This window comes from Maribacter polysiphoniae, assembly GCF_003148665.1.
GTDB lineage: Bacteria > Bacteroidota > Bacteroidia > Flavobacteriales > Flavobacteriaceae > Maribacter_A > Maribacter_A polysiphoniae.
Map to the genome: position 1 here is coordinate 257,104 of NZ_QGGQ01000001.1, position 57,671 is coordinate 314,774.

Sequence of the window (57,671 nt, forward strand, 5' to 3'; positions counted from 1 at the left end):
TTCAAAGAGCCTTCTTAACTCATGCTGCTTTTTGATGGTACCTGAAAAATCGGCAATTTCAAGATCCGATTCTTCCAACACATCAAACAACTTTTCTTGTTTAAAAGAAAATATAACCAGATTATCCAGAATTTGTCTAAGCATTTCGGCATCCTCCGTAATGGTAGAACCATCTCCGGATTCGGATGTGGAAGCGCTTAACTTTTCGGACATTTCTTTCATTTTTTGAGCAGCCGATTTTTGTTTGTTCTTAATATCATTGTCTTTTTGAGGATCGGAAGCTTTATCATCCCCACTTCCCGCTTGCTTTTCGATTTCTTTTAGTGCATCTTGTTGGTCTTCTTTGATGGATTTCTCCTTTTCTTTATCAATATCAAATGACAAAGGTTTCTTCAAATTTTCATTATCCTTTTGAAGTTCTTCCAATTCATCCATCACCTCTTCAAACCCTTCATTCAATTCCTCCTGACTTTTTTGTTGTAATGGTAATTCCCTTTCCTCCTCAGATAACGTTTCTTGTTTTTCTGCCAATTTATTAAGATCACTAGCTAACTGAGCCGCTTTTTCAGTTACATAATATCTTTTGGTTAGTTCCAACAACTGTTCAAGATTGCGTTTGCCATTCTGTTGTTTTTTACCCAATTCCTCCAATCGTCGACTGAGTTCCTCCTTATCTATTTTATCTGCAATCTTTTTAAGCTCCTCCAACAACCGCTCATTCTTTTTGGCTTCCAATTCCTGGCGTTCCAAACGTTCTTGAAGCAGTTTATTACGTTCATTATTATCAGAAGACTTCTGTAAATTATCTTTTAACTGATCACTGAACTTCTGCATCAATTGCTCTTGTTGTTCCTGCTTATTTAAAAAATCCCTGATTTCATTTTGATCATTGAAATTCAGGATATTCTTTTCCTTTTGTACTTTGTTAATTCTTTCGAGTACTTTATCCTGTTCCTCCAACTTATCCAAGGTTCGGTCCATATTCTTAATAATGGCCTCTTGATCTTCAAGTGCTTTCTTTTCCAATTCTGACTGATTCAACAAACGGGATTCAAAAACGTTACTTGAAACCATCTTACCCCCATGAATGGCATCATTGTCAACAACCCTAAAAAAATATTGATAGTCCACATTTTCCTTTAAATCCAAACCAGAAGGAAAAGTATAATAAAACTGGTGGAAATTAGTTTTCGGTTTGCTAAGAATCAAACTTTGTGAAGATTGATCCTTCCCTTTTTCAAACCAAACCACCTCAACACGATTGAGTCCATAATCATCGGAGGATTCACCAACGAAATACGATTGATTCGGATTCAAGCTATCCAAAACCTGCTCTACTTTAATTTTAGGATAAGTATCCTTTTTAACGGTCAGGACAAAACTTAATTTTTCGTAATCGGTAACATTCTTATTGGAAGATGTAATTTCATACTCATAAGTATTATAGATATGATTGGACAACATAAAACCTTCAGGGGAACCACTGAAATTCCAAACGGTATCTTTATCGATCATGTGTACTTCCTCCGTATTATTCCCGATGATCTTCCATGTCGCCAAGGTTCCTTCCGGTACTATTGCATTCCCGGTACTTTTAAGAACCTCATCCTGAAGATATAAATATGCCGGGTACTTGAACCTAACTTGAAAATTTTGGATTTTGGGTGTCTTTAACACATTTAAATGATACATCTCCGAGGCTACATCACCGGAAAAAAATTGAAAATCACAACTTTCCAATGGAGGTGAAAAGGTATGTTGGAATTCATTATTATCTTCCTGAAGAATAAGCTCCTTTCCATTTATCCTAATAAATACAGCATCTGGACGTACATCCCCTTGGGTAGTGACCTTAATCGTATACGATTTATCTTCCAAAACATTAAGGTCCCTTGTTATAAGTTCAAAGGAAAATGGAGCTGGTGGGGCATAAGCCAAATCATAATTTACCACCCTGGTATACGTACTGAAAAAAGAACCCCAATTACCACTTAAATAAATCAATCCCACCAAGAACAAGGGTACTCCAAAATACTTTATATACTTTAAATTCTCCTTGAAATCTATTGCTTGTGTAAAAGGAACCGGTTTTAAAACTTTAGATCTCTGTTCTATACTTGCCAGTAATAATTCCGATTGGTTTTTATCCTCTTCCAAATCCAAAAGATTCAATAACTTATCTGCAACATTAGGAAAATGTTTCCCTATTAAACGAGAAGCCTCTTTGCTCGTTATTCCCCTTTTAATTCTAAAAATATAAAGTATAGGAACAAAAATAAACCGGTAAAATAAAAAACCCGTCAAAATCAAAAAACAGAAAAATAGTATCGCACGTCCGGTGGAATTCAACCAAAGGAAATATTCGACACCCAAGACCATCAACAAAAATAAAACACCCATGACCACAAAAAGAAGAACTCCTTTGATCAACTCCTTGGTATAATACTTCTTAGAGAAATCATTTAACTTATCCAATATGTCATTATAGGCCTGCAAAATCCAATTAATTTTAAGCCAAGATAATTTATATCTTGTATTTGTGCATCAAATTCTTGTTAAAAGGCCATAAAACATAATGTATTCAGTAGATTAACCCCCTTGGGTGCTTCGAGGTATTGACTTATCTTTGCTCAAAAATAAACCAGTCGATGAGTTCAAAAGTCAGAGTTAGATTTGCCCCCAGTCCAACAGGACCATTACATATTGGTGGAGTAAGGACCGCATTATTCAATTATCTTTTCGCCAAACGATTAAAAGGTGACTTCATTCTTCGAATAGAGGATACCGATCAGACAAGGTATGTTGAAGGTGCTGAAAAATATATTATAGAAGCTTTGGAATGGTGTGGTTTACCCTATGATGAAGGTCCAGGTAAGAACGGTGGTTTTGGACCCTATCGCCAAAGTGAACGTAAACATATATATAAGGAATACGCTGAGGAATTAATATCCAAGGGTCACGCCTATTACGCGTTTGACACTTCTGAGGAATTAGACGGCCATCGTAAAGATCACGAAGCCAAGGGAAAGACCTTCATATATAATTGGCACAATAGACTGAAACTGACCAATTCTTTGTCGCTCACTCCAGATCAAACCAAAGCAAGATTAGACGCTGGGGAGGACTACGTAATCCGTTTTTTGACCCCCCAAGACCAAAAGTTGCACTTAACCGACATCATTAGGGGAGACATTGAGATTGATACGAATATCCTGGATGATAAGGTTTTATTCAAAAGTGATGGTATGCCCACGTATCATTTAGCCAATATCGTAGATGATCATTTAATGAAAATTACCCATGTCATTCGTGGAGAGGAGTGGTTACCTTCTTTGGCTTTACACCAAATGCTTTACACCTCCTTTAATTGGGAAACACCCCAATTTGCCCATTTACCCCTAATCATGAAACCGGTCGGCAAAGGAAAATTAAGTAAGCGAGATGGGGACAAGCTCGGTTTTCCCGTCTTCCCTTTATCATGGAATGATTCCGTAGGTTACCGTGAAGCCGGATATTTTCCGGAATCCGTAGTCAACTTTTTGGCCCTACTGGGTTGGAATCCCGGTACCGAACAAGAACTATTCAACCTACAAGAACTTATAGACCAATTCAGTCTTGAGCGTGTACATAAATCAGGAGCCCGTTTCGACCCCGATAAAACCAAATGGTATAATCACCAATACCTACAACAGAAACCAGATAGTGAATTGGCCTCCTTATTTCAGCCAGAATTAATTGAACGGGGCATTTCCGAGGAGCTTGTACATTTGGATTACCTTGAAAAGGTAGTATGCTTAATCAAGGAACGCGCGAATTTCGTTTCCGATTTTTGGGAATTAAGTGACTATTTCTTTGAAGCTCCGAAAACATACGAAGAAAAAGCGGTTCGTAAACAATGGAAAGAAGATACTCCCAAACTCATGGCAGATCTTATAACCGTGCTCGAAAGTATATCCGATTTTTCATCTGAAAATGTCGAAAATACCGTGAAACAATGGATTACTGATAAGGAATTATCTTTCGGAAAAGTAATGCCCCCTTTACGTTTAATAATTGTCGGTGCTATGAAAGGCCCACATTTATTCGATATCCTTTCGATGATCGGTAAAGACAATAGCATTGGTCGTATCGAAAAGGCACTTAGTACCTTATAACTTGGTGCCCCTAATAAAATCGATACTGTTTTTACCAACATACCAATACCTTTTCGTAAATTGAATCAATAACTTAAAACATATCTATCATGGGTAACTATTTATTAATACCATTAATATTATTTATAATTATCACTATTGGTTCGGGCATATTCATTGTGAAACAACAAACGGCCGTACTCATAGAAACATTCGGAAAATTCACAAGTGTGCGACATTCCGGAATTCAATTCAAGATTCCATTTGTCCAACGTATCGCGGCACGGGTGGGTCTAAAAATCCAACAACTGGATGTTATTGTCGAAACTAAAACCTTGGATGATGTTTTTGTAAAGCTGAAAGTATCTGTTCAGTATGTAGTCATCAAAGAAAAAGTTTATGAAGCTTTTTATAAATTGGAATATCCCCATGATCAAATAACATCCTATGTATTTGACGTAGTACGTGCCGAAGTACCTAAAATGAAATTGGATGATGTCTTTGTTAAAAAGGATGACATAGCCATTGCTGTTAAAGCTGAGTTACAGGACGCCATGATCACCTATGGATACGACATCATCAAGACCCTGGTTACCGATATTGATCCCGATGCCCAGGTAAAAGCGGCCATGAACCGAATAAATGCCTCTGAAAGAGAAAAAATTGCAGCCCAATTCGAAGGTGATGCCGCTCGAATCCTTATCGTAGAAAAAGCGAAGGCCGAAGCGGAAAGTAAAAGATTACAAGGACAGGGTATTGCAGATCAACGCCGGGAAATTGCCCGAGGCTTGGAGGAATCCGTTGAAGTATTGAACAAGGTTGGAATAAATTCCCAAGAAGCGTCTGCGCTAATTGTCGTAACCCAACATTATGATACCTTACAATCCATTGGAGAGGAAACCAACACCAATTTGATTCTATTACCGAATTCCCCCCAAGCAGGTAGCGATATGTTAAACAACATGGTTGCCTCATTTACAGCCAGTAATATGATTGGAGAGGAAATGAAAAAGAAAATCAATACTAAAAAAGAGAAATAGCAACTTACTCCTATAACCAAAAAACCACTTATGAATCATAAGTGGTTTTTTTATTTCTAAAATTATTCTAATCGGTATGGTTTTTACCCCTAAAACAGCAAATTCTTGTTTGTAGCCATTTTAAGCGACGATCTAAAGCCTTCCCTTGGAATCATATTGGCTAAAATTAAAAATCGCTGAACATTGCTTAAAACAATCCATATTTAATAGATAATACCGATTGATATATTTAATTTAATAAATAATATCAATCTTAGTTGTTTTGCTGTAATTTTGCCCATGTATCACGTAATCCGACGGTTCTATTAAAAACCAATTTTTCAGGAGTCGAATCCTTGTCCACACAGAAATAACCCAATCTTTGGAATTGCACCCGATCCTCCACTTTGGCGCTTTTTAAACTTGGCTCCAAATACCCTGTGATGACATTCAAAGAATCCGGGTTAACGAATTCCATAAAATCCTTGTCCTTATGGGTATCCGGACTTTCATCCAAGAACAAACGATCATATACCCGTACCTCTGCTTTTAACGCATGTTGTATAGAAACCCAATGCAAAGTCCCTTTTACTTTCCGTAGACTTTCCTCTGAACCACTTCCACTTTTACTTTTTGGATCATAGGTACATTGAATTTCGGTAATGTTTCCCTCTGCATCCTTGGTACAACTTTCTGCTTTTATGATATAGGCATTTTTCAACCGTACCTCACCGCCGAGTTTCAATCTAAAAAATTTGCGATTCGCCTCTTCCCTAAAATCGTTCTTCTCAATATAGATTTCCCTGGAGAATGGAACTTGCCTTGATCCTGCATTTTCATCTTCAGGATTGTTTTCAGCCTCCAACCATTCTTCATCTCCTTCAGGATAATTAGTGATAACCACCTTTATGGGATCTAAAACCCCCATCACCCTAGGTGCAATTTTGTTTAAATGCTCCCTTGCATGAAACTCCATCAACGAAACATCAATTAAATTTTCTCTTTTTGCAATACCAATGGTATCCGCAAAATTTCGAATTGATTCCGGTGTATATCCTCTACGACGTAAACCGGAAATGGTAGGCATTCGGGGATCGTCCCAACCTTCAACGACATTCTCCTCAACCAATTTCAACAACTTTCTTTTGCTAACCACGGTATGACTTAAATTTCTTCGCGCAAATTCCCGTTGTTTAGGCCGCACTTTGTCCCTATCGTAAACTTGATCCAAAAACCAATCATACAATTCACGATGGGGTAAAAACTCTAGGGTACACAAAGAGTGTGATACCTGTTCTATATAATCACTTTCCCCATGCGTCCAATCATACATCGGATAAATACACCAATCGGTATTTGTTCTATGATGCGCTTTATGCAAGATGCGGTACATAATAGGGTCGCGCATCAACATGTTAGAGGATGCCATATCTATTTTTGCCCGAAGCACATGGGTTCCTTCTTTAAAATTACCATTTTTCATGGCCTCGAACAACTCCATATTTTCCGCTACAGTCCGATTTCGGTACGGACTAGGAGTTCCTGGTTCTGTAGGTGTTCCTTTTTGTTCCGCCATTTCCTCGGAGGATTGACTATCGACATACGCCTTTCCCTTTTCAATCAACAACACCGCCCAATCGTACAACTGTTGGAAATAATCAGAGGCATACCGTTCGGTATCCCAATGGTATCCCAACCATTGGACATCCCTTTTTATAGCGTCAACAAATTCCTGCTCCTCCTTCACGGGATTCGTGTCATCAAACCTTAGATTCACCGGCGCATTATACCGTAAACCCAAGCCAAAATTAAGACAGATTGAACTAGCGTGTCCTATGTGTAAATACCCATTAGGCTCCGGTGGAAAACGAAATCGCAATTTATCCTTGGAAAAACCGTTATTAAGGTCCTCCTCTATAATATGTTCAATGAAATTCAATGATTTTGGAGCTTCACTCATTTGATTTGTTTTAAGCAAAGCAAATGTAGCAAAATTGCAGGGATTACAGGCTATTAAATGGCCTAGCATACAAATAGTAGGATTTCACAACAGAAATACGATACAGCACAACAATAAATTTTTTGGCCTGTTAATAAGTTTAATATTTGTTTTTGAATACTAACACAATAAAACGGAAATACAGCACACCCAACTGTAAATCTTTAAAAACGAACCCCAAATCAACCCTTTCAGACGGTAAACTATTGTTATTTAAAAAGCACTACTTATGAAACCTACATTAAATTACCATGTCCGTCTTTTTCTGATTGCATTTATGCTAATGGGTCTAAACACCATTTCGGCACAAATACTAGTAAACGCCCCTGAACCGGCAGATAATCCCAATTTGGCAGGTAACACAGCTTGGACCGCCATCTGTGCGGGAGTGGGTGGGTTCAATGAATATTATGTCAATATTTCATGGGCAGGTACCGCGAACAGTGGCAACGAGTTCATTCTAGAACTCTCTGATGCCAGTGGTAATTTCAGCAATCCAGTGGAATTGCTACGTGTCGGTGACCAAAACGGCAACTCCTCAAAAGAGTTCAGCGCAGCATTTTCAATACCAACAGATACAAGAGGACAAGGATATACCATGCGGGTCAAATCGACCGACCCTGAATATACCAGTAGTGTATCCTCTCCATATCATATGTATTATATGGATGTTACCACCAACATAAACATTAGTGCCGATGGTAGTGGAGTCCCTCCTGGGATGGTATGTTCCACAGGGCCTATAACCTTACAGGTTGACAATGTTCCCAATCCAGAAACCTATCAGTATATTTGGTATATGAGTGGTACCCCAATTACCGGGGAAACCGGTCACACCCTAAACGTATCAACTTCAGGAATGTACTATGCCCTTATCGATTATGGTAATGTATGCTCAGGTTCCGGTAATACCGATTCCAATATCGTGGATGTAACCATTGGGTCAGGTGGACAGGGTATATTCATAAACCCTCCAACGAAAAACATTCTTTGTGCAGGGGAAACCGAAACCTTAAGTATTAATACAACCGATCCATCATGGAGCTATATTTGGTTTAAGGATGGCGTCCAGATTCCCGGAGCAACCTCATCCTCCTATATCGTGGATGCCAGCAGTGCTGATTTCGAAGGCGACTATCAAGTGGAAATATCAGCAAGTGCCATATGTAATGAAAAATCTGCTGCCATTACCATGTCAAATGCGGATGAATTCACAGTCACCAAGGACAATGCTGAAAACATGGTCTTATTACCTACACAGACCAAAAACCTAAACATTATAACGACAGCCATTTCACCAACCTATAAATGGTTTAGAAACGGTTCGGAAATATCCGGTGAAACCAGCAACAGCTTAAATGTTACCCAAGAAGGCACTTATTATGCAGAGATTACCCAAAGTGGGGGAACATGTCCAGGTACTATCAAAAATTCAGAAACAACAACGGTTGTCGTACCCGAATCCTTTGAATTGATTACCGATTATGCCGCCGCATATACGGCCTGTGAAACGACGAATATCGTACTTCAAGTACAGACGATAAATGCCGTATTATCAGATGCCAGTAAAATCGATGTAACCTCCGATATCGCCACCGGCTTTTCGTATCAATGGAAAATGAATGGCACCGATGTTTCCGGGGCAACAAGTAATTCAATCAGCTTAACCGATACCACTGAAAATGGTGACTACACCCTTGAAGGTACTATTGGTTCCTATAACGCCACAAGCAATAGCTTAAACGTTCAATTGCTTACCTCAGAAACATTGAACATCCAAAGTACAAGTACCGTGTATTGCAGTGCTTCCGATTTAGTTACCCTAAGCACCCCAACAGACCTATCAGGGGAAACTTTTGAATGGCAAAAAGATGGTGTAACCGTAAATACAACGGACAGTGCTTTTGATATAGATGCCATAGGTACATACCGTTTGGTTTTAAATAAAAATGGTTGCTCCTTGACATCGAACGAAATCACGATACAACCCTTGGATGAATCCTTGATCACCTTGGATCCCTCATCCGATGTGGTTTTACCGGAAGGGACTTCGAGAACGATCAGTGCAAGTGGAGGTACCGCCTATCGATGGTTCGATGCTTCCAACAATGAGATCAGTACCACTTCTTCACTTAATGTTAGCGAGGCGGGTACTTACACGCTTATCGCAAATATTGATAATTGTGAAATATTTCGAGAAATAAACGTTACCCTATTAGATACCTTTAAGATACCCAATGTTATCAGTGTTAATGGAGATGGTATCAACGACCAATGGGTCCTACCTAATTCGTATTCGAATAAGGCCGATGTTAATGTGATCATTTACAATGAAAAAGGAGAGGAACTATTGAATGAATACGATTATAAAAATTCATGGCCATCCTCATCCCAAGCGTTTCCCAAGCAGAACATGGTATTTTATTATAAGATACGGAATGCCCAAGGAATCCTGAAACAAGGTACAATAACTGTAATTAGATAAACTAATACAATGTTTAAGAATAGATTTTTATTTATACTAATGCTTATTACGGCACTGACCCAAGTCAATGCCCAAGAAGACTCACCATTTGTTACCTATGATGTGCCTTCCCAAAACTTGTTGAAGTATAACCGATTCTTGATCAACCCAACGTTTTCAACGGTTCGGGAAGATGTTTCGTATATAAATCTATTACACAGAAACCAATCGGTACAATTTGATGATAACAACCAGAATTACTTCTTAAGTTATAGTGGTAGGATCAGTGATAGGACAGGTCTAGGTTTAAGTCTCTATTCCCAACGGGAAGGTACCGTATCCAACTTTGGTGTTTTGGCCAATTATGCCTATGGTGTCAAATTAAGTGATAAAAGTAATTTTACTTTCGGTGCCAACGTATCCTATTACAATAGTGGTTTCGACCAAAATCGTGTGACCACGGTTGAGGAGGATCCCTTCCTTGCCGGTCTTCAAGATAGTAATCTTCTTTCATTTCAACCCGGTTTCAATATCTCTTACGGTAAGTTCGATTTCGGACTTTTTGCCGAAAACCTATTCGATTATAATTTAAAAACCAGTGAATCGGTAACTGAATTTAAAGACAAAACCTTTTCTGGACACTTACAATACACCCACGAATTTGAAAATGCCTCCGGTATTCTTGAAAGTGGACGGTTAATGCCTTTGGCACGTGCCCGTAAAGTTGGTGAAGATGATGTCGTTTTAGGAGGTAGTCTCATACTAGACCTTCCAAAAATCGGTTGGGTCCAAGGAGGTTATGACAGTTTTTATGGAGCTTCAGCAGGGGTTGGTTTCAACTTAAGTAAACGTCTTTCATTGGGTTATACCATGGAAAAAGGGCTGTCTAGTAATTTTGACAACTTTGGTGTTACCCATGAGATTTCCTTTGCATACTCCTTTACCCCTAATTTGACCGAAGACCGTGTACTACTTGAAAAAGATAATGATCTGGTAGATGCCGATGAACCCATTCGCGAAGACGCCATGGCCAGCTCCGATGACCTTGAGGACCTAAAAAGAAAGTTAGCGGAAAACGATGCTATCATCGAAGAACTGATGTTTAGGCAAGATTCCTTGGAGGCCAATCGTAAAGCAGACCTTCAAAAAAGGTTTGAGATGGTTATGCGCATGGTCAGAAATGAAACGAATGGTACACGACCCGACCTGGAGGAAAAAGCCAAAACAATGTTCCTTGGGGGTAAACCTCCTGTCGCCCTTGCGGATAACAACACCAGTAATGATGGCAGAACCCCATCAGGCAACCAAGAATATACCAATCAGTCTACTAATGGGCCGAAAGCTAACGAAAATCCTGTTTTTGAAACAACTACACCTTCTGATAGGGTGAAGGATGCCGTGGCCACGACCAAATCCACTTATACCACAAAACCTGAAACCGCAAGGGATAGGGTGCAACATGATTCTCCCACTCATAACGAAGTACAACATACGATTAAAAGTCGCAAGTTTCGTGATTTGGAAGGCGTTGAAGATGGTTATTACGTTGTCGCCAATGTTTACAAAGGCGGTGTCTACATGAACAGATTCATTGAAAACCTTGAACAAAAAGGCCTATCGGCAGATTATATTGATAACCCCAATAACGGACTTAAGTATGTGTATTTAGAACGTTACGATACGTGGCAAGAAGCTGTAGCAGCCCATAATAGCAATATTGATGGTAAATATGATGGGGCAACATGGATCATGAATGTAGACAATCGCTACACCAATGAAGCTTATGCCGAAAATTCGAACAAAATAAAAGAGCGATCTTCCAAATACAATACCGATATACTACAAAAGAATGTCATTGTTAAGGATAAGGTTGCCGCCAATAACCTGGAACTAAAAACCCAAATCATCCAAGGTATTGATTCTGGTTATTATTTGATTGCCAATGTTTTCGCCAATCCGAACAATGCCAAACGATTTGTGAAACTATTGAACTCTTACGGATTGCATGCCAGTTATTTCATCAATCCAGAAAATAACTATAGGTATGTTTATTTGAAGAAACATCAGTCTTGGAACAACGCACTTATTTCGTACTATACAAAACTGAATGACTCTTATGATGACCAAATGTGGATTATGCGGGTTACCCCAAATCAAATAGCATAAACCAATCGTTCTTATTAACTAAATATCCTATTATACTCATCGCACACTAGGTGTTGGTTTTTTCAAAACCCACCTTTCATAAACCTTTTTTAAGGGGTATGTTACCATTTTAAATTTTGATATTAATCATCCTTTTTGCTAAGGATGATTTTTTTATGGCGGTATTTCACCATGGATTATCCTCTTTCCCATTCATGGCAATCCCATTCCAAAGCTTTTCCTACAACAATCCATTTACTCCAAAATAGGTTGTAATCCAGAGGGACAAACCGCACGTATACAACGTTTCACAACATAAAATCAACGTACTACAACATTAAATTTCCTCCCTGATTTTAATAGGTAATATTTGTTAATGGTAGTTCTTGGAATGTCACATTCCGAGACTGTCTAAAAACAATCAAAACAGAGATTGAATCAAACAAACTGTTAAAACCAAACTTACTGACCCAATGAAAATTAAGTCGACCAAAATACTTTTATTAACCTGTTTTCTCTTTTTAGGTGTTCTTTCATCCTTCTCCCAAGTAAAAAACGACTTTGATGTACGTTATGAGGCAGATATTCGTGGTGAAATCACATTTGTTGGCAATAACATTGTCAACCGTCAAATTGATCCCCATTGGGAAGGTGCATACGAAAGATGGGGATGGTGGTGGATATGGAATCCACGCGCCAATTGGGTCTCAGACGTAGTAAGTCCGAACACGCCTTACGACTTAACCGGTAATTCATCGGAGTCGAACGATGTTCTCAATATGCAATATATTGATATTGACAGTGATCCCGATACATTCAGTTCCAGTAGTGCTACCTTGGATATTCCTGATGTAGATTGCTCCTTGGTCCGGTACGCAGGGCTTTATTGGTCCGCAGTTTATGTCAATTCAGATCGAAGTAATATTGATAATATAAAATTCCAAGTACCAGGGGGTACCTATCAAGATATCACCGCCGATGAAATTCTTTTTGATGGTGATGGTGATCCTGATTTCGGTTATTATAGTCCGTATGCCTGTTATAAGGATGTAACCTCCATTGTTTCCGGGCTTTCCAATCCCAATGGGGAATATTTTGTGGCAGACGTACTTGCCAGCTCTGGAAGTAGTATTTCCGGGGGTGTTTCCGGGGGTTGGAACTTAGTGATCGTCTATGAAAACCCGAACCTTCCTGGTAGTAAATTCATAACCACTTTTGATGGGTATGCCGGTATTGCCTCGGCGGCTCCGGATGTAGATATTCCCATAAGTGGATTTACCACCCTTCCCGCTCCTTTCAATGTAAATGCCAATATTGGTATTGCTGCCCTTGAAGGTGATAATCGAATTCGCGGTGATGGACTTGAAATCAACGCAAATGGTTCTTTTAGCGCTCTTTACAGCACACAGAATCCAGCTAACAACTTCTTCAATTCGAACATTACCATTGATCCGGATATTATAACCACCCGAAATCCGAACAGTGTAAATACCCTCGGGTGGGACGTTGATTTGTTCCCGGTGACCAACCGACCTAACAACAATGTTATACCAAATGATGCCACAAGTGCCACGTTACGGCTTAGCTCTACCCAAGATAAATACGACGTGTTCTTCACGTCGTTCGATGTAGAGATTATAGAACCTAAAATCGTATTGGAAAAAAGGGTGAAAACCCCTGGTGGCATTGACATTACCGGGCAAGGTGTACATCTTGGCCAAATCCTCGACTATGAACTTACCTTCCAGAATATCGGAAATGATGATGTCGACGGTTATATCATCAGGGATGTACTCCCCGTAAACGTTGCTCCACCTAATGGCATTGATTTCACAGATTCAGATTTCGTACTGCCTTCAGGAGTAACCTATTCTTACAACAGTGCTTCCCATACCATAGAATTTTCCATTCCTAATGCCTTGGTATTACAGGGGCTAACACCGTATTCCATTCGAATGCGCGTTAAGGTAGCCGAAAACTGCTTTGATTTTGTTGACGCCTGTTCCGATTTAATCCAAAACTTGGCATACTCAACCTATCACGGTGTTCAGAACGCGGCCCAAGTTACCGATGACCCCAGTGTCACGGATTTCGATGCATGTGGATTCGTTGTCCCTGGGGCAACAAACTTTTTATTGGATGACCTTTCTGACTGTAACTTCTCCCGTACCGTAGAACTCTGTGGTACCGAAGCTATATTGGATGCCGGTGATAATTTTGATGGTTACGTATGGGTAAGGGACGATAACGGCAATAACCTGTTTGATTCGACTGATACCGTAATTACCGATGGTGATCCCGATAACGACCCGAGTACCATGTCGGTAACCGAGGTTGGAACGTATATTGTAGATAAAATAGCCACCGATCCATGTAAGGGTTTTAAAGAAATCATTACCGTGGTACCTTATGGTTCAGGTATCATACCCAACCCTGTCATAGAATATTTCAATTCCGTAAACAGTGATACCGATCCTTCCAATGACCTGGCCGGGGAAATAGTACAATGTAGTGTTGACAATGACCTTCTTCCCAAATTATTCCTTTGTGGGATAGGGGATACACGCCAAATTCAAGTAAACATACTCGATGCCCAGAGCATTGTATGGGAAAAATTGGATGAGGGCAGTTGTGACGCCGCCGGGGATGATTGTGCAAACAAAAACCTCACCTGTACTTGGAGTCCTGAAGGAACAGGGAATAATTATCTCGTATCGAGTGAAGGTAAATACAGATTATCGGTCACCTATCAGAATGGATGTACCAGTCGTTTTTACTTCAATGTATTCCAAAATACATTGGACATAGAATATGACCATAACGATATCATCTGTACTACACCAGGTAATATAACCATCACCAATTTAGGCACCGGTTACGGTTACCAATTGGTTGATGATGCAACTGGCAATATCATAACCCCTTTTAGTGCCAACAATGGACCTAGTTTCGATTTTGGAACTGGCGAAAACGGAGCTTATAGGGTACAGGTTACACAATTGGACAATGCCGGAAACCCTATTGACGATGCATGTATTTTTGAAACACCGGTTATTGGGATTGTTGAAAGGGATGTACAATATGAAGTTGAGGTAACCCCTGCAAACTGTACGGTTTTAGGTACTGCCACCATTCGAGTGACCAATGCCGATGCCAATTATGAATATGAAATTCGATTGGATGACGGTACTAATGGGGGACAAGGTACATTGGTTGATAGTGAATCTGCCCAGACCAATAACAACTTTACGTTTACAGGTCTTAATCCAGGCAATTATATTGCCGTAGTACGCACGGATGACGGGTGTAACTATAGTGAGCAAATAACGATTATCGATGAAAATGATCTGGACTTGGATGCCCGGGTGCTACAAGCCATTACTTGTGATCCAGGAACCATACTCATGGAATCAACAGGGGGACAAGCTCCGCATGTCTACGCCATATGGGAATATGTAAACGAAAGCGGAACAACAATAACCTCATATGCAACCATCAATGATATTCCGTCAACCGAATTCCAAACCAATACCACTTTCGAAGTACTCGCTCCAGGTGATTATACGTTTGTTGTAGTTGACGACAATAACTGCCCGGTTTTTTCAAATATGGTTTCGATTGAATTTCGGCCAGCTGCTGAATATGACCCAGTTACCATCACCGATGTCCAATGTTTCGGTGACACAACAGGTGAAATTCAATTCAATCTGACCAATGACCATGGTTACGCTATAACCTATTTCTTGAGTGATGATACCGATACCCCAATAAGCTCCAACAATTCCGGCTATTTTACGGGATTGGCTGCCGGTAATTATTCGGTTCGTATCAATCAAACTTTTGGTACCGCCTCATGTGATTATACCGAGGATATTACCATTGGTGCACCAACAGCTGCATTGAGTGCTATTAGCACTATAGTTCAAGATTATACTTGTGTACAAGATGCCATTATCGAAGCCCAGAGCGTAACAGGGGGAACCACACCTTATTCCTACAGTATTGACGGTGTTACATTTATTCCTGATACGACTCCAAACGCCCATAGATTTGGGAATTTGACCGATGGTACCTATACCATCACGGTTAGGGATGCCAATGGATGTACGTTCGCAACCCCTGCCATTACGATAGTACCATTAAATGAGCCTAGCGACCTAACATTTACCGCTACGGCCCCGAATTGTCCTACCCAGACTTCCGATGTTACCGTCACCGTTGTAGACGGGAATACACCTTATGTTTTTGATATTATTGCTCCTTCATCCATAGCTGCTACTTCCACATCCGGAACGACTGCTGGTTTTGACGGACTTGCACCCGGTACGTATACCTTTAGGGTCACCGACAATAAAGGATGTACATACACAGAAGATTTTACCATTACCCCCGTATCGCCAATTACCGTTGCAGGTACCTTGGTCAATAATGTGACCTGTGTGGGGGCTTCAGATGGGGCTGTTGACTTTACCGTAAATGGTTTTTCAAGCAGCTACGCTTACAGCATTGACGGTGCCACTTCAATAACTGCACAAACCGCAAACACTATTAACCTTACGGGCCTTTCTGCAGGCGATTATACCATTATCGTCACCGATGAGATTACGAATTGTACCGACACACAAACTATAACGGTAAACGAACCAACCAACCCATTGGATTTTACATTTAATGTAACCCCACTAGGTTGTACGGCAGATGGTTCAGTAACCATTACAGCAACCGATGGTTGGGGCGGCTATTCCTATGAAATTACACAACCCGATGCCGTTGTTCTTGGTCTACAATCCAGTAATGTATTTTCTGGACTCAATCAAACCGGAATCCATACCATTCAAGTAACCGACGCCGGAGGATGCGTTGTAACGGATACTTTTACCATTGACGTACCAACTAACCCAACGATATCACTTGACGCCACTACAGACCTTTGTTTTGATCCAGGGAGTGGTGTTAGCCTAACTGCAACAACAACAAACGGAGTTGCACCCTATTCTTATAGTTTGAACGGAGGGCCAACGCAAACCGGAAATGTATTCAACAACTTAACACCAGGTAGTTATACCGTTGTTGTAACTGATGCCTATGGCTGTAGCGCCACTTCGAATACCGTTACGATTGAACCACAATTATCGGTTTCCCCTGTTCTTACCAAAGAATTGGATTGCGCGACCTCACCGGATGCAGTCATAGATATTACCATAAATGGCGGTTATTCAGCTTTCACCTATCAAGTAAATGGTGGTACCAGTATCCCAGTTACCGGTAATACTTTTACCTATACAACTGCAGTGGATGGTTCCTTTACTTTCTTGATTACCGACGATGAAGGTTGTACGGCCGAAACAACGGTTGTTGTGGATCCCATTACAAATCCTACGGCAACAACAAATCCAACGAATCCGACCTGTAATGGACTAGCGGATGGTAGTGTCGAAGTGGTTATTGATCCCAATTTTGGAACAGCACCTTACCAAGTTGATTTTAATGGTGGTGGACTTTCATCGCAAACGCTTTACACCGGACTGGCTGCAGGTACCTACAATTACATTGTACAAGATAGCAAGGGATGTACCTTCAATGGAAGTGTCACCTTAACAGCTCCTGACTCCATAACTGCGGATGCAGTATTGACACAACCCTATACCTGCTTGCAAACAGGGACTATTCAAGCCCAAAACGTTTCCGGTGGAACCCCTGGTTACATGTACAGCATCGATGGTATTAATTTTGTGCCTACGGATACCTTTACCGGACTTACCGATGGTACCTATACCATTACCGTAAGGGATGCCAACTTATGTACTTTTGTGACGAATGAGGTGATTATATTACCTCTTGATCCTCCAACGGATATATCCTTTGTTGCCACACCTCCAAATTGCCCTACGGAAACTTCCGATGTTACCCTTACAGTAACAGGGGGTACAGGAGCAATTGGTTATGAAATTACAGCTCCCGCGGCTTCAACCACAAATATTTCAGGTGCAACTACTGGTGTTTTTGCCGGACTTGCTCCAGATACCTACACCTTCTTGGTCACTGATGCCAACGGTTGTACCTATACCGAAAATTATACAATCGACCCAGTTACCCCAATTGATGTTGTAGGGGTATTGGTCAACAATGTTTCCTGTATGGGAGCAGCTGACGGTGCGATAGACTTTACCATAAGTGGCTTTACCACATCGTACCAATACACTATTAATGGGGGTACACCGGTAACAGGTCAAACAATTGCAACAATCAATCAAACCGGCCTGATCGCAGGTGTTTACACGATTATAGTTACAGACGAAACAACGAATTGTACCAGTACCACCACAATCACAGTAAGTGATCCACCATCAGCATTGGTCATCGACAGTATTGTACCTACAGACCCAACATGTTTGGATTCTGGTTCGGTTACTGTTAATGTTTCGGGAGGATGGGGCAATTATTCTTATGAATTCATTGACCCAAGTTCGGTACACACAACGAATTCCACAGGAATCCTTAATGGACTCACCGATACCTCCGCGGCCTATACGGTCAATGTTACCGATGCCAATGGATGTACGATTACCGATAGTTTTACATTAAATCCAGCTGTTGCTCCGGTGTTAAGCGTTAGTGCGAACAGTCTTTGTTATGATAGTACTACAGGACTCATATTGACCGCTAATGTCACTTCAGGTGGAACGGCTCCATTTCAATATAGATTGAATGGCGGAGCGTACCAAAGTGAAGCTGATTTTACTGGTTTGGCACCTGGAAGCCATACCGTTGAAGTAATAGATAGTAAAAACTGTTCTGCATCAGCCACTATCGATGTATTCCCAACCTTGGCAGCTTCTGCTAACTTGGTCAAAGATCTTGATTGTAGCGCAACACCGGATGCTGAAATAAGTATTTCAGTAAGTGGTGGAAACCCAACCTTCAATTATGAAGTACTACGGGATGGTAGCTCTGTACAAGCCAGTACAGCTGTTCCTTCCAATCCGTTCTCATATACCACCACAACGGCCGGTACCTATGAATTTATAATCACGGATACGGAAAGTTGTACCGTGACCACAAATCAAGTGGTGATAACAGCCAATAATCCGCCTACCGTTGTTGAGGTAGTTGCCAACCCATTATGTACTACAAGTGCGGATGGTAGTGTAACCTTAAATATTACCGGAGGTACAGCACCTTATCAGGTCGTATTCGATGGTAGTGCCCCTTCAACACAAACCACCTATGCCGGTTTGGCTGCAGGCACCTACAATTATACGGTTACCGATGCCAAAGGCTGTGTAACCAATAATAGCGTAGATTTGATTGCTCCTCCTGTCCTCGTGCCAGGAACCATTGACGTTGTTCAGGATTATACATGTATCAATACCTCAGCAACCTTACAAGTTATAAATTACTCTGGTGGAACTCCAGGATACACCTATAGTTTGGATGGTGTCAACTTCCAAGTATCGGATACTTTCAATACAGGAATTACAGCAGGCACTTATACCATTACCGTAAAAGATGCCAATGGATGTATAGCAACTACCCCAGCCGTTGTAATAGATCCGCTGGACCCACCAACAGATCTGACATTTGTTGCCACGGCACCAACCTGTCCTGCCATAAATTCGGATGTAACAATTACCGTTATTGACGGCAATGCACCATTTAATTATGAAATCACGGCTCCTGCCGCTGCAACTACCAATGTAACAGGGGCAACAACAGGCGTGTTTACCGGTTTGGTTCCTGGAACATATACCTTCAAGGTGACCGATGCCAAAGGATGTGAATTGGAAGAAAGCTATACCGTGGTCGATATACCCCAAGTAACGGCTATTTCCCAATTAACCAATAACGTAAGTTGTTTTGGTGCGGCTGATGGTGCGTTTACCTTTACGGTCAGTGATTTTGCAACTACCTATAGTTATACGGTTGAAAACAGTGCATCTACTGTCATACAATCAGATAATAATATCAATTTTACCACTCCAATTGCAGTAGCTGGCCATCCAGCCGATACGTATACGGTAACCATTACGGATGATACGACCAACTGTTCCACAACGACCAGCATGGTTATCGAAAATCCGCCAGCTGCGTTGGATTTCACCTTTACCAATTCACCTGTTACCTGTATCCAAAATGGAAGTATTACCGTTATTGCCACAGATGGATGGGGTAGTTATGAATATCAATTGGAAAATACGGTTGGTCCTGCCATAGTGTATGCCTACCAAGGTTCAAATACATTTAACAATGTTCCCGCGGGTACCTACAATATTTATGTACGTGATGCAGGTGGATGTATCATTGACAAACCCATTACCTTAGACCCTGCTGAAACCCCGACAATTGCGTTGGAACCAGCAACGGATTATTGCTATGATGGTACTGACCAAGCGTCATTGGTAGTAAGTATTACCGATGGAGTCGCTCCTTACACCTATACCATCAACGGTGGGGCACAAACGGCTGTCGTTGGTAATCCATTTACCATAGCGAACCTTACTCCAGGCACATATGATATTCAAGTTACAGATGCCTATGGTTGTGTGTCGAATGCGCTTAACGGTATCCTTATCGAGCCTCAATTGGCTGCTACTTCTACCTTAACCAAAGGACTGGATTGTACCGTTTCACCAGATGCAGAGATTGATGTTACTATCACCAATGGATATTTACCCTATGCTTCCTATGAAGTAAGTACAAATAGTGGGGTATCTTGGTCGGCGCCTGTTGCCATTGTAGGTAATAGTTTTACATATTCTGCAAGTGTCGATGGAACATATGACTTTAGAATTACAGATAATAACGGATGTACCGTAATAACACAAACGGTAGTAAGCCCTATTGTATATCCCGTAATTACATCTCTGGTACAGACCGTGGATATTCTATGTAATGGGGATTCCGGAGCTACGATTAATGTTAATTTGGATAACACCCAAGGAACGGCACCTTTTACTATTTCAGTACTCAACACCACTACAGGAACCAACTATGGAGCACAAACAGCTGGATTACCATCAGGTACATATGAAGTAACCGTAACCGATGCCAAATCTTGTACGGATATGAAAACCATAATCATATTGGAGCCAGATCCAATAAATTATGATATTAATCTTGTGCCAATTACCTGTAACACGGCACTGGGAACAGACCCAGGTTCCATTACCGTGGAAAACTTAACAGGAGGTACTGCGGAATATACGTACTACTTAACTGGGAATAACGGATACTCGGCAAACTATGTAACTACCGCAGGTGGTGAAGACCATACATTCGCTATTCTAGAATTCGGTATATACGAGGTAGATGTGGTAGATTCAAATGGATGTTCTTTGGTAACAACGAATATTATCGCATCTCCACCGGATGATCTGGATATTGATGTCTCAGCGTTAACCGCTGATTGCGCAACAGGAGGTACGGCAATAGTTACCGTTAGTACAGCAATTTTAGGAACTGATTATACATTCGGGATATTAGATAGTTTTAGTGCCCCATATGCCTCAACTTTTTATCCACCAGATACACCTGGCGGACCAACAAGAACCTTTACAAATTTAACCCCGGGTATAACCTATACCTTTGTAGTTCATGACAATACAACACATTGTGATTATTTTGAAAGTGCTACGGCCCCTATAGATTCGCCTTCCGGACTTACTTCTAATTTAGATGTTGTTTCCAATATAACATGTACAGGAAGTGCAAACGGAAACGTAAGTTTTACTTTCGATAATTATGACGCTGGAGCTACCTCTGTAAATTATGAGATATTCAATGCACAATCGAATATCACTACCGGTATTTCCGGATCTGCCAATGTAAATCCACCTGCAGTTGGTACAGGCGTTTCAATCTTGAACTTAGGCCCATTACCAAGAGGGGTCTATTATATTCTTTTTTCTGAAGTAGGTGGAGCATACAATGGTTGTACGGTAACTTCTGATCAATTCACGATTACCGAATCTACGAATTTACTTGAAGTAGATGCAACAGCCGATAAAAATGACAATTGTAATGTGAATGCCGGTCAAATTTCGGCTGTAGGCCAATATGGTACGGCACCTTATGAATATCAACTTACTCTATCAACAGATCCTGCCCCAATCGTTTCAACTTGGGCCGGAAATAGCACAAATACCTTCAATGTTGAAAGTGGTGATTACATTGTGTATATAAAAGATGCCAATAATTGTATTCAATCGGATGCTGTTACGGTAATTACCGATCCATCACCAGAGATAAGCGTAGCTTCCACTAACCAATGTACGGCCACTGAAGGTTCCTTTGAGGTGGATATTAGATTAGATGTGGTAGGAATGTCTCCATATACCATCAGTGTAGATGGTGCTGCGCCCCAAGCAAGTAGTTTAAGTTCGGTTGGGGATACCATGACGATATCCAATTTGAGTTCTGGTTACCATACCTTCACCATATCCGATATCAATGGTTGTGGAGAAACTAAGGATATCACTATTTATCCTCCTTTGGATCTAAGTGCGAACATCACGGCTGCCGACAACTGTGACCCTGCCGATTCCGGTGAGGTTACGATTACCGCAAATGGAGGTTCAGGAAACTATAGTTACACCCAAATTACCCCTGCTGGACCTACCCAGGTTTCAGGCGTATTTACCGGACTAACACATTCCATCGCTTATATGTTTGAAGTGGAGGATACCACTACCCATTGTACTACCCCAGTAACTATAACGTTACCAGCTCCTGTAAATCCAACATTTACTTTGGCCGCTACCGAGGTAAGTTGTTTTGGAGGAACCAATGGTACCATAACCGTAACATTGGATGCCGGAAACATCGATGTTCCTTATGAATATAGTTTGGATGGAGGTACAACGACACAGCCTTCCAATGTCTTTACCGGACTTTCACAAGGGACCTACAATGTAACCGTAATCTCAGCCAAAGGTTGTGAAGATGTTAAATCAATTGATGTAGATGAACCTACCCAATTGGATATTTCCGCTTCGGCTTCAGCCTTTAGTTGTAATGATACGACCAGTACGATTACCGTAACAATCAATGATGCCACTCCTGGAAATCCATCGGGAACAGGACCTTATGTCTATAGCTTTGATAATGGTCTTAATTTCCAAGCAGGAAATACCTACCAGGTACCTTTTGGATCGCCCGATGTCAATGTTGTCGTAAGGGATGCCAATGGTTGTTTGGATACTGAAGTAGTCGTTATTCCGGCCATGCAGGAAGTTATGGCTTCAATCAACCAAACACAGGTTATTGATTGTTCCAATGGAGCGGAAATAATAGAACTTGTACCATTAAATGGTTCAGGTACCTATACGTATGCGGAACTTCCAAGTGGTAACCCAGTGGCAGATCCCACAAATATTGTATTGACTGCTCCAGGAACCTATGTTTACGAAATCACGGATACCGTAACAAACTGTTCGGTCATCGTTGAACATAACATTGCTCCCTATAACCTAATCGATGTTACAGCTACCATGGTATCGGATGCTACTTGTAGTGATAGTGTTGATGGGGAAATAAGTGTTACCCTAACAGGTTACACAGGAACGTTCAACTATCAAGTATTGGATAATACCGGTGCTCCTGTAGTTGGTGCTTCCGGTACGGATACTGCCGTTGCAGACCCATATACTTTTACAGCATCCTCAACGCTAGACGCAGGTACCTATACCGTACACATTACCGAAACCGCTTATCCTGAATGTGTTGCCACTTCGAATAGTGTAACCATCGATGCCCCAGAGCCATTAGTGTTGAACTTACTTGGTATTATAAATGCCAATTGTAACGAAACCAACGCTATTGTCACTATGCAAGCAACAGGTGGTACAGCTCCATATTCGTATGGTGCGGCCATTAGTGGAGCCGGTGACCCTGGTGTTTATCCTTTTGACAACACCGTGGAATTGGACCCTACTACAAGTTTAAATTGGGATATATATGTACAGGATGCCAATGGTTGTGTCATTGCAATCCCATATGCCGTAACCGTGGCTACCGATACCACTCCCGATATTTCATTGGCCTTGGATGATGCCTGTGCAGATGAAGGGGATTTCGGTATCACCGTTTCACTGGATGCCATAAATATAGGGGTAGCCCCATATACCATGAGTATTAATGGAAGTGCTTTCCAAAGCATTGCCAGTTTCCCTTATACGTATACGGGTCTCACCGCAGGTGCGTATTCCATAGAGATCAGGGATGCCAATAATTGTGGTGAAACTGAACCCATTACCATTGATGCTGAATTGACAGCAAGTGCTTTCGTAGTTTCCCAACCAACATGTACAACTAACGATGGTGTAATTGAATTTACCGTAAATGGTGGTTCAGGTTCTTTTACTGCTGAATTGTTACAATCGGATTTAACTCCGACAGGTATAACCGCAGCAGGTAACCAATTTACGGGAGTTGCTTTTGGTGACTATATCGTACGGGTTACCGATGATACATTAGGAACCCCTAACTGTAGTGTTGATGTTCCAATTTCTTTGGAAGAACCAACCCCAGTTACCCTGAACACCACCCAGAAAACAGATATTACTTGTTTTGGTGCTGCCAATGGAACGATTACGGTTAGTTTGGTTACTCCTTCAACAGGGGTAAATGATAATCCACCGTATTCCTATACCGTAGATAATGGTTCAGATCCCGCTATCACAAATGGTACGGGTAGTTTCTCTGGATTGAACCCAGGTAACTATACCATTACCGTTACTTCGGAAAGAGGTTGTATTGCCACGGATAACATTACAATCAATGAGCCTACAGCATTGGTGGTTACCGCAAGTGCCACGGATTTTGCCTGTGCCCTTGACAATACCGTAAATGTTTCCGTTCTAACAATAGATGTACCTAGTACAGGAACGACCCCTTATACGTATAGCATTGATGGAGCCAATTTCTTTACAACAAATACCTTCAATGTAATTGATACGGGAGCAACACAAACGATTACGGCAACCGTAAGGGATGCCAATGGCTGTTCCAATTTTGATACGGTTACCATAAACCCATTACCAACCATAACCGATGTAACCGTTAGCCAACAAACGGCTATAACTTGTGCCAATGATGAAGTTGCACGTGTAACTGTTACCGATGGTTCAGGTGATTTCACTTTTGAATTGTTACCAACTGGAAGCGCTCCAGTGCAAACGCCAGGAGCAGGAAACTATTCTGCCGACTTTACGTTGACAACCCCAGGGGATTATACCTTCAGGGTAACCGATAATGTGACCGGTTGTTATTTCACCACTGCTCCCTACACTATTGCTCCTTACGACCTTATTGAGGTTGTCGCAACTCCTGTTTCTCCAGTGACTTGCTTCGGGGACAATGATGGGGTTATGGAAATCAATGTTACGGAGTATAACGGAAACTATTTGTATGAGGTCTTCAACAGTGATGGAACATCAACTTCCATTACCAATACGGGTGTAGCTCCAGGTATCTTAAGCATAACCGGATTGTCCGCAGGAAACTTCTATGTAGTTTTTACTGCAACGGATACCCCGTTCTGTCCGGCTACATCGAACACGATTACCATAGGATCACCGGATGCTGCTGTTCATCTTGTTGAGCTAAGCAATATCAATGCGAATTGTACTATTGGGGCCCAAGTAAGTGTACAGGCGACAGGAGGAACTCCAGGGTATACCTATGCATTTGTCCCAACGACTACCTCACCAACAGGATTGTACACCTCAAATGCAAGTGCCATTCTAACGCCAGCCACATATCCTGCAGCTTATGACGTATATGTACAGGATTCCAGAGGTTGTACCGATATGATCACCATAAACGTAGATGAAGATCCTATGCCTACGGTAACGGCACCTACTTATGCAACTGACCAATGTACCTCCAACGGAACATCCTATACATTTACCGTAACTGGTAGTGCTGGTATTGCGCCACTTGAATACAGTATTGGAAACGGATATCAGTCCAGCGATACTTTCACTGTAACCGCACCAGGAACTTATACCGTTACCGTACGGGATGCCAACGGATGTACAGCAACCGATACCATAGAGATTTTACCGCCACTTGGTTTAACACCTGCTGCAACCGTACAACCTAGTTGTGCCCTTAATGATGGTGTAATAACAATTACGGCAACTGGCGGGTCCCTAAATTATGAATATGACCTTTTGGATAATGGTGGTACAAGTGTAACCGGTGGAGTTAGACAGGCATCCAATGTCTTTAACGGACTTGCGCCTGGTACTTATACTGCTTTAGTTTATGATACCAGTGCTTCGGGTTGTGATGCCCAAGCCCCAATTACCCTTGAAACACCAACACCAGTAGTATTTACATGGAACAAAGAAGATGTCTCCTGTAATGGAGGTGCTGATGGGTCTATCGAGGTAAACCTTGCTCCTTCCAATGATAATCCACCGTATACCTATACTTTGGATGATGGAACGAACCCACCAACGGTACAGACCAGTAATTTATTCACCGGTTTACCCATGGGAACCTATGATATTACGGTAAGTTCCGGCAAAGCATGTTCAGATACACAACAGGTGATAATTGTTGAGCCTGATCCCGTTGATGTAACCGCAACCGCAACTGATTTTGCCTGTAATCCTAATAATACGGCATCGAGTTCAGTTATAACTGCAACCGGTATTGATGGTACAGCACCTTATACCTTCAGTATTGATGGTACGAATTTCTTTACCTCGAATACATTTACCATATTGGATACTGGTTCTACGCAGACCATTACGGTAACCATAAAGGATGATAATGGTTGTACGGATACGGCATTAGTGACCATTGAACCATTGAACACGTTTACTGCTACGGTTAGCACAATTACCAATATTTCTTGTGCAGGACCTGAACAAGTGTTGATAACCGTGAATGACAATGGTGATGTGGCCAATACCTATACCTATGAATTGTTGCCAATAGGAAACCCTAACGGCACTGAAGTGGCAACAGCATTGAATACAACAACACAGTTTGATCTGACTGCCGTAGGTAGTTATACGTTCCGTATTACGGATACAACAACCGGATGTTATGTTGATACACTGCCTTATGAAATAGCGCCCTATGATTTGATCGAGGTAACCGCAGTGGCTATAGATCCAGTTATTTGTTTTGGTGATGGCAATGGTTCGATAGAATTAACTATTGATGGTTATGTAGGTGCTTACGATTATCAAGTGTTTGATAGTAACGATAACCCTATTGGACCTTCGGTAAGTACTGATACAAGTGTAAACCCAAGAATGATTACCGGACTTTCTGGTGGTAACTATTATATACGGGTTACTGAAACCGCTGCTCCTTTATGTTCTGATGAAACCAATACAGTTACCATCTCATCACCCGATATGGCGTTGACCGAGACAACAACTGTTTTGAGTGGGGTAGAATGTACCGATGATCAAGGGGAAGTAAGGGTAAACCCAACAGGTGGAATAGCTCCTTATGATATTACCTTGACCAATACCACAACAGGGGATTCCTCCGGTACTTTGAATGATGTAACCGGTGCAGTATTCTCAGGCTTGTCTGCTGGTGACTATAGCGTTACCATAGTGGATGCAGGAGGTTGTTCCATAACAAATGCTTATCCCATTTTATTGGATATGCCAACACCTGTGACAGCAAATGCCATTCCGTTGAACACGGCACTAACCTGCTTTGGCGATACCACGGGAAGTGTTTCCGCTGTGAATGTATTGAACGGAAGTGGAAACTATGAATACCAATTGAACTATTACGATGCTTCAGGTACAACCATTGAATTTACAAGTACTCTTCAAAGTGGTCCTGACTTCAATAATTTAGGAGCAGGTATCTATAGTATTACTGTTTCCGATGGATGGAACTGTGATGTGGAAACCAATCAGGTTACCATCACAGAACCTACACTTATTGAAGCAACATTGATCCGTACCGATCCATTGACCTGTGCTACAGGTGTGGAATTCGAATTGAGTGCCACAGGCGGAAGCGGTGTTTATGAGTACAGCTTGGATAATATTACTTTTAGTCCGATGACCAGCAATCCAATGCCTTTACCAGAAAGTGGTATGCTTGGCTCAGGATCACACCAGTACTATGTACGTGATCTAGGAGGTGCTTGTGAATCGGTACGTTCCAATGCCATAACTGAAACAGCGATTGTACCCCTTGCGTTGACCGTAGACACGTCAGCCGCTGTGATCAATTGTAATGGTGAGGCTACGGCGATCATCTATGCCAGTGCAGCAGGTGGTTTAGGTAACTATCAATATGAATTGTATACCGATGCATCCTTGAGCATTGCAACACGCGTAGCCGGTCCTCAAGGATCTGGTAAGTTCACTGGACTTCCCGCAGGTACCTATTACGTGAATGTAACCAGTGAGGATTGTACCACTCCGGCAGAGGAGGTTGTTATCATACAACCAGAACCTTTGACCTATACCGAAAATGTTGTGGACGTCACCTGTTTTAGTGACACCAACGGTAGTATAACCGTTACCCTTTCAGGTGGTGCAGGTGGATATCAATATGCAATTTCCCCTAACCTTAACCAATTCGATACAGAAAATACCTTTACCGATTTGGCACCTGGGGATTATACGGTTATCGCCCAAGATATGAACGGATGTTTCGAAATATTGGAATATACCATTGGTCAACCGGATATGTTACAGATTTCCGCAACCACCACCCCTGAGATTTGTGTGGGTGAAGCCAACGGTACAATTACCGTATCAATAACAGGAGGTACCGCTCCATACAGCACAAGTCTAAATGATAAATCGAACTTTGTTCAAGATCAATTGGATTTTACAGATGTCGCTGCTGGTAGTTACCTATTGTTCGTAAGGGATGCCAATGGTTGTGAGGATAACATCATTGTTGAGGTTGGCGCAGGTGAAAACCTTAATGCCACTGTTGAACCTGTATATGAATGTACCGGTGATACCCCGAACAATTATATTGTGGTAACATTGGAAGATCCTTCTATTACCAGTGATGTATTGTATGCAATGGATTCAACAGATCCAGCTGATATGCAATTGACCCCTGACTATAGCAATTTGGCACCAGGTACACATGCATTGACCATTGCCCATAGTAATGGATGTGTAAATACCGTCGATTTTGAAATCCTAGGATTTGAACCATTGACCTTGGAATTGCAGAACAACAATATCAATGAAATTACTGCAGTTGCCACAGGGGGAAGAGGGGAATACAACTTCTACTTCGGAGATGTTGATAATGGTTCTGATAACACCTATATGATCAATAGGACTGATACTTATGTTGTTAGGGTTGTTGATGAGAACGGTTGTGAGGTCATTGCTAACATTGCAATGGAATTCATAGATATCGAAATTCCTAACTTCTTTACACCTGATGGAAATGGTGAAAATGACATATGGTTGCCCAGAAATATTGAGTCATACCCAAAAATACTAATTAAAATTTATGATCGTTATGGTAGAGTAGTTGAAGATAATGTAGTCAGTAAAAACGGATGGGACGGCCTATACCATGGTGCAGAACTACCAACCGGTGATTATTGGTACATCATTAAACTACAAGGTGAATCTGATGATCGTGAATTTGTTGGACATTTTACCCTATATCGCTAAACTTAACCTATAATTCCAATGCGTACTAAAATAGTAACAGTTCTTCTTTTTGCAAGCGTCTTTATGATGAAGGCCCAAGAACTTACCATTCCCCAACTATCGCAATACTTAGCTGATAACCCCTTTGTAATGTCACCCACATATGCGGGTATCGGGGATCATGTTAAGATTCGTGTAAACGGACTTACCCAATGGGTAGGTATAGAAGATGCCCCAGACACCCAATCCTTAGCTGCCGATATGCGTATTGGGGAAAGATCCGGGATAGGAGCCTTATTGTACAACGATAGTAATGGTGAAACCAAACAACGAGGGGCTAGATTGTCCTTTGCCCACCATTTGACCCTAGATAGATACGATGATGAGTTTCTATCGTTTGGACTGTCGTACAACTTCAACCAATTTCGAATAGATATTGAAAATTTTGATGCTTTGGATCCCAGTGTTACAGATGACCGGGCCACTACAAACCATAACTTCGACGTTGGGGTAATGTACCGATACGACAAGTTTTATTTTAGTTTGAATGCCTCAAATATATTAAACAAGGATCTGACCAAATTCAATCCAGTATTTGAACCCAACACCCTTCGTAATTATTATGCCTACACAGGATATCGATACACCAAGAACAAGAACAGTCGATTGGAAATTGAACCCTCGGTCTTCTTTCAACTTTTTGAGAGCGATGGTCGTTCGGTAACCGATTTGAACGTGAAATTCAGATGGTATGATTTTGAGGACTACTACTACGCAGGGGTAACCTATCGATTTTTGAACGATCAAATAGGTGATCCATTATATATTGCACCTATTGTAGGACTCAAAAAGAACAATTTTTATTTTGGATACTCCTATCAGATCATCTTAAATGAAATACTTGGGTATAGTTCCGGAACGCACGTGATTACCTTAGGTGTGGATCTATTCCAGGGCATCAGTAATTGTAGATGTACCTATTAGGGAACGAATTATTTTCAGACACCTTATTTAAAGATAAATTAAATATATAGTCTTCTGATTTCATTGGATTGATTTAAGTTTGCGGAAAATTTCAATAACCGAATGGGGATAATCAAACTAAAAAACATCAAAGTACATGCACGTCATGGCTGTCTGAGCGAAGAAAATATCATAGGTAGTGAATATAGGGTTGATATCGCGTTGAAATCAGATCTTAAAAAGGCCTCTATTTCCGATAACCTTCAAGATACTGTTGATTATGTACATATCAATCACATAATAAAGGAGGAAATGGATATTCCTTCCAAATTATTGGAACATGCCGCTAAAAGAATCATAGATCGGGTTTTTAAGGAATTAAAGTCCGTAACTAAAATAAAATTGGCCGTTTCCAAAATAAATCCACCTATAGGGGGTGATGTAGAAATGGTAACTGTTGTTTTACGTTCAAAAAGATCATAAACAATAGTTTTGATACCTTAAAATAAGGTGCTACCTTTGCACCTCGAAAATGGCATCGTGGCCGAGTGGCTAGGCGCAGCTCTGCAAAAGCTTGTACAGCGGTTCGAATCCGCTCGATGCCTCATAAGACTCCTTATGTTTCAAAGAGTCATTTTGAAACAGATGGATTAGGGTACTAAGTTTACACCTCAAAGGGCATTGTGGCTGAGTGGCTAGGCTAGGCCCCGCAAAGGCTTATACAGTGGTTCGATTCCATTCGATGCCTCAAAAAAAACCTCCTTGTTTAAGGAGGTTTTTTTTTATTCCCTTATCTGTTCAATTTGTTCTATTCCCTTCTCAATATTGAATTGATCCTTTGGTAAAAACCCTTTGGTAATAAGGACTAAACCACATATGATCAATATAATACCCAGGATTTTCTTTATTCTAGAAATTCTTTTGTAGGTCAATTTACGTTTCAATTGCTTGGCCAATAAAATCTTGAAAATATCAGTTGTTAAATAGGCTCCGAGCATGGCAGCAAAGAAAACTACAATACGATTGGGATCATTGTTCAGGCTCGGACCGACCACAATAATAATACCCAACCAAAAAACAAGTACACCAATATTGATGAAATTCAACAAAAAACCTTTGACAAATAAACCAAGATAATCGCTCTTCTTGGTTCTAAATGCCGGTTTATCTTTTTTAATATCGGTCTTAAAGTATGTTGTAATACCATAAACCAATAATATAACGCCACCAAAAACATAAAGACCGGGTTGGTTGCTTAAATTTTCCAACAATTGAAAACTACTGAAATAAGCCACCGTCAAAAAAAGAACATCCGCAAGGATGACCCCTAAATCAAAGGACAAAGCTGCCCTAAAACCTTTTACCGCACTGGTTTCGAGAAGAACAAAAAAAACAGGCCCAATCATAAAGCTTAACAAAAAACCCAATGGAATCGCTGCCTGAATATCGTCTAACATCTGTGCCTTTACATTCTAGTTATTATACCTCCAAATACAGTTTTCTCCTCCATTTTTTTAGGATCACCATAAACCAATACCTCACCACCCGCCTTAACGGATGCCTTTACATAGTCCGTGGCATAAATCTCTGCCTTGGAACCGGCATTCACATTAATGGTCGAAAACTTCGTAATCAAATCCTTTCCCTCATAGACACCTCCGGTATTTATGGCTACATCCTGTAGGTCCGCAGTACCCGAACTTTTGATAACCCCTCCGGTAACCGCTTTTATCAACAACTGTTCAACCTGGGCATTGATATCCAATTCACCACCTTCTTGTGCCTTAAGCTCCAAAACATCCTGGCTAATAGCCTCTTTGGAGTAGATTCTAGCATCTTCATTGACATCGACCACTACCAACTTATCGGTATAATATAAATCGATGAACGTTCTATAACCACTGAATATCTTGGTGATCTGCATACGTATCTTCAACACTCCCTGATTATTGACAATAACCACGTTATCGGTATTCGCACCAGTTATAACAGCCTTGTTTTCAGTTGATTTTATCAAATTAACAGATAAACCATCAAATGCCTTCAATTCTGAAAACGGCTGTAAATCCTGTGTAATTTTATTGTCTTGTGCTACTGTTATTTGACAAACAAAAACGAGCAACACAAGCCCAACCAAATTTTTCATTGTTTTAGTTTTTAGGTATTTTCTTACTAACTTAAACAAATTCTATTCCAAAAAACGATTTTACTCGTTCTTTCCGATGAGTGAAAAGTCAAGATGACGTTTTATTAGATCTGTGTTTTTTACCATTACAACAACCTCATCCCCTAATTGATATGTTTTCTTGGTACGTTCACCAACAATAGCATATTCCTTTTCATCAAAGATATAATAATCACCTTTTATATCGCGAATCCGAACCATTCCTTCGCACTTGTTCTCAATGATCTCTACATAGATACCCCATTCGGTAACCCCAGAGATAACTCCCACAAATTCCTGGTCTTGATGGTCCTGCATAAACTTAATCTGCATGTACTTAATGGAATCGCGCTCCGCATTGGCCGCCAAACTCTCCATATCCGAGGAATGCTTGCATTTGTCCTCATAGATTTCCTCCTTGACCGATTTACCATTATCCAAATAATGCTGTAACAAACGGTGTACCATTACATCGGGATATCTTCGAATAGGTGAGGTAAAATGGGTATAATAATCAAAGGCTAAACCGTAGTGACCGATATTATCGGTGGTATAAATAGCCTTACTCATACTACGGATTGCCAAAGTATCGACCAAATTCTGTTCTTTTTGGCCTTTCACATCCTCTAAAAGCTGGTTTAAAGACGCACTGATCGATTTTTTATCCTTAAAGTCAAGCTTATGTCCGAATCTTGATATAATGGAATTCAAGGCTATTAATTTATCCTCATCGGGATCGGCATGGGTTCGGTAAACAAACGTCTTCTTAGGTTTTTGTTTCCCAATGAACTCTGCCACCTTGCGATTCGCCAACAACATAAATTCCTCTATCAACTTATTGGCATCCATAGCCTCCTTGAAATAAACACTTTCAGGCTCATTGTTTTCATTCAAATTGAAACGAACCTCTACCTTATCAAAGGAAATAGCGCCTTGGTCCATTCTTTTGGACCTCATTATCTTGGCCAACTTATCCATGGTAAGGGTAGCTTTTACAACCTCTTCGGAAACCGAGTAGGCTTTACCCCTAATCGATATTTCAGTGGGTATATCACCATTACCATGCTCAATAATGTGCTGGGCTTCCTCATAAGCAAAACGCTCATTGGAATCTATAACGGTTCTACCAAACCACTGGTTTTGTATCTGAGCCTTGTCATTGAGTTCGAAAATGGCAGAAAAAGTATATTTTTCCTCATTGGGACGTAATGAACAGGCATTGTTTGATAATACTTCAGGCAACATGGGAACCACCCTATCTACAAGGTATACGGAAGTAGCCCTATTATAAGCTTCTTCGTCCAACAGGGTATCCGGTTGTAAATAATGGGAAACATCGGCAATATGTATCCCTATTTCGTAATTGCCATTATCAAGTACTTCAAAGGATAAGGCATCATCAAAATCCTTGGCATCCTTAGGGTCAATGGTAAAGGTCAATACCTCTCTCATATCCCTTCTTTTAGCTATTTCCTCGGATTTTATAGAGGTATCCAGGGTATTGGCATACTGTTCAACCTCAGAAGGAAATTCATAAGGCAAGCCATATTCCGCTAAAATGGAATGTATCTCCGTTTGATGCTCCCCTGGTTTACCCAATACATCGATGATGGTACCAAAGGGGGAATCGGTATTATCGGGCCATTCGGTAATTTCAACAACTACCTTATCACCATTTTCAGCGCCCTTTATCTTATCTTTTGGAACGAAAATATCGGTATACATTCTAAAATCAGAAGGTCTTACAAAGGCAAAGGTCTTTTGCATATCAACAATACCCACAAAATTGGTTTTGTTGCGTTCAACTACCCGTGTAATCTCCCCTTCCAGTTTTTTACCCTTCCTTTTTGGAAAAATATAAACCTCGACAGTGTCTTTATGAAAGGCCTTATTCAATTTATTGAACGGAACAAATACATCTTCATCTATTCCATCTACAATAATATAGGCATTGCCCCTTCCTGTAATATCAACCCGACCGGTATGGTAGGTTTTGGTTGAGGGTAAAGCCCTATAATGGCCTCGTGTCTCTTCTATAATTCTCTTTTTTTCTTTGAGTTGGGTAAGTCGTTTTATCAATTGATTGCGCTCATTCGCATCAGTAACGCCGATTCTTTCGGCAATTTGTTTATAGGTAAAGCCTTTTTTAGGGTCTTTTTCAAGTACGGTAAAAATTCCTTTAGTTATTTCGTTTATTCTATGGTTTCTTGCTTTCTTATTATTCTTTGACATTAAAATTCTATTTGGGTTGAAAATTACAAATTATAATCCATTACCTATATCTATTAACCTTTCTTAAGCTTTATTTCACATTAATTAAGGTTATCAACATATATATCATACAATCCATTTTTTCTTTTATAAATTTAAAACAAAATGATGTTTATTATAGCTTGTTAATAGTGGTTATAAAAAAACGTTTAAAAAATAGGTTTGCACCCATAAAACAGTTTATCGACAACTTATCACAACATACTTTCATTATTTATCAGATGATTATAAATCTTATCAACGATTATTGATAACCTATTTCAACATTGATTTATTAATAAGTAAATGTATATTTATTGTTAACTACGAAAAGATTTAACTTAATATCTTCCTGTTATTTTCTTAGAAGTAAATTCTTTTTTTAACGTAATGTTTTGTAAGACGAAAAGGAAAGGTAATAACAAAATTTAAATACCACTTTTTTCAACTTAATTATTAACAAGTTAATAAGGGATATTAGGAAGATAATAACAATGTAGTTTTACATACAATATAGTATAAACGTGATCGGTCCATTATTATTGTGAATAACAATGTATTTGTACATTTGTACAAAATATATACGATAACCATGAAAATCTCTATAGGTAACGATCACGCGGGAACAGAATATAAATTGGCTATAATCGGACTTTTGAAATCTATGGATATCGAAGTTACAAATTATGGTACCGATGGTGCGGATAGTGTTGATTATCCTGATTTTGTGCATCCTGTGGCCCAAGATGTTGAAGAAGAGAAGGTTGATTACGGAATTATTATTTGTGGTAGTGGCAATGGCGCTTCAATGACGGCAAATAAACACCAAAAGATTCGATGTGCCCTATGTTGGAACAAGGAAATAGTCCAATTGGCAAGGGAACATAATGATGCAAATATTTTAAGTTTACCAGCAAGATATATATCCTTACCACAGGCATTGGATATGGTCAAAGTATTTTTAAATACGGATTTTGAAGGGGGTCGACATGAAAGACGTATTGAAAAGATACCTTGTTCATAGTAAGTACTTTTGTATTGATTATATTTTGATGGATTCTTTTCATTTACCCTATTATGGCACATAATCACGGACACTCACATGCACATACAGACTTAAAGGGAAAAAACCTCTTAGTATCTATATTTCTCAATATCATTATCACTGTTTCCCAAGTCATAGGAGGGTTGATTTCGGGAAGCTTGTCCTTGTTGTCGGATGCATTGCATAATTTTAGTGATGTTCTATCCTTGATTGTAAGTTATGTGGCTACCGCGCTTTCAAAAAAGGAAGCTTGTACCAATAAAACATTCGGTTATAAACGGGCAGAGATTATTGCCGCTTTTGTAAATGCCGCCACGCTGGTAATAGTGGCTATCATTTTGATCAAAGAGGCTATTGAACGCTTTATGAATCCTATTGCAATCGAATCGAATTTGGTTATTTGGTTATCTTTATTAGGCATCGCTGCCAACGGCTTCAGTGTGTTATTATTAAAAAAACATGCAGATAGCAACATGAACATGAAATCTGCGTACCTACACTTATTGACCGATATGTTGGCTTCTGTAGCCGTACTCATCGGGGGTCTCTTGATGAAATTCTATCAAATGTATTGGGTGGATCCGGCGTTGACCTTGGCGATTGCCCTTTATCTCATATTTATGGGATATGATTTACTTAAGGAATCTACAAGGGTACTCATGTTATTTACCCCAAGTACCATTCATGTTCAACAAATAGTAGAGACCATTAATAAAATCGATCCCATTAAGAATGTCCACCATGTACATATTTGGCAATTGAACGAGGATGAGGTGCATCTTGAGGCCCATATAGACTTTCTAAAGGATATAAAACTTTCGGAATTCGATGTCATTTTAGACAAAATTGAAGATGAGGTATATCATAATTTTGGAATTAACCATGTTAACATCCAACCCGAATTCGGAAAGTGTGATGCCAAACAAATTATAGTACAGGATTGAAAATGAACATTTCCATTAAAAATTTCGAAGCCCTTACATTGGAAGAGTTATATGGTATTCTTCAATTGCGCTCCGAAGTTTTTGTGGTTGAGCAGGATTGTGTTTATCAAGACTTGGATGGTAAGGATAAAAAAGCGCTACATATTATCGGGACCAAGGATAATACAATAGTCGCCTATACCCGAGTTTTCAAACCTGGCGATTACTTTATTGAAGCCAGTATCGGCCGTGTAGTAGTCAAGGCATCCGAACGCCAATACGGTTATGGTTATAATATCATGATGGCTTCGATAAAAGCTATCCAAGAATATTTCAACGAGACTACCATTAAGATCTCAGCACAGACCTATCTTAAGAAATTCTACAGTTCCCTCGGTTTTAAGGAAATAGGGGATGGCTATTTGGAAGATGGTATTCCGCATATAGGAATGCTAAAAGACTAATATCACAATTAGATACGAATGGGTGATTTGTTGGAAAGATTAATATCCTCCAACATAGTATCCGTAAATTTATAATGTCCTTTGGTGGTGATGATCCGAAACCGATTCGATTTTAAACGGCTTAAAGTATCCAAAAACAACCATTTGGACTTCAAAAGCAATGGTTTTTCAGATTTTAGACTGATTTCAAAAATATACTTGATGCCATTTTTAAGGGCTACGATGTCCGGGGTTATTTTTACACCACTTTCTTTTCTAATATACGATTTTGGGGTTTCGTATCCCTCCATATCGGCTTTGATATTTTCAAAACCGGTGGCTTCCAAATGATGGATGGATTTTTCCAAAAACTCCTTGTTTTCTATTTTTTCTACTTTGATCATCCTTGAAAATAGCAGAAAAATCTTATAAAAACAAATTTTAAGCATTGATTAACAATGTTTTATGTTAATTAACACCCGTATTTTACCTACAATGCCGTTTTGGTCGTTTTTTGGTAATCATTAGTGCGATATGGACTTACCATAAAGGATTTTAATTGATCAAAATGGTCTTTTTGAGTCGAATATCCTCAGAGGAACTACCAACCATTATTTCAAATTCGCCAGGTTCTATCTTGTACACCATATTCTTGTCCCATAGTCCCAATTCTGTGATGGGAATACTAAAATCAATGCTAATGGTATCAGATGGGCGTATGTTCACTTTCTTGAATTCTTTCAAAACCTGAATAGGCGTGGTAACAGAACTTATCTTGTCATTAATATATACCTGAACGACTTCTTTTCCTGTCATTTTCCCCGTATTTTTAATATCCATTGAAACCTGAATGAACTCGTTCTTATCCAATGTGGTGTTCGCAACCTTCAAATTGGAATATTCAAATTGGGTATAGCTCAACCCATGACCAAAAGGGAAAAGTGGATCTGGTGAGGAAAACACATAATCCCTTCCCGGTTTTTCTTTGGTTCCCCGTTGGTGATAAAATCCCTTTCCCGAGGGTTTGGTATTATAAAAAGTGGGTACATGTCCTACACTTTTCGGTACCGATACCGGTAATTTACCTGATGGATTCACCTCCCCAAACAACACGTTGGCGATGGCATTTCCACCCTCTTCGCCAGGGTACCAAGCCTCTATAATCGCAGGAATATTTTCTTTTTCCCATGCAATGGAATAGGCACGCCCATGAACCATAACCAATACTATCGGTTTCCCGGTTTCATGTATGGCCTTAATCAATTCCGGTTGAATACCAGGGGGTGTTAAGGTGGTTCTATCAAAACCTTCACCTGAAGTTGCAAAATCTCCGGGAATCTCTTTTCCCCACCCAATTCCCGATAAGGTCATGCTGGTACCACCAATCACCAAAACCACTACATCACTTTGCTCCGCCGCTTTTACGGCAGCCGGTATATTGCTGTTATCGAGACCGGTAATGGTACACCCTTGGGCATAATTAACATTAATGGTATTGTTTACATAATTTTTTATTCCCTCCAGTATGGTTACACCAGAGGCATTATCCTTGGTGGCACTGTAATCACCATATTGAACTTGATCGGCATTGGGACCGATGACGGCAATGGAGTTTACTTGGGTAACATCCAAGGGCAATAGTTGATTTTGGTTTTTTAGAAGGATTATGGATTCTTCAGCAACTTCACGTGCAAGGTTTTTCGCTTCTTGGGTGTGAACCAAGTCGGATACTTTTTGAGGTGCGGTATAGGGTTTATCGAATAAACCAGCCTTGAATTTTGCGGTTAGTATGTTACTAACGGCTTGATCGATCAATGTGCTATCGATCTTTCCGGTTTTGACCAGGTCTGCCAATTCGGAAAACGCATAAGGTTTTGGTGCTTCAAGATCAATACCGGCCTTTATGGCTTCAATGGCGGTTTCAGTCTTATCATGGGTAACCTTATGAAAGTGCTCCAACATCCATACGGCCTCATAATCGGAGAACACATAGCCCTTAAAACCCAATTCCTTACGTAAAATGTCTTTCATTAGGTATTCGTTGCTATGCATCGGAATCCCATTGACTTCATTATAGGCAGGCATTACGGAATAGATATTGGCTTCCTGTATCACTTTTTTAAACGGATATAGGTGTAAATCCCTTAAATCCCGGGGACCAACATTATTGGGCGCCAGATTGATACCCGCAATAGGGGTGCTATAGGCCACAAAGTGTTTCGCCGTACACATAAGTTTATGGTCAGGAATACGGTTTTTTGTAATCTCGGGGTCACCCTGCATACCAATAACAAAGGCTTTTCCCATTTCCGCAACATGATAGGGGTCCTCCCCATAACATTCTTCAACCCTTCCATATCTTGGGTCCCGGGCTAGATCGAATAATGGTGATAAAGCCTGATCTACCCCGGAAAGACTCGCTTCGTAGGCAATCTGGGTACTCATTCTTTGTATCAATTCGGTGTTCCAAGTACTTCCCTGTGCAATGGCTTGTGGAAAAATGGTAGCCCCAAAGGCCAACTGCCCATGCAGGCATTCCGCAATTTGAATGGCTGGTATGCCCAATCTTGTTTTATTCCGAAGATAGTTATCCGCCGCTTCAGAAAGTTTAGCGATTTGGTCTACCCCAATGAACGGACTCTCCAAACAACCAATGCTTTGTCCGTGGAATAAGCTATCCAAAGAACTCGGACTGACTTTTTCATTTTTGTCGAATCCCAAGGAAGATAAGCTTAACATCTGCATCTGTGAAATTTTTTCCTCCAGGGTCATACGGCCCAACAGATCCTTGACACGGAGATCCACGCTTAGGGCGTTATCCTTATAAGGTGCATTTTGTATCGGTTCTTGTGAAAAACAAGCCGTAATAAGGCCCAAGCATAATACCGTTGGGAAAATTGATCGAATGAAACGTATGGGCATTCTTAAAGCTGCTGGCATAGTCTTATTGTATGTTAATATTTTGATGTGTAATAGATGTGGTACTTGAAGTCTAAAAGTAGCGAATTAGGTTGGAATTCCATTTAAAAATACCTTGTGAACAACAGTAATCCAATTATATTGAAGTGACTATACCGTTCAATTGTTTTTTATTTCCTGAATCCAAGGTGTTCTTAAGAAATTGCTACTAAAAACTATTGATCAAATGATTCTAACAGGGCCTATGATTCCCATAGGATAATACTCCTGATTCCTTGTCCAATTTTGAGCTACCTTATTATCCTTGAGGCTTTTTAAATAATTCCCTGTAATGGTGGTTAGTTTTATGGTTAATTTATTTTGTCCATCCTTAAGCATATTTTTAACATCATATACATGACTACCATACCATCGGGTTCCAATCCACTCGTCATTCAATGTAAGCTCGGAAACCCCTTGTACATTTCCAAGATCTATATATTGGTATTTATCCTTGTCGATGTTTATTGTTTTCTCATAAACGACCTCACCCGCAAAGTGTTTCGTTTGCTTAATTTTAAGCAAATCCGTAAGGGTTGTTATTTGTAGTTGTTGTTTTTCACCATGGATGGGATAAAGTTTTAACTGCCATTCCCCTGTAATATCTTTTCCATCTTTATAAAAATCAAAGGAAGGTAGGGCTTCTGTTGGACGATTATTTTCAAAGACGATCAAAATGGAAGTGGCACGCGGAATTTCCAAGGCCAATTTATTTTGTGCCCCATTGGTTTTACAAGGTTTTCTTTCACCGGTTTCAGGATTCCATATCCAAGGGTAAAGCGTTTCTTTTACCTGGAATTCAGCATTTACACTGATATGATCGGATAAACCGGTATTGGCGATAAAGAAAATAGGATGTCCGTCTAACAAGTAGTTCGACTGGCTTAGGTATTTGTGGGTTTTATCAAATTTGACATAAGGTTTTAGGCCTATCCCATTTTGTAATTTCCCATACCAGGCGATAATATCCTCATCGGGCCCCGGATACTTAAAAACATTATCGGCGTGATCTTTCAACACCTTGGTGATATGTCCGGCTACTTTTAGATCATCCTCCTTTCCACGGATAAAGGATGGGGATTTATAAGGTGTTTTATTGATAAAGACAATTTTGCCCCCTGCAGCGGCAAAAGCCATCAAAGATGCAGCGGTGGCAACCTCCAATGTTTCAATCCCGGGTAGGAGTATGGTCGAATAGGAACGCTCCCCGTAAACCATATTTCCATCTTTGAATGTGGCTTTTTGAAGAATGTTTTCACTGATATAATCGCATCCCCCACCATTTTGGACAATGGCTTCCCATAGGTTGTTTTGGTATTCGGGATACCATTTTTGGGGAAAGGGATCTCGCTGTGGCCCGATTTTCAGCCAAAGGTCCGTTAAAGGCTGAAGAATGGCAACATTTGCCTGTGGAACGGCATTTTGAAACAAATGGGATAAACGGCTCTTATAGTCAGCCCATTTTTTAAAATAGGGCCACCATGTATTCCGTTCATTGAAATAAGATCCGTAACGTATCCAACCAGGAAATTCAGCTTCTGGGGGGGAGTAGTTGAAACCGTGTAAAATGGAGTGGTTGACCCCAGAAATATTACTTTGGTCACCAGCTATCTTTATGTTTTCAAGTGTAGCCATAAAGGCCATTTCAGTGTTTGTCATTTCCTCACAACCCACCAGTTTTTTTCCAGCGAGAACCGCACCGGAAGAAACATACTTATTGCACATTCTTGGTGCCCGACCGGATAATCCTGTATTGGGATATTCCCTTCCCACATCCTTAAAAAGCCATGTTTCACATTCAGGAATATCGACACCCATACTTGCTTCAAGAGGGTGCATGCCACGACCATAGGCCTGCATTCTGGATTTAACGTTATTTTGATGGCACCACGTGTTGAAAGTGTTTATAAAACGTTCTTTAAAAAGTTCTATCCTTGTTTTATAAAAGTCCAATTCAACCCGTTTAATTTGGTCAACCACTGCTTTTGGAAATACAGTGCCATACTCTTCGTCAATCGGGTTTCCCATATGCCCAACTTTTTTCAGTACAAAAGGAAGATAAGGCTCTAATGCATACCCTCTTCTTTTTTGAAATTCCTGGGGTAGATCATCATTCCAGTTGGCACCTTCAAGTTCCATGCTATCACAAAACATGGCCCTGATATAAGTACCCATATTACCTATTTTCCCTGTAAGTATATTGGATATTCTGTTGAGGTATGCCTCAATCGCTATTTGATTATAATGGTTCAAAACAGGGCCTGAAGCGCCGGGGGCACCATTGATTACGGCCATGTAGCCGGTAAGTTTGATTACGTAATACAGTACATGATCGCCCTTTGGGACATCCACTTCCAGAAGGTCATTGTCAATATAAGGCATCATGTTTTCGCCTTCTATAAATTCTTTTGCATTTTTTGGAAGCAATCGGACCATAATGAGGTCCTTATATACGGTTTTGTTCTTTGAATGAAGATCGGGATCCACTTTTGCCAACATATCCGATACGCTGAAACTGTGTTTGCCCCCTTTGATGGCAATTGTCCCAATGGTGACCATTTGGGATTGCTCTTCTTTTTTTAGGAATTCACCCCCAAACGGCCAACCAGAACCAACAATCATATCACAGACCATTCCACGTTCCTTGGCACCTTGTAAAGCGGTATGCAACATCGTTAACCAGTCATCATCAAAAATGGTAAGTGCTTTATAACCAAGGGGGTCCGTATTAAAGGGAAATGCAATAGGATTGATTTCGACGCCCCCGATTCCGGCCGATTTCATTACGTCCAACTCCCTAAGAATTTCTCCCTTTGAAAGTCGGTTGCCATTCCACCACCAACGCACAAAAAGCTTGGCATTGATAGGTGGATTTTGAAATTCATTGAAAAAGGTATCTAATGGATTTGATTTGAAAACCGGTGAACCTGTCCCCCATACCGAATTCATAAAACACATACCCGATGTGGTTAAAATACTGTTTTTAACAAACGTTCTTCTTTTCATTCAAATAAAGGGGTTAAGATTCATCTTACACAACAAAAATATGCAAGGGCTAAAACGTAATAAATATAATGATTTATACTGATAAGGATTGAAGCCACTAAGCTAAAAATAGCACCAATGACACTGATTCCCCAATGTCGTTTAAACCAGAAGAATTAGGTGGGCATAATACCCTTTGTGTTCCCCAATAATTGGATTTAAAAGTAGGGTTGGACAACCATAATGAATGGCACAAAAATTTCATAGGGAAAGGTTCGTTCATCATCTGCTGTAATGATATTCGGAATTGGGTGCATGTGGGAGTTAAAATGTAATTGATCGACCCTGTGGTTTGTAAAATAATCAAACGAAACGTTTGGCAATACCGTTTTCAATCAAGAAATCAAGCTTTAATATCAGGTTAAAAGGCTTTTCCGCCTTGTTTTGGGTCGATGCATAAAGGTAGCCTTCCGAGTGGGAATCCAGTTCGCTTATTTTGATCTTACCATGTTTACCATGGGCTTTTTCCCAATAAATTTCCAAGCGGCTTTGGGAGAGTTTTCGGGTCGTTAATAAGTCGAGAAGTTTGGGACGGTTCACAAAGGTGATCTTACAAGAGGTAAAGGTTTGGGGCTCGTCAGCATAGATGGCCGTAACCAAGGCATAGAAATCTGTTTTCTTAGAGGGATCGTACAACCACCCTGGTTTTGTTTTTCCGTTTTTTTGATAATTGATTTCAAAGGCGAAAGTGGGTAAATCGTCGTTTACATAATCCAATTGGGCCTTCTCATCAACAAAAAATGTCTTTTGGGTGTTTTTTTGAATCATGATCAGGTCAACACCCCTGTGTTGAAGGTTTAAATCGGATACCCGTTTAAAACCGTAATTTTTCAAGTGGTTGTGATACATCGAATCCAAAAGGATTGCAAGTTGTTTCTCTTTCTGCAAATCACTTTGAAAATGACTTTTATCACCCACGATTTAAATGTTGATTTTACCGAACAGTGTTTTACCGATTTGTTCAACCACACCAACTACTAAGGCATTGCCCATAAAAAATGCCCGTTTGGTATCCGAAATACCCTTGATTTGGGTATGGTTGTCTGGGAACATGTTCAAGCGTTCCAGTTCCATAGGTGTCAAACGACGAAGTCCTTTAGGGGTCTTTACAACATGTTTGAACCTAGACGGACTCTTACCCCCTTCACCGGTAATAATGGTCCGTGAGGCATTGTCCAGAGCATCTGGGAAGATCATACCGCCTTCGCTATAGTTGTATTCAAAACCATTTTTTGCAGTTCTTACTTCCTTTTTGGCCCCTTTTAAATATTCCCATTTAGGATATTCATCGGACGGAATATAAAAATCCTCGGTCACCTCGCCATTTTGAAGCACATCGGCAAGCACTGTCCGTGGCCCGTCATAATTTGGATGGGTCTTTGCCGTAAAAACGTCTCCATTGATACTGGCCCCTGTATTGCCAAAAGGGGATAACTTTTCACCTTGATTGAATGTTTCGGAAATTTCAACCAAGTCCCCCTTAATGGTAAATTGATTATAGTTTTCCAAGGTGTTTTGAACAGGAAATGCATTGGCTATGGTACCCTGTTGGGCAATCCAATCTTTTTTGTCCGCTTTTTTCAATGCTTTATATAAAGGGGTTGATTTATGGTAACCCAAGAAAAATATACGTCTACGACGTTGGGGCATACCATAATCCGCAGCATTGATTACCCGCCACTCCACAGCATAACCCAAATCGTCCAAACTTTTGAGCATGAGGGCAAAATCCCGGCCTCTTTGGGTTGAGGGTGATTTTAATAGGCGATCTACATTTTCAAGGAAAAGGTATTTAGGCGGCGTTTTTTTCTCCGATAGGATACGATGTATTGACCACCACAACACCCCTTTCTTACCTATAAGTCCTTTGGAATTCTGCAAGGTCGTTGCCACGGAATAATCCTGACAGGGAAAACCACCTACTAAGATATCAGCATCGGGAATATCCTTTGTTTGGACTTCTGAAATATCCTCATTACAGTGGTTTTGACCGCCAAAACGGGCCTCATAGACCATGGAGGCATGTTGGACTTTGGTTGAGGGTTCCCATTGGTTCGACCAAACAACCTCGTAATTACCTGTATGCTCAAGTCCCAGGCGAAAACCGCCAACACCTGCAAAAAGCTCTATGACCTTTAATTTTTTCATTGTTGGCTAAATTAGGGAAAAACAGGATAAAAGTATAAAGCAATTGTTCCCCCATGGTAGTAACCTTCCGGAAATTGGAAGGATAAAAATCATTAATTGTCTATTTTTGAATAAAATTTCGATGTATGGATTTTAGACGTGTTTTGAACTATGTTCCCTTGCTCTTATTGGTATTACAGGGATGTAAGGAGGATAAGGTGCCGATTAACCTATTGCAAAATCAAATTGATGAGATTGGAAAAGAGGTTGCCCCGGACAAACGGGTGGCACTTTTTGATATAAAGGCGATTAAAGACAACGATACATACATTTTAAAGGGGGAAAGCAATCTACCCAATGCCATTGAAGCCTTAAAAACGAGGTTGTCGGCTGAAAACGTTGATTATATTGATAGCATCCAATTGTTACCGACTAAGGCGCTTGAGGGGAAAACACAGGGAGTCATTACGATTTCCGTGGCCAATCTACGCAGCCAACCAAAACACTCCGCCGAATTGGCTACCCAGGCCACTTTGGGCACGCCCGTCAAGGTTTATAAAAAGTCCGATGGTTGGTATTTGATACAAACACCGGATCAATACCTTTCATGGGTCGATAGTGGCGGTATTCAATTAATGGATTCCATTTCGGCAAACCAATGGCGGTCTTCCGATAAAATCATATTCACAAAGACCTACGGGCATACATATGCAACAACCGACGTAACTTCACAAGTGGTTTCCGATATGGTGGCTGGGGCAGTTCTTGAAAAATTGGGAGAAGACAAAGGATTCTACAAAGTGAAATATCCAGATAGTAGAATCGCATATATTCTTAAGGGTGAAGCACAGGATTATAATCAATGGTTACAGGATTTGAACCCAACCACCGACGCCTTGGTGGAGACATCCAAAAAATTAATGGGCGTACCTTATCTATGGGGCGGCACCTCTACCAAAGGGGTTGATTGTAGCGGATTTACCAAAACCATCTACTTTTTGAACGGTATGGTCATTCCAAGGGATGCTTCCCAACAGGTCCATACAGGGAAATCCATTGATTCACTAAAGAATTTTGATGATCTTGTAAAGGGTGATTTGTTGTTTTTTGGCCGAAAGGCCACCGACTCTACCCCGGAAAAGGTAGTACACGTGGGTATGTGGATTGGCAATAATGAGTTTATCCACTCTTCCAATATGGTACGTATCAGTAGTATGGACCCTAAGGCCCCAAATTTTGATGAATGGAATCTGAAGCGTTATTTGCGTACCAAAAGGATTTTAAAGGAAGAGGAGGACGGATTGATCAATTTGGCCAATACCCCGATTTTCAAGGATTGAACAACCGTATTCACTGACAACGCTAATCGAAATACTTTTTCAATAGGTGTTTCACAGCGGAATAATACGATGTTCCGAATAAATTTAAATGGACCAACAGGTAATAGAGTTGGTAAATATCGGTGCGTTCCTTGGCGCCATCAATCCCAGGAAAATGCTCCGAATAAGCGTCATAAAATGAGGTTCCAAACCCTCCGAAAAGTTTGGTCATGGCAATATCCACCTCATGATGGCCGTAGTATACCGCAGGGTCTATGAGATAGGGGAGTCCATGGGTGTCAATACAATAGTTACCACTCCATAAATCCCCATGAAGTAATGCGGGTTTTGTATGGGTAAAGAATTGCTGACATCCTTTGACAAGGCTATTTTCGGTAGGAATTTCATCAGGACCCAATAGGCGTTTTTCCCTGGCCGTTATGAGTTGGGGCAACAAACGCTCTTGAACATAGAATAGGGACCAGTCCGGGTGGTTTTTGTTCGATTGTGTTAAACTTCCAATGTAATTGTCCTGTTGCCATCCAAAAGAATCTCCCATAGCTAGGGAATGCATTGCCGCCAATTGGTGGCCAAGGGTTTCGAAGTCCTTGGAATCTGCACTTTTAGAGGCAATAAATTCCATTAAAAGATAAGAAATGCCCTCGTGTTGTCCACAAGCGAGTATTTTGGGTACACCTATGGTTTTGGTGCGCTCAATGTGTTCAAGTCCGGCTTTCTCCATATTGAACATATGCAATGCGCAAGGACTGTCGTTCACCTTGCAGAAAAACCGTTGTGTTTGGGTGTACACCCCAAAAGCCTTTGATATGTCACCTCCTAGGACAGCTTCGACTTTTAGGACCTTGCAACCCAAAATTTGGCTGATATGTGATTTAAAAGAAGAAGACAGCATTGCTCCCATATATACTTTTAGGTCAATTTACTTTACAGTAAGGAAATCCCGGATGTCCTTTGATAGTTTTATCAAATCAGGTTCATGAACATACATCATATGTCCGGCTTCATAATAAGTCATGGTAACCCTTTCCTTTACGATTCCGTTTCTGGAAAAAGTATATTCGGCATCAAAAAAGGGAGTGATGAGGTCAAAATATCCACTGGCTACCAAGACCCTCATTTCAGTATTTCGTCTCATGGTTTCGCCCAGTGCCCTGGAAACATTCACAGGGGCTGGTTCCCAATAACTACCATCAGGTACGGTTCTCCAACGCCATTTACTTCCTATCTTATCATTAGAGGTTAAATAGGGCCTATCCATATCCACTTTTAGTGCAGAAGCGAAATAATGGTTCAAGGCAGCTGTATATGCCGAGCTGATTTGATAACTGGAGGCATCGCCCAAATGCGGCCCTTCTGAAAGTTTATCAGCTTCGTCCCCCATAAACCGACCGTCTAAGCGGCCTATCGACAGGCCTTTATCGGCCAATAACTGCTTTTGAAAACGATGCATTAAGATACGCAGGTCCGATCTGAGGATATAATCTTTATCCAGCCCAATGAAATAAGACATTTTTTCGGCAATCGAATTTTTCTCCTCATGGGTCAATAAGTTACCCTTGTATAGGGCAGGGGTGTAGACGTTATATGTGAATTTACGGCACTCCTCAAGAAAATCCTCCAGGTCTTTGCCTTGTCCCGCTTTCTTATGATACCATGCTGTGGCCGCCATACTGGGCAAATAGGTAACATAGGAGGTAATGTTATTGTGTATGGATGTGGAACCGTCATAATCCAGGGCTTGGGATATTAAAATAAGTCCGTTCAAGGCCATGTTCTGTCCCCCTCCTTCCAAAGCCTTGCCCACTGCAGCAGCCCGTGTGGTGCCATAACTCTCACCGGCAATATACTTGGGGGAAAACCATCGCTGGTTCTCTGTGATCCATAGTCGAATGAACTGTGCCACCGAGGCAGCGTCTTCCTTTAATCCCCAGAAGTCTTTTTCCTTGCCCTTACCAACAACACGGCTATAACCCGTACCTACGGGATCGATAAAAACCAAATCGGTAAGGTCTAATAGACCGTGTTCATTGGTTTGTAAATCATACGGGGCGGCACCGTCATCCTTTTTGGCATCGGAATCGATTTTTACGATTTTAGGACCAAATAATCCCATATGCAACCAGACCGATGCAGAACCCGGACCCCCATTGAAAACAAATGTTACAGGTCTTTGGGCACTATGGGTTATGCCATCTTGGGTATATGCTACGGACCAAATGGTCGCGACCGAATCGCCTTTTTCACTCTTTAGGAAGGTTTCTTTAGCGGTGGCCTTGTAAGAAATGGTTTTGCCACCAAAAACCCCTTTATGGTTCGTAACAAATGATTTTGGTACAGGAATGGGTTTGGGGTTTGATTTTTCTTCTTTTGTTTGGGCAGCCATAGAAAGATGGCATACAATGACAAGGACAAGCACTAATTTTTTCATAATCTTAGTTGGAATGGGTGGACGTAATCACATTAAATACGGTTATGGCTTTTATTCGGTTAAAGGTGTTCATCAATGCCTTTACAGATTTAAATGTAATTAATCATTACCGATTTTTTGCTGTTTTAGCCATTGTAATGTGGCACAGCTTGTTTTATCGACTAAAGAACCAGACTAAATTTGGCATATCCCATGGATTGGACAGGGAATCATTTTGAATCAATCTCTTGTCATAACCCATGGTTTATCACAGCTATGGGTTTGTTGTTGTTCACGGTACTTTAAGATAGTTCATTCCTATTTCAGAGGAAGGTATTCGTGCTGTTTTGTAAATGGAATCAAAGACACGCCCTATGGTGTTATTGTAGAATACCTTTGTACTTGTTTTCATTGGACAACAATTCCTTGGCAGCCAGTATGGCCTCGTCATGGGTTAAATAGTAGGTAAACAATCCTTCTCTATAAAAATACCTTTTAATGATTTCGTCTTCCAATTTTTTCTTGATCTCTTTATGGTACTTATCCAAGGCTATGATTTTGCTCTTTTCAATCTCATTCAACAAGGAGGTATAGTTTTCTTGAACGGCATCACCCAAAATATCATCATTATCGACGGTCATAGCTTCTTTGAGTGCCTTTTCGGTTTTTGTTTCGTAGGCAAAATTACTTTGGGCCACAAAGGTTTTGAAAGCATTGAAATCGGCATCTGAAAAAGTAAAATCACTCAAACGCTCAAGGGAATTCGAATAATGGTAGTTTGTGGCGTAATCGAAAATCACGTTATTTTCGTCCAAGGCCTTCAATAAGGAATTCGTATTGAGTTCATCAATCAGAATATCGGGCAATACACCACCACCATCTTGTACTTTACGGCCGTTCCTTGTTTTAAATTCGTTGAAGTGTGTTTGTCGAACGGCATGGCCATTTTCATCCCTATTCCAATAATCCAAAGATTGTATACACCTTCCCGAAGAGGTATAGTAGCGGCTTATAGTCACCTTCAATTGGGTGCCATAGGTGAGTTTTAGAGGCCTTTGTACGAGTCCTTTTCCAAAACTCCTTGCCCCCATAATCACTGCACGATCTAAATCCTGAAGGCTTCCAGAGACGATTTCACTAGCCGAGGCACTATTACCGTTGACCAAGACGACCAAGGGTATTTCAGTGTCTACCGGTCTGTTTTTGGTCCTGTATTCCGAGTTGAACTTTTTAACCTTCGATTTTGTAGTGACTATTAATTCCCCTTTGGGTACGAATAGATTGGTTACATTGATGGCTTCGGATAATAGGCCCCCTGGATTTCCACGTAGATCCAGAATGATTTTTTCAGCCCCTTTTCCTTTTAGGTCAAGGAGTGCATCCTTGGTTTGTGAAGAGGCTTTGGCATTGAATTTTGCTAGAACGATAAACCCTGTTTTGTCGTCTACCATGTCATAGTAAGGCACGGCATCGACTTCAATGGCCTCACGCTTTATGGAGGTGGTGTTGATCTTACCCTGTCTTTTATAAGTAATGGCCACTTCAGAATTATTGGCCCCCTTAAGAAGTTCGCTGGCGTTGTCATCAAAATCCGCAACATTGATATTCCCGATTTTAACGATTTCATCCCCGGCCTTTAGTCCGGCCTTGTCCGCAGGGTAATCCTTGTAGGGTTCAATGACCAATAGGCGGTCATTATACGAACGCACCAATGCGCCGATACCCGAGTATTCACCGGCATTGTTGATTTTGTAGGCCTCTACATCCTGTTCATTCAAGAATTTGGTATAGGGATCCAATTCGTTCAACATATTCTTGATGGCGGTGTCCATCAATTCAGCTGGATTGGTTTCATCCACATAGTTCATGTTCAACTCCTTGAATAGGGTAGTGAATATCTCTATCTGTTTTGCTATTTCGAAAAAATCGCTTTTGAAACCACTACCAACGAGTAAAAAAGTAATCGCCAATACGGGGATCAGCACCTTTTTTTTAATCAACTTTTGCATTATCGATTTTTTTTATAAATTTTTGAAGTATTGTTTGCATGCCCTTTTCAACCACCGGATAACTAGGCATTTCCTTCCCAAGGTATAAAATTAGAAACGCAAAGTTTCCCTCACTATTGTTAAAAACAAGTTGTTTGTTAAGACGGTACGATTCACGTAATAACCTTTTTATGCGGTTTCTCTGGACTGCACTCTTAAATTTTTTCTTAGGAACAGCCACCCCGGTTTTAATCCGGACATCCATGGGGGAATCCAATTCCAAATAAAGCAATTTCAAGGGATAGCCGTTGAGGTGTTTCCCTTCTTTAAAAAGTCGTTCAATCAACTTTTTACTCTTTAATTTTTCTTTTTTCGGAAATGAAAAGTTATGTTTTATTACGTTGTTTGTTTTAATGATGTTATGCCTAAATAGGGAAATCCCCAATTTATATATTCGCTATGGCATATTTTATGCCCTACTGCAAAAGTAAAGAAAAAACACTGTAATGGTTTTTATGACAATTGTCATTTGCCTTCAGCATAAAAAGGTTCTATCTTGTATGGAATAATACCTATTTTAGAATAACTTGCAGACTTTAATACAATATAATGGGAGAATTGAATGTTGAGAAATTAATTGGCAATCCTAACAAGGGATTGTACTTGAAACAGCTAATGGCTGATATAAAGGCATTGGAGTTGATGCTCGAGAACGACATGTTCGAGAAGGACATTTCCAGAGTAGGGATCGAACAGGAATTTTGTTTGGTCAACGAGGAATGGGAGCCTGCCAAGAATGCCGATAAAATACTGGAAAAGTTGAATAAGAAGTATTTTACTTCTGAGTTGGCCCTATATAATCTGGAGATTAATATGGAACCCGTGGAGTTCAAGGGGGAATGTTTTTCTACGTTACATGGCAAATTGAATGAGCTCCTCGATCAGGTACAGGAGGTTGCAAATGAAAACAACACTAAACTGGTACTTACGGGTATATTGCCCACCATTAGGACAAAGCATCTGAAATTATCCTATATGACTCCTTTAAAACGATACCAAGTTTTGAATGAGGCCATTACCGAGATTAGGAAAAACGATATTGAATTGCATATAAAAGGTGTTGATGAGCTGAACCTTAAGCACGATTCTATACTTTATGAAGGTTGTAATACCAGTTTTCAGACCCATTTGCAGATAGACCCCAATGATTTTGCCGATACATACAATTGGGCGCAGGCCATTGCCGGTCCAGTATTATCCATTTGTACCAATTCGCCTTTATTGATGGGTCGGGAGCTATGGGAAGAATCCCGGATTGCACTTTTTGCACAAAGTGTCGATACCAGGGCCAGTACCTTTATAATGAACGAAAGGGAATCAAGGGTAGGTTTTGGAAATGAATGGGCACAGGGATCGGTAGTCGATTTCTTCAAAGATTCCGTGATTCGCTTTAGAAGTATACTTACCTCCGATTTTGAGAACGATAGCCTTACCGAACTGGAGCAAGGGAATATTCCAAAATTAAAGGCATTGAAACTGCACAACGGAACAGTGTATAAATGGAATAGACTATGTTATGGGACCACCAATGGCAAACCCCATATGCGATTGGAAAACAGATATTTGCCCTCAGGACCCTCTACGGCCGACGAAATGGCGAACATGATGTTCTGGGTTGGTCTTATGAAAGGTAGGCCCAAAGAGTTTGATAATGTTCATACCATAATGGACTTTAAGGATGTTAAAAGTAACTTCTTTAATGCCGCCAGGTACGGAATGGCCGCCCAGTTTTACTGGAACAATACATTAATATCGAGCCATGACCTTATCCTGGACCACCTCTTGCCAATGGCCTATAGGGGATTGTACAGTATGAAGGTTGCCCCTAAGGATGCCGAGCATTACTTAAAGATCATCAAACATCGGGTACAATCAACCAATGGATCACGTTGGATGGTTGAAGGATTCAGAAAACTAAAGAAAGATTATAAAACCACCGATGCCTTAAAAATATTGACTGCGACCATTTATGAAAGGCAGCAAAAAGGGTATGCCATCGATGCTTGGCAGTTACCAAGAGGGGATGAGTTCAAGATACCCAAAGAAAACAGGAAAGTGGGTGAACGTATGAACCTTAGAACCATTACGGCACAGGAGAATGACAGTTTGGAGCTTGTATTGCGTATGATGCAATGGAAAGATATCCATCATGTACCGATTCTGGATAATCACATGGATCTTGTAGGACTACTCACTTGGACCGATGTTGGCAAGTATTTGGACAGCCCTGAAAATCACGGTGAGAATATTCAGAATATCATGAAACGTGATTTGGTTACGGCAACTCCAGCCACACCTTTGGAAGAGGCCAAAAGCCTTATGCAGACCCATAAGATCAATTGTCTGCCGGTAGTACGGGGTAAGAAACTTGTTGGTATTATCACCTCCAAAGATTTTTGACCTATGATCGATACCTGGAGCCCCGAAGCAGAGATAAAGACCAAACGTTTTATAGGTCATATCCGGGGAGAACACCCAGGACCGACCTTGGTTTTTTTCGCGGGAATCCACGGGAATGAAAAGGCTGGTGTAACTGCCCTAGAAAAGGTTCTCAATGAACTCGGAAAGGGGGCATTTACTTACTATGGAAGCATTTATGCGATAAAAGGTAATTTACCGGCCTTGCAAGAAGGTAAAAGATATCTGGATAAGGATTTAAATCGTATTTGGACAAAGCCCGAAATCGAAAGCATCAAAGAGCGTGATACTAAAGATCTTCTGAATGAGGAGAAAGAATTACTGGAGCTCCATATGCTGGTTCATGGTATTTTGGAGCATGAAAAGGGACCTTTTTATTTTATTGATTACCACACTACGTCCAGTAAAACCCTGCCCTTTATTACCATTAACGATGCATTGATCAATCGAAGGTTTTCCAAACTTTTCCCGGTTCCCATTGTTTTGGGCATTGAGGAGTATTTAGACGGGCCCCTATTGAGTTATATCAATGAAAAAGGGTATGTTTCATTAGGGTTCGAGTCTGGTCAGCACACCGAGGAAATGGCCATAAAAAATAGCATTGCTTTTACTTGGTTGGCCATGGTTTATAGTGGTTTTTTGAAAAAGGATGAAATCAACGGATTTAAAGGCCACTATGAACAACTTCAAAAATCCGCAACAAGCAACTCCAGTTTTTACGAAATCATTTATCGGCATCATATTGATGATAATAAGGATTTCAAGATGATGGAAGGTTTCCATAGTTTCGAGGAAATTATTGAAGGAACTCCCTTGGCCATGGAAAAAGAAGAGTTTATCAAAGCAGAAAAAGACACCATAATCTTTATGCCGTTGTACCAACAAAAAGGGAATGATGGTTTTTTCCTGATCCGAAAATTACCGACTTGGGTGCTTAAACTATCGGCCTTTTTTAGAAGAACCAAGATCGGTAACCTATTGCATTACCTTCCTGGACTTTCTTGGGCCAATAAGGATAAGGAATCGTTATTGGTCAATACGAAGGTGGCCCAATTTTCGACAAGGCCGTTTTTTCACCTTTTAGGCTATAGGAACCGCGTATTGGACGAAACCCATATTGTGATGAATAATAGGGAGTTCAACGCTAAAACCGAGATGTACGGAAACACTTGGTGGTATAGGATCACAACCCGGAAAACCCGGTGAATCCCATAATTTGCCTTTTATTTATTCTTGGGCTTGCCAGAGATTGTTCTCCAGATCAACATCGGCCATAAGTTGTGATGGATCGATTAAAATCGCCGTTATCTCATTCAAAGGCTTGTCAATGGTGAATCCATAGGTTGAATAAGCCCATGGCCAATCGTCCAAGACCGTACGTTTGATTTCTGGGTACGGATTTGCCTTTTCTCCCCGCATCATACGTAGTGGTGCGTACAAGGTCTCCTGTGTGCCGTCGGCATATACAACAAGAATATCCAAAGGCATTGGCATTAGTCCGATCCTCTCCATGGTAACCTTGGTTTTGCCGCCATCGGCAACCACTTCCTTTATACTGTAATCTATGGTATTGGTCGTCTGCGTCCAATCTACCAAATACCAGTCCAGCTCCATTCCGGAAACCTTTTCCGCCGTTCTTTTAATATCGTTGGGTACCGGATGCTTGAATTTAAAATCGTTAAAGTATTTTCTAAGGGTCTCCATTAACTTATCCTGACCAATGATATAACCTAATTGGGCGAGGAAAATCGCTCCTTTACTATAGGCAGAAATCCCATAGGCAAAGTTGTTGTCATAGCGATCGGCATAGGTTGTTTGGGGTTGTTCTTTACCTGATAGGGCTAATCTACGATAACCATTATACGTGTTATCAAAAGGGTTCTCTTTATTTTGCGCCATAATCTGGTTCATACAAAGGGTAGAGATAAATGTAGTGAAACCCTCATCCATCCACTCGTGTTTGGCCTCGTTGGTTGCCAATACCTGTTGAAACCAGGAATGGGCCATTTCGTGGGTCATCACCCCAACCAAACTACCGAATTTTCGTCCTCCGGTAATGAGTGTACCCATGGCATATTCCATACCTCCATCACCACCATGTATCACAGAATACTGCTCATAGGGGTATTTGCCGATATTCTTACTGAAGAATTCCATGGCCTCCGCTGTTTTGGGCTGCAATTTCTTCCAGTTATCAACAATTTCCGGGTCGTTTTTATAAAGGAAATGAAGCACGGGGCCATCTTCCATTTTTAAGGTATCATGTATAAAATCAGGATCTGCGGCCCACATAAAATCATGTACCATGGGGGCTTTAAAATGCCAGGTAAGTGTTTTTCCCTTTACCTTTTTCACTTTGGTACCCGGGGTTTCATACCCATGTCCTATTTCCTGTGGATTCTGTAAATAGCCCGTACCACCGACCACATAATCCTTATCGAGGGTCAGTTTTACATCAAAATCGCCCCAAACCCCATGAAATTCACGGGCGATATAGGGGTCGGCATGCCACCCTTCAAAATCATATTCGGCCAATTTGGGATACCATTGACTCATAGAGAGCGCTACGCCTTCGGCATTGTTACGGCCTGAACGACGGACTTGGACGGGTACCTGACCCTTGAAATCCAATTCAAAGGTGGTTTTACCCCCAGACGGAATAGGCTTGGCCAATTCAACGACAAGTACGGTACCCTCTTCCTTAAACGTAACATCCTCTCCGTCCTGTGTAAGGGAGGATACATGTAAAAACCCTATTTCATCAGGTTTTAAATCAGCAATCCTACTTTTCCCATCCTTCATCATTCTTCCATCGGGATCTTCGATATTCTGTAGACGCATGTCCATTTCACTGCCGGGTTGGAAGGCATTGAAATATAAATGATAGTATACTCGTGACAGTTCATCTGGTGAATTGTTCGTGTAGATCAATTTTTGTGTCCCGTTATATTGGTAATTCTTTACATTCATATCAACTTCCATAGTATAGTCGACATGTTGTTGCCAATATGAATTCGAGTTTTGTGCTTGCACAAAAATGCTAAAGGTCAATAGGGCTAAAAGGAATACTGTTTTTTTTGACTGCATAAATTTTTTAGGATTTATCTCTATTTATTTTTTGGACATTGCTTTAGCCATGATCAATGCGTTATAGGCATTTACGATTTTACCCGATGTACAAATTTCATCCATCGTACTACTTTTGGAGGAATTCCCTCCCAAAATCACTGGGGTCTTGGTGCCAAGTCCTGATTCAAGAATGATTTTCTTTATTTGGGAAGCACTTAGACTTGGATATTGTGACCATACCAAAGCGGCAACACCTGCCACGGCTGGTGAAGCCATTGATGTACCGGGCATAAACTCATATTCATTATGGGGTATGGTTGAATAAATATCAGTTCCTGGAGCAAAAATATCTACATTCACTTTCCCATAATTCGAATAAGAGGCTACCATTTCAGAACCATATTCTGGGTCTAGGGCACCTACTGTAATTACATTATCGGCAATTTCCGGGCCATTGTTGATTTGGTCGTTGGGAAAATTAGGGTTGTTGGGATCATCCAAATCAACACCGTCATTACCGGCTGCATGAACGATCAATACGTCTTTGGAAGCAGCGTATTTAATGGCATCGTACACCCAATCCGCATTAGGTGAAAATGATTTACCAAAACTACAGTTAATGATCTTTGCACCATTATCAACGGCGTAGCGTATACCCAAGGCAATGTCCTTGTCATATTCATCACCGTTAGGTACGGCGCGAATGCTCATTATTTCCACATTATTGGCTACCCCTTTGGCACCAATACCGTTGTTTCTTTCCGCTGCGATAATACCGGCAACGTGGGTACCATGGCTTTCGTCTTTAACCCTGTTCTGGGGGTTGCCGTTGCCATATTTTGTATCCATAAGGTCATAAGGGTCATCGCCAACTACCTTCCTGCCATCGAAATCAACATTAAGGTTATAATTTAATTGATCGGAAAAATGTTTTATGCCACCTTCCAATTCCTCCATTAATTCAGGAATGGTATCGGCATAAGTGAACATTTGGGTTAGGACGGCAACATTTCTTTGCATGGTCTCGGTCTCAGCCTTAATACCCGAAAGGTCTTCCTTGGTATATTCCGATTTTCCTAAATGTTCTTTT

29 protein-coding genes and 2 tRNA genes (2 of these 31 only partly in view) are annotated in these 57,671 nt (G+C 40.7%); 15 read left to right on the forward strand and 16 right to left on the reverse strand.

Features of this window, described 5'->3' with window-relative positions; all coding sequences use genetic code 11:
- Positions 1-2,496, reverse strand: partial view of a hypothetical protein gene (locus LX92_RS01140; RefSeq protein ID WP_109648440.1) — the 5' portion only. Its footprint begins 921 nt before the window's first position; only the first 2,496 of its 3,417 coding nucleotides appear in the window; it begins with the start codon at positions 2,494-2,496; its stop codon lies beyond the left edge, outside the window.
- A gap of 152 nt (positions 2,497-2,648) precedes the next feature.
- Between LX92_RS01140 and gltX the strand changes: the two genes are divergently transcribed.
- A complete protein-coding gene (gltX, locus tag LX92_RS01145) occupies positions 2,649-4,154 on the forward strand; it encodes a glutamate--tRNA ligase (protein WP_109648441.1) in 1,506 nt (501 codons plus the stop codon).
- 89 nt (positions 4,155-4,243) lie between these two features.
- Positions 4,244-5,173, forward strand: coding sequence for an SPFH domain-containing protein (locus tag LX92_RS01150; protein WP_109648442.1), 930 nt, complete (start codon positions 4,244-4,246; stop codon positions 5,171-5,173).
- Between the two features lie 253 nt (positions 5,174-5,426).
- Here LX92_RS01150 and LX92_RS01155 read toward each other — a convergent pair whose 3' ends face one another.
- Entirely contained in the window at positions 5,427-7,112 is a 1,686-nt protein-coding gene (locus tag LX92_RS01155; RefSeq protein WP_109648443.1) for a glutamine--tRNA ligase/YqeY domain fusion protein, read from the reverse strand.
- A 268-nt stretch (positions 7,113-7,380) separates the two neighbouring features.
- On the opposite strand from LX92_RS01155, the gene LX92_RS01160 reads away from it, so the two are divergent.
- The 7 genes from LX92_RS01160 to LX92_RS01190 all read left to right on the forward strand — a co-directional run bounded on the left by LX92_RS01160 (position 7,381) and on the right by LX92_RS01190 (position 31,092).
- The gene (locus LX92_RS01160; protein ID WP_109648444.1) at positions 7,381-9,636 is read left to right on the forward strand and encodes a T9SS type B sorting domain-containing protein; all 2,256 of its coding nucleotides are present in this window, start codon (positions 7,381-7,383) and stop codon (positions 9,634-9,636) included.
- A 9-nt stretch (positions 9,637-9,645) separates the two neighbouring features.
- A complete protein-coding gene (locus LX92_RS01165) occupies positions 9,646-11,781 on the forward strand; it encodes a PorP/SprF family type IX secretion system membrane protein (RefSeq protein WP_109648445.1) in 2,136 nt (711 codons plus the stop codon).
- Positions 11,782-12,233: 452 nt separating this feature from the next.
- Entirely contained in the window at positions 12,234-29,402 is a 17,169-nt protein-coding gene (locus tag LX92_RS01170) for a T9SS type B sorting domain-containing protein (protein ID WP_109648446.1), read from the forward strand.
- A gap of 18 nt (positions 29,403-29,420) precedes the next feature.
- On the forward strand, positions 29,421-30,365 hold the full coding sequence (locus LX92_RS01175) for a PorP/SprF family type IX secretion system membrane protein (protein ID WP_109648447.1): 945 nt from the start codon (positions 29,421-29,423) through the stop codon (positions 30,363-30,365).
- A 102-nt stretch (positions 30,366-30,467) separates the two neighbouring features.
- Positions 30,468-30,827 (forward strand): dihydroneopterin aldolase, encoded by a 360-nt coding sequence (folB, locus tag LX92_RS01180; protein WP_109648448.1) that lies wholly within the window; start codon positions 30,468-30,470, stop codon positions 30,825-30,827.
- Positions 30,828-30,878: 51 nt separating this feature from the next.
- Positions 30,879-30,949: transfer RNA gene (locus tag LX92_RS01185), tRNA-Cys, on the forward strand.
- 72 nt (positions 30,950-31,021) lie between these two features.
- Positions 31,022-31,092 (forward strand) — tRNA-Cys (locus LX92_RS01190).
- 34 nt (positions 31,093-31,126) lie between these two features.
- Here the strand turns inward: LX92_RS01190 and LX92_RS01195 are convergent.
- The 3 genes from LX92_RS01195 to rnr are packed head-to-tail and all read right to left on the reverse strand — an operon-like array spanning position 31,127 to position 34,740.
- Positions 31,127-31,801, reverse strand: a complete 675-nt coding sequence (locus LX92_RS01195) for a LysE family translocator (protein ID WP_109648449.1) — start codon at positions 31,799-31,801, stop codon at positions 31,127-31,129.
- Between the two features lie 8 nt (positions 31,802-31,809).
- Positions 31,810-32,490, reverse strand: a complete 681-nt coding sequence (locus LX92_RS01200; RefSeq protein ID WP_109648450.1) for a head GIN domain-containing protein — start codon at positions 32,488-32,490, stop codon at positions 31,810-31,812.
- 60 nt (positions 32,491-32,550) lie between these two features.
- Complete coding sequence (gene rnr, locus LX92_RS01205; RefSeq protein ID WP_109648451.1) at positions 32,551-34,740, reverse strand: ribonuclease R; 2,190 nt, start codon at positions 34,738-34,740, stop codon at positions 32,551-32,553.
- 610 nt (positions 34,741-35,350) lie between these two features.
- Between rnr and rpiB the strand changes: the two genes are divergently transcribed.
- Genes rpiB through LX92_RS01220 form a run of 3 tightly spaced genes read left to right on the forward strand, consistent with a single transcriptional unit; the run spans position 35,351 to position 37,190 of the window.
- Complete coding sequence (gene rpiB, locus LX92_RS01210) at positions 35,351-35,782, forward strand: ribose 5-phosphate isomerase B (RefSeq protein ID WP_109648452.1); 432 nt, start codon at positions 35,351-35,353, stop codon at positions 35,780-35,782.
- A gap of 53 nt (positions 35,783-35,835) precedes the next feature.
- Positions 35,836-36,747, forward strand: a complete 912-nt coding sequence (locus LX92_RS01215; protein ID WP_109648453.1) for a cation diffusion facilitator family transporter — start codon at positions 35,836-35,838, stop codon at positions 36,745-36,747.
- A 2-nt stretch (positions 36,748-36,749) separates the two neighbouring features.
- A complete protein-coding gene (locus LX92_RS01220) occupies positions 36,750-37,190 on the forward strand; it encodes a GNAT family N-acetyltransferase (protein ID WP_109648454.1) in 441 nt (146 codons plus the stop codon).
- A gap of 8 nt (positions 37,191-37,198) precedes the next feature.
- Here LX92_RS01220 and LX92_RS01225 read toward each other — a convergent pair whose 3' ends face one another.
- The 5 genes from LX92_RS01225 to dcm form a co-directional block, all read right to left on the reverse strand.
- Positions 37,199-37,573, reverse strand: coding sequence for a hypothetical protein (locus tag LX92_RS01225; protein ID WP_109648455.1), 375 nt, complete (start codon positions 37,571-37,573; stop codon positions 37,199-37,201).
- Between the two features lie 151 nt (positions 37,574-37,724).
- Complete coding sequence (locus LX92_RS01230) at positions 37,725-40,109, reverse strand: glycoside hydrolase family 3 N-terminal domain-containing protein (RefSeq protein WP_109648456.1); 2,385 nt, start codon at positions 40,107-40,109, stop codon at positions 37,725-37,727.
- Positions 40,110-40,310: 201 nt separating this feature from the next.
- Complete coding sequence (locus tag LX92_RS01235; protein ID WP_109648457.1) at positions 40,311-43,133, reverse strand: glycosyl hydrolase; 2,823 nt, start codon at positions 43,131-43,133, stop codon at positions 40,311-40,313.
- A 342-nt stretch (positions 43,134-43,475) separates the two neighbouring features.
- On the reverse strand, positions 43,476-44,090 hold the full coding sequence (locus LX92_RS01240; protein WP_109648458.1) for a hypothetical protein: 615 nt from the start codon (positions 44,088-44,090) through the stop codon (positions 43,476-43,478).
- A gap of 3 nt (positions 44,091-44,093) precedes the next feature.
- Complete coding sequence (gene dcm, locus LX92_RS01245) at positions 44,094-45,320, reverse strand: DNA (cytosine-5-)-methyltransferase (protein ID WP_109648459.1); 1,227 nt, start codon at positions 45,318-45,320, stop codon at positions 44,094-44,096.
- A 125-nt stretch (positions 45,321-45,445) separates the two neighbouring features.
- On the opposite strand from dcm, the gene LX92_RS01250 reads away from it, so the two are divergent.
- Positions 45,446-46,639, forward strand: coding sequence for a C40 family peptidase (locus LX92_RS01250; RefSeq protein ID WP_109648460.1), 1,194 nt, complete (start codon positions 45,446-45,448; stop codon positions 46,637-46,639).
- A 22-nt stretch (positions 46,640-46,661) separates the two neighbouring features.
- On the opposite strand, the gene LX92_RS01255 is transcribed toward LX92_RS01250, so the two are convergent.
- From LX92_RS01255 to rnpA, 4 genes are all read right to left on the reverse strand, one after another.
- Positions 46,662-47,540, reverse strand: a complete 879-nt coding sequence (locus LX92_RS01255) for a fructosamine kinase family protein (RefSeq protein WP_223308301.1) — start codon at positions 47,538-47,540, stop codon at positions 46,662-46,664.
- An 18-nt stretch (positions 47,541-47,558) separates the two neighbouring features.
- The gene (locus LX92_RS01260; protein ID WP_109648462.1) at positions 47,559-49,067 is read right to left on the reverse strand and encodes a S10 family peptidase; all 1,509 of its coding nucleotides are present in this window, start codon (positions 49,065-49,067) and stop codon (positions 47,559-47,561) included.
- Positions 49,068-49,426: 359 nt separating this feature from the next.
- A complete protein-coding gene (locus LX92_RS01270) occupies positions 49,427-51,055 on the reverse strand; it encodes a S41 family peptidase (protein WP_109648464.1) in 1,629 nt (542 codons plus the stop codon).
- Positions 51,039-51,479, reverse strand: coding sequence for a ribonuclease P protein component (gene rnpA, locus LX92_RS01275; protein ID WP_223308302.1), 441 nt, complete (start codon positions 51,477-51,479; stop codon positions 51,039-51,041). Before rnpA ends, LX92_RS01270 begins: the two co-directional genes overlap by 17 nt.
- Before the next feature lie 164 nt (positions 51,480-51,643).
- Here rnpA and LX92_RS01280 point away from each other — a divergent pair, with 164 nt between their 5' ends.
- Together LX92_RS01280 and LX92_RS01285 are read left to right on the forward strand one after the other, a co-directional pair.
- Positions 51,644-53,494: a CBS domain-containing protein gene (locus LX92_RS01280; RefSeq protein ID WP_109648465.1), complete on the forward strand. Its 1,851-nt coding sequence runs from the start codon at positions 51,644-51,646 to the stop codon at positions 53,492-53,494.
- 3 nt (positions 53,495-53,497) lie between these two features.
- Entirely contained in the window at positions 53,498-54,718 is a 1,221-nt protein-coding gene (locus LX92_RS01285) for a succinylglutamate desuccinylase/aspartoacylase family protein (protein WP_109648466.1), read from the forward strand.
- Positions 54,719-54,739: 21 nt separating this feature from the next.
- Here the strand turns inward: LX92_RS01285 and LX92_RS01290 are convergent, their stop codons facing one another.
- Both LX92_RS01290 and LX92_RS01295 read right to left on the reverse strand, forming a co-directional pair.
- Positions 54,740-56,599 (reverse strand): M1 family metallopeptidase, encoded by a 1,860-nt coding sequence (locus LX92_RS01290; protein ID WP_109648467.1) that lies wholly within the window; start codon positions 56,597-56,599, stop codon positions 54,740-54,742.
- Positions 56,600-56,623: 24 nt separating this feature from the next.
- On the reverse strand, positions 56,624-57,671 hold the 3' portion of the coding sequence (locus LX92_RS01295; RefSeq protein WP_109648468.1) for a S8 family peptidase. 572 nt of this gene lie beyond the right edge of the window; the window shows 1,048 of its 1,620 coding nt (coding positions 573-1,620); its start codon lies beyond the right edge, outside the window; its stop codon occupies positions 56,624-56,626.

Excerpts from the sequence above, each read along its gene's own strand:
- gltX (WP_109648441.1), top strand. The coding sequence starts at position 2,649 with ATGAGTTCAAAAGTCAGAGTTAGATTTGCCCCCAGTCCAACAGGACCA.
- LX92_RS01150 (WP_109648442.1), top strand. The coding sequence starts at position 4,244 with ATGGGTAACTATTTATTAATACCATTAATATTATTTATAATTATCACT.
- LX92_RS01155 (WP_109648443.1), bottom strand. The coding sequence starts at position 7,112 with ATGAGTGAAGCTCCAAAATCATTGAATTTCATTGAACATATTATAGAG.
- LX92_RS01160 (WP_109648444.1), top strand. The coding sequence starts at position 7,381 with ATGAAACCTACATTAAATTACCATGTCCGTCTTTTTCTGATTGCATTT.
- LX92_RS01165 (WP_109648445.1), top strand. The coding sequence starts at position 9,646 with ATGTTTAAGAATAGATTTTTATTTATACTAATGCTTATTACGGCACTG.
- LX92_RS01170 (WP_109648446.1), top strand. The coding sequence starts at position 12,234 with ATGAAAATTAAGTCGACCAAAATACTTTTATTAACCTGTTTTCTCTTT.
- LX92_RS01175 (WP_109648447.1), top strand. The coding sequence starts at position 29,421 with ATGCGTACTAAAATAGTAACAGTTCTTCTTTTTGCAAGCGTCTTTATG.
- folB (WP_109648448.1), top strand. The coding sequence starts at position 30,468 with ATGGGGATAATCAAACTAAAAAACATCAAAGTACATGCACGTCATGGC.
- LX92_RS01195 (WP_109648449.1), bottom strand. The coding sequence starts at position 31,801 with ATGTTAGACGATATTCAGGCAGCGATTCCATTGGGTTTTTTGTTAAGC.
- LX92_RS01200 (WP_109648450.1), bottom strand. The coding sequence starts at position 32,490 with ATGAAAAATTTGGTTGGGCTTGTGTTGCTCGTTTTTGTTTGTCAAATA.
- rnr (WP_109648451.1), bottom strand. The coding sequence starts at position 34,740 with ATGTCAAAGAATAATAAGAAAGCAAGAAACCATAGAATAAACGAAATA.
- rpiB (WP_109648452.1), top strand. The coding sequence starts at position 35,351 with ATGAAAATCTCTATAGGTAACGATCACGCGGGAACAGAATATAAATTG.
- LX92_RS01215 (WP_109648453.1), top strand. The coding sequence starts at position 35,836 with ATGGCACATAATCACGGACACTCACATGCACATACAGACTTAAAGGGA.
- LX92_RS01220 (WP_109648454.1), top strand. The coding sequence starts at position 36,750 with ATGAACATTTCCATTAAAAATTTCGAAGCCCTTACATTGGAAGAGTTA.
- LX92_RS01225 (WP_109648455.1), bottom strand. The coding sequence starts at position 37,573 with ATGATCAAAGTAGAAAAAATAGAAAACAAGGAGTTTTTGGAAAAATCC.
- LX92_RS01230 (WP_109648456.1), bottom strand. The coding sequence starts at position 40,109 with ATGCCAGCAGCTTTAAGAATGCCCATACGTTTCATTCGATCAATTTTC.
- LX92_RS01235 (WP_109648457.1), bottom strand. The coding sequence starts at position 43,133 with ATGAAAAGAAGAACGTTTGTTAAAAACAGTATTTTAACCACATCGGGT.
- dcm (WP_109648459.1), bottom strand. The coding sequence starts at position 45,320 with ATGAAAAAATTAAAGGTCATAGAGCTTTTTGCAGGTGTTGGCGGTTTT.
- LX92_RS01250 (WP_109648460.1), top strand. The coding sequence starts at position 45,446 with ATGGATTTTAGACGTGTTTTGAACTATGTTCCCTTGCTCTTATTGGTA.
- LX92_RS01255 (WP_223308301.1), bottom strand. The coding sequence starts at position 47,540 with ATGGGAGCAATGCTGTCTTCTTCTTTTAAATCACATATCAGCCAAATT.
- LX92_RS01260 (WP_109648462.1), bottom strand. The coding sequence starts at position 49,067 with ATGAAAAAATTAGTGCTTGTCCTTGTCATTGTATGCCATCTTTCTATG.
- LX92_RS01270 (WP_109648464.1), bottom strand. The coding sequence starts at position 51,055 with ATGCAAAAGTTGATTAAAAAAAAGGTGCTGATCCCCGTATTGGCGATT.
- LX92_RS01280 (WP_109648465.1), top strand. The coding sequence starts at position 51,644 with ATGGGAGAATTGAATGTTGAGAAATTAATTGGCAATCCTAACAAGGGA.
- LX92_RS01285 (WP_109648466.1), top strand. The coding sequence starts at position 53,498 with ATGATCGATACCTGGAGCCCCGAAGCAGAGATAAAGACCAAACGTTTT.
- LX92_RS01290 (WP_109648467.1), bottom strand. The coding sequence starts at position 56,599 with ATGCAGTCAAAAAAAACAGTATTCCTTTTAGCCCTATTGACCTTTAGC.